This is a genomic window from Pantoea sp. alder81 (assembly GCF_020179835.1).
Lineage (GTDB): Bacteria > Pseudomonadota > Gammaproteobacteria > Enterobacterales > Enterobacteriaceae > Pantoea.
In genome coordinates this window covers 1-57,671 of record NZ_JAIUDA010000001.1, presented here as the reverse complement: position 1 = coordinate 57,671, position 57,671 = coordinate 1, and the positions used below count along the sequence as shown (strand labels likewise).

Here is a 57,671-nt window from a genome sequence, read left to right as displayed (position 1 = left end):
TTGCACGCAAAGTAGCTAATCGCGTGATCTTTATGGACGAAGGGAAAATTGTTGAAGACACCAATAAGGATGACTTCTTCAATAATCCGCAGTCTGACCGTGCGAAAGACTTCCTCGCCAAGATCCTGCATTAATTAGTGTGATAAATGCGCCGCGACAACAATGTGCCTGTTGTTCATCAACAATGCACGGTTGTCGCGGCGCGGTTCATCGCGCTGATGGGAAAATATTAAGGTTCAAAAGGCTGACGCTGGAAATGATCGTGCCCGCATTCCGGGCAACGCGTCAGGCTCTCCGGGGTGTAAATCGCACGCGTGAATCCACACTTCTCACACACCAGATTCCCCAACCCCACCACTTCACCGCTCTGATAAACGCCATGATGGCGCAAATCCTGAAACACTTCGCGCCACTCAAGCTGACTTTTGTCGGTGATATCCGCCAGCTCTTTCCACACGCTTTCGCGGATTACCCGCAGAAACACCGAATCGCCGAGCACATCTGAGGATTCCTGGTAGCTCAGCGCGAACTCATGTAAATCGCGCCTGACCGCCCGCATCACCTCATTCACTTCAGATGAGGTCAGCGTATTTTTTGCGACTAAATCCTGCCGCGCCTCGGCGACCAGCGCATCGACATCGCGCTCGCCCTGCTCCAGCCGTTGGGTTAATACCGCTATCGTTGCACGATACTCCTGCGCCACGTTATTCATTTTGTTCTCCTTTCCGCGGAATAGCTGATAGTAAGTTTAGCTGTTCTGTCATATTTGCCGTGTCGAAAGCGGAGTAAATCGCAAAAGGGTGAAAGCGGCGGCGCATTGATTAGAAATCCGGCCGTCTGGGGCGTGAAATGTTGTTGAGGAAGGGGCTTATGGGTATGCTATGCGGATCTAAATGTATGCGAACCCGTCATACTTCAAATCACAGGTGCGTTGGCTGCACGTGTTCACTTCGTCACTTACTTCGGTAAGCGCCAGTGTATTCACACCTTTGCCGCCTTCCCGTGACGCGAAATATTCAGGGTTAACGATTTTCATAAAGGACCACAGGCAGCCATGCAAGAGCAATACCGCCCGGAAGAGATAGAATCCCGCGTCCAACAGCACTGGGACGAAAACGAAACCTTTAAAGTGACCGAGCAGGAAGGCAAAGAGAAATACTACTGCCTTTCCATGCTGCCCTATCCTTCTGGCCGTCTACACATGGGCCACGTGCGTAACTACACCATTGGCGATGTGATTGCGCGTTATCAGCGCATGCTGGGTAAAAACGTCCTGCAGCCGATTGGCTGGGATGCGTTTGGTCTGCCAGCTGAAGGCGCTGCGGTAAAAAATAACACCGCACCTGCGCCATGGACTTATGACAACATCGAATACATGAAGAACCAGCTCAAACTGCTGGGCTTTGGCTATGACTGGAGCCGTGAATTGGCCACCTGCCAGCCAGAGTACTATCGCTGGGAGCAGTGGTTCTTCACTAAGTTGTACGAAAAAGGCATGGTCTATAAAAAGACCTCGGCGGTGAACTGGTGTCCACACGACCAAACCGTGCTGGCCAACGAACAGGTTATCGACGGCTGCTGCTGGCGCTGCGACACCAAAGTTGAGCGCAAAGAGATTCCACAGTGGTTCGTGAAAATCACCGCTTATGCGGAAGAACTGCTGAACGATCTGGATAAGCTGGAAGACTGGCCTGAAACGGTCAAGACCATGCAGCGTAACTGGATTGGCCGTTCTGAAGGCGTGGAAATCACCTTTGATGTGGCGTACAGCGAAGAGAAATTGACCGTATATACCACGCGTCCTGACACCTTCCTCGGTGCGACCTACGTTGCTGTGGCAGCCGGTCACCCGCTGGCGCGTCAGGCTGCGGCCAGCAACCCTGCGCTGTCTGACTTTATCGCTGAATGCAGCACCACCAAAGTGGCTGAAGCAGATATGGCGACGATGGAGAAGAAAGGCATGGCCACCGGCCTGTTTGCTATCCATCCGCTGACGGGCGAAGAGATCCCAGTCTGGGTCGCTAACTTTGTCCTGATGGAATACGGCACCGGCGCAGTGATGGCGGTTCCAGGCCACGACCAGCGTGACTGGGAGTTCGCCACCAAGTACAACCTGAACATCAAGCCAGTGATCCTGAATCTGGATGGTTCAACGCCTGATCTGAGCGAAGCGGCGATGACCGACAAAGGCGCGCTGTTCAACTCTGGTGAGTTCAACGGGCTGGATCATCAGGCAGGCTTCAACGCCATTGCTGATGCGCTGGCCGCGAAAGGCGTCGGCGTGCGTAAAGTGAACTATCGTCTGCGCGACTGGGGTGTATCCCGTCAGCGTTACTGGGGTGCACCAATTCCAATGGTGACGCTGGAAGACGGCACTGTGATGCCAACACCAGAAGATCAGCTGCCGGTGATTCTGCCGGAAGATGTCGTCATGGATGGTATCACCAGCCCAATCAAAGCCGATCCTGAGTGGGCGAAAACCACGGTCAACGGCCAGCCTGCGCTGCGCGAGACCGATACCTTCGACACCTTTATGGAGTCGTCCTGGTACTACGCGCGTTACACCTGCGCTAACTATAACGAAGGCATGCTGGATCCGGCCGCAGCAAACTACTGGCTGCCGGTCGATCAGTATGTGGGTGGTATTGAACACGCCATCATGCACCTGATGTATTTCCGCTTCTATCACAAGCTGCTGCGCGATGCGGGCCTGGTGAACTCTGATGAGCCAGCCAAACGTCTGCTGTGTCAGGGCATGGTACTGGCCGATGCGTTCTATTACACCGGTACCAGCGGCGAGCGTAACTGGGTTTCTCCGGTTGATGTTACCGTTGAGCGCGATGATAAAGGCCGCATCACCAAGGCTGTCGATAACGCGGGCCGTGAAGTGGTTTATGCCGGCATGAGCAAGATGTCGAAGTCAAAAAACAACGGCATCGATCCACAGCTGATGGTTGAACGTTACGGTGCTGATACCGTGCGTCTGTTCATGATGTTTGCTTCACCAGCCGAAATGACGCTGGAATGGCAGGAATCTGGCGTTGAAGGTGCGAACCGCTTCCTGAAGCGTGTGTGGAAACTGGCCTACGAACACGTGGCGAAAGGTGCCACCGTTGCGCTGGACCTCAATACACTGAACGACGATCAGAAAGCGCTGCGTCGCGATCTGCACAAAACCATCGCCAAAGTCGCTGATGATGTCGGTCGTCGCCAGACCTTCAATACCGCTATCGCAGCCATTATGGAGTTGATGAACAAACTGACCCGAGCCCCGCAGGAGAGCGAGCAAGATCGCGCTCTGATGCAGGAAGCGCTGGTGGCGGTTGTCCGTCTGCTGTATCCGTTCACGCCGCACGCCAGCTATGTTCTGTGGCAAGCGCTGGGCGGAGAAGGTAACGTAGATGAAGCCAGCTGGCCGGTTGCGGATGAATCCGCCATGGTAGAAGATTCACTGCTGGTCGTTGTGCAGGTGAATGGCAAAGTGCGCGGCAAAATTACCGTTGCGCCGGATGCTACGCAGGAGCAGGTTCAGGCGCGTGCTGCGCAGGAGCATATTGTGGCGAAATATCTGGAAGGCGTCACACTTCGTAAAGTGATTTATGTCCCTGGCAAACTGCTTAACCTGGTCGTAGGTTAAGTTCAGGAGGAACTGTGCGACAACTGATTATCAGGCTGTTTGTCCTGCTTGCGGTGATGATCACTGCAGGCTGTGGTTTTCACCCGCGCGGCACCACCATGGTGCCAAACGAGATGAAAACGCTGATTGTTCAAAGTGGCGACCCCTATGGTCCACTGGCGCGCACCGTGCGCCAGCAGCTGCGTATCAATGATGTCACCATCGTTGATGACAGCAAAAAGGCCAGCGCCATATACCCAACTCTGCGTTTAGGCGCAGAGATGCAGGGGCGTGATACTGCATCGGTGTTTATCAGCGGTACCACTGCTGAGTATTCACTGGTGATGACAGTGACCGCGCAGGTTCTGATTCCGGGCAAAGGCATCTACCCGATCAGCACCACCGTGTACCGTTCTTTCTTCGACAACCCGAATGCCGCACTGGCGAAGGATGCCGAGCAGGACATGATCGTGCAGGAAATGCGTCAACGTGCCGCCGAGCAACTGGTGCGTAAGCTGTTAACGGTTCATGCCGCGCAGGAAAGCAACAAAGACACATTGCCACAGCCGGAGATCATCGCACCGGGTGAGAATTCACCAGAAGTGTCGTCTTCGTCAGCAACCAGTCTGCAATGATCAGGATTTATCCTGAACAACTGAGCGCGCAGCTTCGTGAGGGGCTGCGCGCCTGTTATTTTCTGACCGGCAATGAACCGCTGCTGATTCAGGAAAGTGCGGATGCCATTCGTACGGTTTCCGCTTCTCAAGGCTTTGAAGAACACTTCAGTGTCACTCTCGATGCGCAAACCGACTGGGATGCGATCTTTACCAGCTGTCAGGCACTCAGCCTGTTCACTCAGCGCCAGACCTTAACCCTGCAACTGCCGGAAAACGGTGCCAATGCGGCGATGGCCGAGCAACTGGTTAAACTCGCCAGCCTGCTGCACAGCGATATCCTGCTGGTGCTGCGCATGGCAAAATTGACCAAAGCGCAGGAAAACAGCGCCTGGTTTAAAGCGCTCAGCGCCCATGCCGTGCTGGTCCCCTGCCAGACGCCCGAACAAGCGCAGTTGCCACGTTGGGTTGCCAGCCGCGCCAAAGCCATGAAGTTGAGTGTTGATGACGCAGCGATTCAGCTGCTGTGCTACTGCTATGAAGGCAATCTGCTGGCGCTGGCACAGGCGCTGGAACGTCTGTCACTGCTGTGGCCAGATGGCAAACTCACCCTGCCCCGCGTTGAAGACGCGGTGAATGACGCTGCACACTTTACGCCATTCCACTGGGTAGATGCCCTGCTGGCGGGCAAAAGTAAGCGCGCCCTACATATTCTGCATCAGCTGGAAAAAGAAGACGCTGAAGTGGTGATTTTGCTGCGTACTCTGCAACGTGATTTACTAACGCTGCTGCATTTGCAGCGCAATCAGGCCAAACAGGGTCTGCGTACGCTGATGGATCAACAACGCATCTGGCAGAACCGTCGCGCGCTGTTTACTGATGCGCTACAACGCCTTGATGCACGCCGTCTGCAACGCGCCGTGCATCTGCTCGCCGAACTGGAACTGACCATGAAGCAGGACTACGGTCAGAATCTTTGGCCGCAGCTCGAGACATTGTCGCTGCTGCTATGCCACCGCGATTTTCCCCTAAGCTTTACTGATGTCTAAACTCTACGCGCTGTTCGGCGGCACCTTCGACCCAATCCACTTTGGGCATCTGCGCCCGGTGGAAGCACTGGCGCAGCAGGTTGGGCTGAAAAAGGTCACGCTGCTACCGAATAACGTGCCACCACATCGCCCACAGCCCGAAGCCAGCGCCCGGCAACGCGTGGAGATGCTGCGCTGTGCGATTGCGACCCGCCCACTGTTTGATATTGATACGCGTGAGCTGGAGCGGGATACGCCGTCATGGACGGTCGCAACCCTTGAAGCATTGCGTGCGGAACGCGGCGCAGAACAGCCCCTCGGGTTTATCATCGGACAAGATTCTCTGCTAACGTTAGCCAAATGGCATCGCTGGCAGGATCTCCTCTCTCTGTGCCATCTGTTGGTGTGCCAACGGCCAGGCTATGCGATGCAGATGGAAACACCTGAGATGCAGCAATGGCTGGATGTGCATCGGGCGCAGCACGCAGAACAGTTGCATCATTCACCGGCAGGCCGTATCTGGCTGGCGGATACGCCGCTGTTTGACATCTCCGCCACGGAAATACGCCAGCGTCGTCACCAGGGGCAATCCTGCACCGATCTACTGCCCGACGAAGTTATCGATTATATCGATCGCGCTGGCTTATATCGCGGTTGATCGTTGCGTGCTATACTGCGCCGCTTCATTTTAGGCTATGTTTTCCGGGCGTTCAGCCTGCTCGTAATCACCTGTTTTTAAGGGGAACCTTTTGCAAGGTAAAGCACTCCAAGATTTCGTTATTGATAAGATTGATGATATCAAAGGCCAGGACATCATTGCTGTTGATGTTCAGGGCAAATCAAGTATCACCGATTGCATGATCATCTGCACCGGCACGTCGACGCGTCACGTTGTCTCGATCGCCGATCACGTGGTGCAGGAATCCCGTGCCGCGGGTTTGAAACCGCTGGGCGTCGATGGTAAAGCTGCCGCTGATTGGGTGGTGGTTGATCTCGGCGAAGTGATCGTACACGTGATGCAGGAAGAGAGCCGCCAGCTGTATGAGCTGGAAAAGCTCTGGAGCTAAGCCTTGAAACTGCAGCTTGTCGCCGTCGGCACCAAAATGCCCGACTGGGTTCAGACCGGTTTCATGGAGTATCTGCGCCGCTTCCCCAAGGATATGCCGTTTGAACTGACCGAAGTGTCCGCGGGTAAACGTGGCAAGAACGCTGACATCAAGCGCATCCTGGAAAAAGAGGGTGAAGCGATGTTAGCGGCTGTCGGTAAAGGCAATCGCATCGTCACGCTGGATATTCCAGGGCAGCCGTGGGAAACCCCACAGCTGGCGCAACAGCTTGAGCGCTGGAAACAGGATGGCCGCGATGTCAGCTTGTTAATTGGCGGTCCGGAAGGACTGGCACCGGCATGCAAAGCGGCTGCCGAGCAGAGCTGGTCGCTGTCCACGTTGACGCTGCCACATCCGCTGGTGCGTGTGCTGGTTGCAGAAAGCCTGTATCGTGCCTGGAGCATCACCACGAATCATCCTTATCACCGTGAATAAACGCCTGACAACCTCCAGACAATAAACGCAGCGGATGAAATTACAGAGCAACGCCTTTCGCGATTACACTGCCGAACAGAAACTCTTCGTCCGCCGGGCTTTGGTGGCTTTTGTTGGCATCTTCCTGCTCTCCAGCGTGCTGGTGGTCAACCTCTATCATCTGCAAATCCTGCGATTCGACGATTACAGCACTCGTTCAAATGAGAACCGCATCAAGCTGGTGCCCGTGGCACCCAGCCGCGGCATCATCTTTGATCGCAACGGCGTCCCGCTGGCGCTGAACCGCACCATTTATCAGGCCGAACTGGTACCCGAAAAAGTTGATGACCTGAAGCAGACGCTGCAGGACCTGCGCCCAATTCTGGATCTCACTGACGACGATCTCGACGCCTTTGAAAAAGAGCGTAAGCGCTCACGCCGCTTCACCTCCATTCCGGTTAAAACCGCGCTCAACGAAGTGCAGGTGGCGCGTTTCGCCGTCAATCAGTACCGTTTCCCCGGCGTGGAAGTAAAGGGTTATCAACGCCGCTATTACCCTTATGGCCAGACGCTGACGCACGTGGTGGGCTACGTCTCAAAAATTAACGACCGCGACGTTAAACGCCTCGATGATGAAGGTAAATGGCCAAACTATGCGGCAACGCATGATATCGGCAAGCTGGGTATCGAAAACTATTACGAAGATGTGCTGCATGGCAAAACCGGCTATGAAGAGGTTGAAGTTAACAACCGCGGTCGGGTGATCCGCCAGTTGCATGAGCAATCTCCGCAGGCCGGTCGCGATATCTATCTGACCGTTGACCTGAAACTGCAGCAGTACATCGAAACCCTGTTGACCGGCAGTCGTGCGGCAGTGGTGGTAAGCGATCCGCGCACCGGTGAAATTCTGGCGCTGGTGTCCAACCCCAGCTACGACCCCAATTTGTTTGTCGATGGTATCTCCACCAAGGATTACAAAGCCCTGCTGAGTGATGAGAACCGTCCACTGTATAACCGCGCGTTACAGGCATCCTACCCGCCCGCCTCAACGGTGAAACCTTATGTTGCCGTCTCCGCCCTAAGCGCAGGCGTGATTAACCGCAATACCAGCCTGTTTGATCCCGGCTGGTGGCAGTTGCCCGGTTCGGAAAAGCGCTACCGCGACTGGAAAAAATGGGGACACGGGCGTTTAAATGTCACCAAATCGCTGGAAGAATCTGCCGATACCTTCTTCTATCAGGTCGCCTACGACATGGGCATTGATCGCCTGTCCGAATGGATGACCAAATTTGGCTATGGCCATCGCACCGGCATCGATTTGCCGCAGGAAAGTCCCGGCAACATGCCAACGCGTGAATGGAAACTGAAGCGCTTTAAGAAGCCGTGGTATCAGGGTGACACCATTCCGGTGGGCATTGGTCAGGGTTACTGGACCGCAACCCCGATACAAATGAACAAAGCCATGATGATTCTGATCAATGACGGCATCATCAAAGTGCCGCATTTACTGCGCGCCACCCGTGAAGGCCAGGCCATGGTGCCTTATCGCCAGCCGCCAGATGCACCGATTGGCGACATCCACTCGGGATACTGGGAAATCGCCAAAGATGGTATGTACGGCGTGGCCAACCGCGCTAACGGTACGGCGCACAAGAGCTTTGCTGATGCGCCTTACAAAATCGCCGCGAAATCCGGTACTGCGCAGGTGTTCGGTCTGAAAGAGAACGAAACCTATAACGCGCATAAAATTGCCGAACGCTTGCGTGACCATAAATTGATGACAGCTTTCGCGCCTTACGACAAACCGCGCGTCGCCGTGACCATGATTCTGGAGAACGGCGGTGCCGGCCCTGCAGTGGGTACGGTGATGCGCCAGATTCTCGACCACATAATGTTAGGCGACAACAATACCGTGCTGCCTGAAGCTGCACCGACGCCGCCTGGCTACGAAGGTGAATAAAGATGTCCATGAACGATAGCCCGCAGAAAAGATCGATCTGGACGCGTATCCATATCGACCCCCTGTTTATGCTGATTATCCTTGCGTTGCTGGCTTACAGCGCCATCGTTATCTGGAGCGCCAGCGGTCAGGATCCAGGCATGATGGAGCGCAAGCTAGGTCAGATTGCCATGGGTGTCATCATTATGCTGGTGATGGCGCAAGTGCCACCGCGCGTCTATGAAAGCTGGGCGCCCTATCTCTATATCGTCTGCGTCATCTTGCTTGTCGCGGTAGATGCTTTCGGTCATATCAGTAAAGGCGCACAGCGCTGGCTGGATCTCGGCTTCGTGCGCTTTCAGCCCTCCGAAATAGCCAAAATTGCGGTTCCGCTGATGGTCGCGCGGTTTATTAACCGTGATGTCTGTCCGCCAACGCTGAAAAACACCGGTATTGCGCTGGTGCTGATCTTCATGCCGACGCTGTTAGTGGCAGCCCAGCCAGACCTCGGCACCTCGATTCTGATCGCGGCATCCGGCCTGTTTGTGCTGTTCCTGTCGGGGATGAGCTGGAAGCTGATCGCCGTGGCGGTGCTGCTGGTGGCGGCCTTTATCCCGGTGCTGTGGTTCTTCCTGATGCATGATTATCAACGCGACCGCGTGATGATGCTGCTCGATCCAGAGAGTGACCCGCTCGGTGCCGGTTATCACATTATTCAGTCCAAGATTGCGATAGGTTCGGGTGGCCTGCGTGGCAAAGGCTGGTTGCATGGCACCCAGTCACAGCTGGAGTTTTTACCCGAGCGTCACACCGACTTTATCTTTGCGGTACTTGCAGAAGAACTCGGCCTGGTCGGCGTATTAGTCTTGCTGGTGCTGTATCTGCTGCTGATTTTGCGCGGCCTGATTGTTGCGGCGCGCGCGCAAACGACCTTTGGTCGCGTGATGGCCGGTGGTTTGATGTTGATTTTATTCGTCTATGTTTTCGTTAACATTGGTATGGTAAGTGGTATCTTACCCGTGGTCGGTGTTCCGCTGCCGCTGGTGAGCTATGGCGGATCGGCGTTGATTGTCTTAATGGCCGGATTTGGCATCGTGATGTCGATCCATACTCATCGAAAAATGTTATCTAAAAGCGTTTAAGAGGCTGCACATGCGTAAGGATTGGCTTGGGGTTGCACTGGCATCATTGGTACTGGCTGCCTGTTCCGCACCGGAACAGCAGAATAATACTGCGCCACCACAGCCGGCCTATAATGGCCCGGTGGTGGAAATCCCGGGCGTTGAACCGCGCTATGAACCGATCAATCCTTCTACCAGCCAGGATTACAGCGTTAATGGTAAAAATTATCGCGTGATCAAAGATCCTTCGAATTACAGCGAAGTTGGACTGGCCACCTGGTACGGTGCAGAAGCGCAAGGCAATCGCACGGCGATTGGCGAATCCTACGATCCGGAAGCCATGACGGCAGCGCACCCTACTTTGCCACTGCCAAGTTATGTGCGCGTCACTAACCTCGCCAATGGTCGCCAGATCGTGGTGCGTGTTAATGACCGTGGCCCGTATACCCCCGGCCGCATCATTGACCTGTCTCGCGCGGCAGGCGACCGTTTGAATATCTCGAATAATTCGCGTGTTCGCGTGGATTACATCAAAGTCGCACCGGATGGTTCTGTTTCCGGCCCCGGCACCATTGGTACCACGGTGGCGAAGCAGAGCTACGCCCTGCCCGCGCGCCCAGACCTTAACGGCGGCATGGTGATGATGGGCGGCAGTAGCGCCAATACCACGCCAGCCCCTGCGCCACAGGATGTTCGCGCAGTGGATAACAGCACCCTGCAGAGTAACGGTGGCCTCGGTGCGCCGGTGCAGAGCAGCGGTTTCCTCGGCGCGCCTCAGCCTTTAGCTAACGGCGTGCTGGAAGGCAGTGAACCGACAGCTGCGCCTGTGCAGGCAACGTCTGCTGCACCTGTCGCGGCACCGGCTTCTGCTCCAGCCAGTACTGCACCAGTCAGTCAGAGTGCACATGCCGCCGGTGGTTACGTGGTGCAGGTCGGTGCAGTCAATGATGCGGCGCGCGCCCGTCAACTGGCGACCAGCCTGGGTAAACGTTTTGGCGTGCCGGGTAACGTGGAAGCCAATGGCAATGTTTATCGTATTCAACTCGGCGGTTACAGCAGTCGGGCGGAAGCCGCTGCGTTACAACAGCGTCTGACCACTGAAGCACAGATGAGCTCATTTATTACTACTGCCCGTCCTTAATGTCACGGGCAGTTACCTTTACTGCTGAAACTGATTTGCAAAGCAAGATGTCGCCCGATCGGGCGTTTGCTATAGTAAGGCACTTTTTTCACTCTTAGCCCACGGATGTTGTAGTCCTTAACATGAATACGCTGAAACCCTCTCGTTTTCTGAAACGCCTGACAGTGGGATCACTGGTCGCCCTTTCTCTCAGCCATGCCGCCTTTGCGGACGATGTTAACCTTAAGACGATGATCCCGGGCGTCCCGGAAATCGATGCTGAAGCTTATGTGCTGATCGATGCCAACTCCGGCAAAGTCCTGGCTGAAAAGAACGCCGATGCACGCCGTGATCCAGCCAGCCTGACCAAAATGATGACCAGTTACGTGATTGGTCAGGCGGTCAAAGCGGGCAAAATCCATAACGACGACATCGTCACCGTAGGTAAAGATGCATGGGCAACCGGTAATCCGGTGTTCAAAGGCTCTTCACTGATGTTCCTGAAGCCAGGCGATCGCGTACCGGTTTCTCAGCTGACGCGCGGTATCGTGCTGCAGTCAGGGAATGATGCCTGTGTAGCGATGGCCGATTACGTTGCCGGCAGTCAGGATGCATTTGTTAGCCTGATGAACAACTACGTTGGCGCGTTGGGTCTGAAAAACACTCACTTCCAGACGGTGCACGGTCTGGATGCTGAAGGCCAGTACAGCTCCGCGCGTGATATGGCGCTGATCGGTCAGGCACTGATTCGTGATGTGCCGGACGAATATTCGGTCTACCGTGAAAAAGAGTTCACCTTCAACAATATCAAACAGATGAACCGTAATGGTCTGCTGTGGGATACCAGCCTGAACGTGGACGGCATCAAAACCGGTCACACTGACGCGGCAGGTTACAACCTGGTGGCTTCTGCGACTGAAGGACAGATGCGTCTGATCTCTGCTGTCATGGGCGGTCACACCTATAAAGGTCGTGAAACCGAAAGCAAAAAACTGCTGACCTGGGGCTTCCGTTTCTTCGAGACCGTGGCGCCATTGAAAGCAGGTAAAGAGTTTGCCTCTGAGCCGGTATGGTTTGGCAACAGCGATCGCGTCCAGCTTGGCGTTGAAAAAGATGCCTACCTGACCATTCCACGCGGCCGTATGAAAGACCTGAAAGCCAGCTACGTGCTGACCAATACCGAACTGCATGCCCCGCTGCAGAAAAATCAGGTTGTCGGCAGCATCAACTTCCAGCTGGATGGCAAAACCATTGAACAGCGCCCGCTGGTGGTGCTGAACGAAGTGCAGGAAGGCGGGTTCTTCAGCCGTATCATTGATTACATCAAACTGATGTTCCATCACTGGTTTGGCTAAGACGCTTGAAAAATCGTCTGTCTGATACCATATAATTAGAAACCCCCGTTTCAAACGTATAGGGGAGGCTGGAAAGCCTCCCTTATCGATTTTTTATGCACCACCTGTAGTAGGGGCGGCCTGCGGGCTGCTCTTCTCAATTTTAAGCACCGGAGCCAACATGAAAACCAAACTGAATGAACTGCTCGAATTCCCTACCCCCTTCACCTATAAAGTAATGGGTCTGGCGCAACCGGAGCTGGTTGATCAAGTGGTTGAAGTGGTGCAGCGCCATGCACCCGGCGACTATACCCCGGCAGTGAAACCGAGCAGCAAAGGTAACTACCATTCGGTTTCAATCACCATTACCGCCACCCATATCGAACAGGTAGAAACCCTGTACGAAGAACTGGGTAACATCGATATCGTGCGCATGGTTCTGTAATCCCCGCGCTGGCAAAGGCGGCTTTGCCAGCGTTATACTCAGCCCTTCACTCTCTACCGGATCTCCGCTTTGTCAGCTAACACGCTTCTTGTTCGTCAACTGGGCCAGCGCGACTGGCAGCCTGTCTCCGATGCGATGCATCAGTTTACCGATCAACGTGACAGCAATACCGCCGATGAAATCTGGCTGGTGGAACATCATCCGGTGTTTACCCAGGGCCAGGCAGGCAAAGCCGAACATCTGCTGATGCCGGGCGATATTCCGGTGGTACAGAGCGATCGTGGCGGTCAGGTGACCTATCACGGGCCAGGGCAACAGGTGATGTACGTTTTGATTGATATTAAGCGTCATAAAATCGGCGTCAGAGAGCTGGTCACCGCGCTGGAGGAAACCGTGATCGCCACCCTGGCGGATTATGGTATCGCTGCGCGCGCACGTGCTGACGCACCCGGCGTGTATATCGGCAATGACAAAGTGTGCTCATTGGGATTACGCATCCGTAAAGGGTGCTCCTTCCACGGTCTGGCACTGAACGTGGCGATGGATCTGGCCCCCTTCCTGCGCATCAACCCCTGCGGCTATGCCGGGATGCGTATGACACAGCTCAGCGAAAAGCAGCCAGGCGTGACACCTGCTGATGTGCAGCCACGTTTAGTGGAACATTTCGCCCGTTTAACCGGCTTTAGCCAACTGGAATGGCAAAATGAAGCCGCGGTCTGACCTTGACTGTCTGTGCTCATTTACAAAATTGTAACTTTAGCGCTCGCATATCGGCTGCTTATGCGCAGACGAAATGATATAATTTTTGCCATATTTTCAAATAAAGTTGAAAGCCTGGTTCTCAGTTTGAGTGAGGAAGCTTTCAAATCGCAATCCCGACCGGAACCTGCAGATTTATGAGTAAACCAATTCAGATGGAACGTGGCGTCAAGTATCGCGATGCCGACAAAATGGCGCTGATCCCGGTGAAAACTGTGATGGTCGAGCGTGAAGAAATTCTGCGTAAGCCGGAGTGGATGAAGATTAAACTGCCTGCGGATTCCAGCCGCATTCAGGGTATCAAAGCCGCCATGCGCAAAAATGGTCTGCATTCGGTGTGTGAAGAGGCCTCCTGCCCTAACCTCGCAGAGTGTTTTAACCACGGCACCGCCACCTTTATGATCCTCGGCGCGATTTGTACGCGTCGTTGTCCGTTCTGCGACGTCGCACACGGCCGTCCGAATATGCCTGATGCCAACGAACCGCTGAAACTGGCACAAACCATTGCCGATATGGCGCTGCGTTATGTGGTGATCACCTCGGTTGACCGCGACGATCTGCGCGACGGCGGGGCTCAGCACTTTGCGGATTGCATCACTGCCATCCGTGAGAAAAGCCCAACCATTAAAATCGAAACGCTGGTGCCTGACTTCCGTGGCCGTATGGATCGTGCGCTGGAAATCCTTACCGCCACGCCACCAGATGTGTTCAACCACAACATGGAAAACGTGCCGCGCGTTTACCGTCAGGTGCGTCCAGGCGCTAACTATGACTGGTCACTGAAGCTGCTGGAGCGTTTTAAAGAAGCGCATCCGGATGTGCCAACCAAGTCTGGCCTGATGGTCGGATTGGGTGAAACCAATGCGGAAATCGTTGAAGTGATGCGTGACCTGCGTCGTCATGGTGTCACCATGCTCACCCTCGGCCAGTACTTGCAGCCAAGCCGCCATCACTTACCGGTACAGCGCTATGTTAGCCCGGCAGAGTTTGATGAGATGAAAGAAGAAGCCATGGCGATGGGCTTTACCCACGCGGCCTGTGGCCCGTTCGTACGTTCTTCTTATCACGCGGATATGCAGGCTAAAGGGCTGGAAGTGAAATAATCGGTTCTGCGGGTGTGATGCCCGCAACCAGGCTTTTTTCACCCGTGCCAAAAAACAAAACCAGACTGGAAGCAGTCTGGTTTTTTTATCAACGTCATAAATATTTACACTTATTGACGTTTGAAGTGAGATTACTCTTTGTGGCTCACGCGTTCAGCCGGCGCTTCTTCAGCGGTGCTTTTGGTTGCGGTGGATTCATCGTCTTTCATGGCTTTCTTGAAGCCTTTAATGGCGGAACCCAGATCACCACCCAGTGAACGTAACTTGTTGGTACCAAACAGCAGTACAATAAGTGCACCGATGATCAGCAGTTTGGCAATGCTGAAACCTTCCATACTTTACCTTCAACCTTAGCGAAAAACAGACATGACTATTAACGCGCAGTTTATCAGCTGTCTCAACTGGAATCTGTAACAGATTACGATCAACATCCGCGCAACATTAAATAAAGCGGCTCAAAAATGCCTGCGTACGCGGGTGCTGCGGATGGCTAATCACCTGCTCCGGCGTCCCCTGTTCAACCACCACACCGCCATCCATAAACACCACGCGATCCGCCGCTTCACGCGCAAAGCCGATTTCATGCGTCACCACGATCATGGTTAACCCGCGATCGGCCAGCGTGCGCATCGTCGCCAGCACTTCGCCCACCAGCTCGGGATCCAACGCTGAAGTCGGCTCATCAAACAGCATCAGCGCCGGTTTGATGGCTAACGCACGAGCAATCGCCACGCGCTGCTGTTGCCCGCCGGAAAGATGACGTGGCCATGCTTCGGCTTTATCACTTAATCCTACCGTCGTCAGCAGCTCGCGCGCATGCTGTAGTGCCTCCTGGCGTGGAAACTTGTGCACACCGATGGGCGCTTCAATGATGTTCTGCAGCACGGTCATGTGCGGATAGAGGTTGAACTGCTGAAACACCATGCCGATTTTCTGACGCTGGTGAGCTATTCGCCGTGCCGACAAGCGATGCAGAATCCCGCGCTTCAATTCGTAGCCGATCTGCTCGTCACCGACCATGATGGAACCGGCATTCATATCTTCCAGATGGTTGATGCAGCGCAGGAAGGTCGACTTACCCGAGCCCGATGGCCCGAGAATCACCACCACTTCGCCGGGAAACACATCCAGATCGATACCTTTTAATACTTCGTTATCGCCATAGCTCTTCTGGACATTGCGCGCAGATACCAGCGGCTGAACCTCACTCATACATCCTCCTTCAGCTGATGTGTCGCTGCGACAGCCGTGTCTGCCCGACGTTTATTCACCACGGTACGTTTGGTGCCGCGTGCGTAGTAGCGTTCAATCGCTGACTGCCCAATATTCAGGATCGAAGTGATCAGCAGATACCAAATCACGGCCACCATCAGCATCGGGATAATTTCAAAGGTGCGGTTATAAACGGCCTGCACCGAGTAAAGCAGATCGCCCATGGCTATCACGCTTACCAGCGACGTCGCTTTGATCATACTGATCAGCTGATTGCCGGTCGGTGGAATGATGGATCGCATCGCCTGCGGAATGATGATGCGGCGCAGCGCACGACTGCGGCTCATGCCAAACGCCTGAGTGGTTTCCACCTGTCCCTGATCCACGGACAACAGCCCGGCGCGGATGATCTCGGCCATGTAGGCCGCTTCATTGAGGGCCAGTCCGGCAAATGCAGCGGTCAGCGGCGTAATCAGATCGTTGGTATTCCAGCTGGCGAAGGTGATGTCCGTCCAGGGTACGGTAATCGAAATGTTCGGAAACAGCGTCGACAGGTTGTACCAAAAGATCAGCTGCACTAGCAGCGGCGTACCCCGGAAAAACCAGATGTAGAGCGACGAGATACCGCTCAGCAGCTTATTTTCCGAAAGACGCCACACCGCCAGCAACAGGCCCAGCAGCGTACCAAGGATCATCGAGACCACCGTCAGCCCGAGCGTCACCTGCAGCCCTTTCATCACCGAGCCTTCGGTGAACCACTGCATCACCACTTTCCATTCAAAATTGGGATTGGTCGCCACCAGCCAGAGGAAGTTGGCCGCGACCACCAGTACCACAATCCATGAGATCCAGCGTCCATAGGTGGGCGCACTGTGGGCGAAAGCGACATCGCGCTGCTGCACGTTGGCCTTATCCCTGGCTCGCGTATTGTGGGTGACTGGGTTCATTTTGCTGTCCCCTGCGCCAGATTACGACCCGGCTGCTGCAAGATATTGCCGTCGAGTTTCCACTTCTTCATGATCGCCGCGTAGGTGCCGTTGGCGAACAGCTCTTTATAGGCGTCGAGAACTACGTTGCCCAGTTCGGAACCTTTTGGTACCACCGTGCCCTGGAAAATATCGCCAAAGCCGTTTTTCTGCCCTTTACCGGAAAGCTCCAGCTGGCCATTGGCTTGATCGATAAAGTAAGTCAGCGGTGCCTGCGAAGAGAAGAACGCATCAGAACGTTTTGAACGCACCGCCAGAATTGATGAAGGCTGGTCGGTAAAGGATTGCACCACCACCGCTGGCTTGCCCGCGGCGACGCAGGCATCTGACTGCTTACGAATCACCTGCTCGGCAGAACCGGCCGCCATCACGGCGATACGCTTGCCGCAGGTGTCTTCCAGACCATTAATCTTCGCTGGATTGCCCTTCTGCACGCCGAACACCACGAATTCCTGCACAAAATCGATGAAATCGACTTTCTGCTGACGATCCGGGTAATCGCCAATCGGCCCAATCGCCATCTGATAACGGCCAGAATTGATACCAGCCAAAACACCTGACAAACCGCTCACCGTGGCATGTTCAATTTTTACGCCCAGCAGCTGAGCCAGTGCATTCGTCAGATCTGCAGAGGCGCCGTCCATCGAATGTGGTCCGTTAACGATCTCATACGGAGGAAAAGAGCCGTTATTTACCGAAATCATTTTCCCGGCGCTTTTAATCTCTGCTGGCAGGCGGTCATGCAGCGCCTGATCGACTTTCTGCGTTGGGATCGTCTCCGCTGCCTGCACCGCGCTGACCGTCAGCCCCAGAGCCAACGCTATTGCTGTTGTTAATTTATTCATGTGCCAGTTCCCCAAAATCTATCAAAGTGGTTTCAGTTCAGGACGAGCAAAACGGCGGTTTTCCAGCACCGGCAGTACGCTGCGCGCGTAGGCAATGCGTTGCGGATCGAGGTCAGCGAACACCAGCGCCGCCGACTCTGGCGCTTTGGCAATTGCTACGCCGAGGGGATCGATTACCAGGCTATTACCAATATTGCGCGGACCACACTCACCCACGGCCACCATGTAACAGGTGTTTTCCAGCGCACGTGCGGTACACAGCAATTCCCAATGCATCTCTTTCAGCGGGCCTTTGACCCACGCGGCAGGCAATACCAGCACATCAGCACCGTCCAGCACCAGACGGCGCGCCAGCTCTGGGAAGCGCACGTCATAGCAGGTCATCAGGCCTACTTTCATCCCCGCCACTTCCACCAGCGGTGGGATTTCGTTGCCTGGATTCACGCGCTGCGACTCCTGCATCGCAAAAGCATCATAAAGATGCAGCTTTTCGTAGGCGGCGATCAGTTCACCGTTACGCATCGCGATCAGCACATTGAGCGCTTTGTTGCCCTCTGTCGGCACGTGCACGCTCATCATGGTGGTTAAATCGTTGCCTTTGCTGACAGACAGCAGCTGCGTGATGAAAGGACCATCCAGCGGCTGTGCGGCTTTCAGTACCAGATCAGGGTCGGCAATATCACGTGCTAGCACGCCTTCTGGCAGGACCAGTAAATCCGCGCCTCCGGCCAGTGCATTGTTCATCAAACCGATACAGATATCGGTGTTTTCCTGCCATTCACGGCTGACAGCGAACTGCCCCATTGCAACTTTCATCATCACTCCCCTTGCGCTGCAGCCGGGAAAATCGCTTCCGGCGTCAGTAATGTTTTGGTTAAGCCTTGCTGGAACAGCTCGTTGGCAAAATCGGCGATCATCTTTTTGTTAGCGGAGAATCCGTTTTGATTCCAGTCCGCCGGTAATTCCTGCGCGGTGCGTCGCAAATCATCCAGCAGCCACGGCGTGGTGTCGGCGTATTTCTCGCGTTTCTGCATCCACATCTGGTACGAACGATCGATGATGTCGCTCAGCGCCTGCGGCAACCAGGGATGCATTTCCGCCAGTGCTGGTTTCATCGCCAGCAAATGGATACCCGGCACGTAGCCGACGCGGTTGAAGTAGTCACGCTCAGCAGTCACAAAGTCGTTTTGCAATTGACGCAGGCCAGAATTCTTCAGGAAGAAACCTTCCGGCATAAACGGTGTGAACACCGCATCCAGCTCACCAGACTTCAGCAGGTCGATCAGTGGACGCTCGCCCGGTGCAGGTTCAATGCGGCCCGGACGACCGAAGCCTGCAAGGCGATCAACTATCGGATGTTCTTCGGTCAGGCGGCCGGCAAACCAGTACGCATCATCAATCTCCACGCCGGCTTCACGCAGCACGGTGCGCGTCCAGGTGTTGCCAGAATCCTGCCAGCCGGTTACACCGATTTTCTTGCCTTTCAGCTGTGCTGGCGTGGTAATTGGGCTGTCGGCGGTGGTGATGATGCAGCGCTGGCGGAAGCCGCGCATCAGGAAATGAGGCAGGCCGAGCAGTGAGTTATCGCCTCTGGCGCATGCCTGAGCGTAGCGGCTGAATGACACCTCACCCGCATCGTATTTGTCGCTGGTGGCGAGGTTATCAACCAGTGTGCCAACGCGATCGATCTCCAGCGTAAAGCCTTCCGGTATAATATCGCCGAGTGCCAGCGGGGTGAAATAATCCCAGTCACGCACCGCCAGTCTGATGGTTACCATAATTGTGCTTTCCCCGTTTTCGGCCAGAGATCTGGCGCTGTTTATTTATTCAGCAAATAGTGCTTGAATTTGAGTCTAAAACGCGAATACTAATCTGAACAATCAATTCTTTGTTACTGAACAAATGATTTTCTTATGACGCAAACGGTAGATGTCGAGTGGCTTAGCCAACAAATAGTTGATGCTTCGGTGAAGGGGATAACGCTCACCGCGTCATCCTTGATTCGGGACGGCGAAATCGCTGTCGGCATGCAGATGCCCGCAGTGCGCGAACTGGCAGAAAGATTGGGCGTCAGCCCGGCAACCGTTTCTGCTGCCTGGGCGCAACTCAAGAAGCAGAAAGTGCTGGCGGGTAAAGGACGCAGTGGTGTATGGGTGTGTGGCAACAGCGTGCTGCCCCGCCCTATACGCTTCGAGAAGATTGGTAACTATGGCGAGAACATCCGGGCAGCGCTGGCGATGGCGTCACCCGATCCGGCGCTGCTGCCCGACCTCAAACGGGCGATCCACGCCGGCATTGCCTCGCCGGAGTTAAACAGCTATCAACGCGAGGCGATCTCCCCGCAATTGCAAGCGGCCATCAGCCCACGCTGGCCCTATCCGGCGGAAGCCTGGCTGGCCACTGATGGGGGGTTTGATGCCATGAACCTGATTGTGCAGACGCTGTTGTCGCCGGGCGATCGGGTGGTGATTGAAGATCCCACCGCCACGCGTTTACTGGATATGCTGGAAAATATCGGGGCAGAAATTTTGCCGCTGCCTTGTGATGATCAGGGTCCGCTACCCACGGCGCTGGCCGCGTATCTGCAGAAATCACCGGCGATGTTTATCTATCAGCCCCGAACGCATTCGGCCACCGGGTACAGCGTGACCCAGCGCCGCAGCGCCGAGCTGGCGCGGGTGCTGGCGAACAGCACCACGATGATTGTCGAGGACGATGGCATTGGCGATCTGTCACGCTGGCCCGCCTGGAGCCTGGGTTTCCACTTCCCGGAACGCGTCATCCACGTGCACTCATTTTCCAAAGCCTACGGCCCGGATCTGCGCCTGGCGGCGTTATCCGCTACGGCAGACATGGTGAAGCGTTTACAGTCGTGGCGTAACTTTGGCGTCAGCTGGACCAGCCGTATCTTGCAGGACGCGGTGGCGTGGATGCTCACCGATGAGGCCACACAGCAGAGTATTCAACAGGCGAAAACCGTTTATGCGCAGCGTCGTCAGCAGTTACTGGCGGCACTGGCCAAACGTGGTCTGGTGTTAGAGGAGCGAGATGGGTTAAGCGTGCAGATCCCGGTGGAATCTGAGCAATACGCCATGATCACCCTTGCAGCACGCGGTATTGCCGTACTGCCGGGAGAACGCTGCTGCCTTAACGGGGAACCCTTTATTCGCGTCAGCGCCTCGCTACTGCCGTTCGATCAGCTAGAAAGCATTGCAGACGCGCTGGTCATCGCCTCCGGACGAGAGCTTAAAGCGAGCCCAGATCTTTGATGTGATACCGCGGAGATTCCACATAGCCTTCACGCGAATAGAACTGGTTGGCTTTCAGGCGTGAGGCGTGACAATGCACTTCCATGCGGTCACAGCCGCGTGAGCGCGCCAGTTGTTCAGCATGGCTGAGTAACTGCTGGCCACTGCCTTTACTGCGCTCGCCTTCCGCAATGCAAAAATAGCTGATGCGGGCGAAATCACCGGGCAGTGCCAGTTGGGGAATAAAGTGCAGAGAGAGAAAACCCAGAACCTGATTGCCGTGTTCCGCCACCAATAAAATTTCGTCGGGATGGCTGCATAACTGCGCCAGACGCGTATCGATAAACTTTTCCGTGCCGCTGTATCCCAGTTCGGTTAACAGCGCACTCAGGGCAAAACTGTCTTTTGCCAGTGCCTGACGTATATTCATCCTGCCTCCTCATGAGTCCTTGCATGCAGTTATATAGCGTTGTCACGTAAAAAGCTGCAAGTAAGGATTGTTATGAGAATGTTACTGGCAGTATCTGTGAAATACACCGCAGAATGTGCCCTGTCATCATACTGTCATCACGGCTTAAGGATGGCTTAACCTGGCTTTGCGATGCTCAAGGAAACACATCTCTGGGGCGCGTACATGAAAGATCTGATTCCACGTAGCTATGATGAAATGATGGCGTTAGGCATCGCCATGGCAGCCGTGTTGGGCTACTCCCTGACCTGGTGGCACATGTAAAAAAAGGATAAAAAAAACCCGCCATAAGGCGGGTTTTCAAAATTCTAACTGTTAACTTACAGAGCGATAACGTTAGCAGCAGATGGGCCTTTAGCGCCGTCAGTGATTTCGAACTCTACACGCTGACCTTCAGCCAGAGTTTTGAAACCATTGCTCATGATTGCAGAGAAGTGTACGAATACATCTTTGCTGCCATCTTCTGGAGTAATGAAACCGAAGCCTTTCGACTCATTAAACCACTTAACGTTACCTTTGATCTTGGACATCTATATTACCTTTACATGAAAAATGGACACTAAACTGTGTCGGCATCTAGTACAGCAATTGCGGTGACATTTGTCCAGTGCGAATTGATGAAAAAGTGATAAATATTGATTTTTTGTACCCCCTTCACACTTTTTGACGTTTTACACGCGCTAAAACTGGAATCTCAACCAGGCAAAGTAGACGTTGCCGTTGTTATAAGTGCCTGGAATATAAGTCATTTGGAAAGTGGCTGGACCATATCCTATTGATGCTAATGGTAAAACCAGTGGGACAGGGATATAACGCCAGTTATCTCTCGCTGTTACGCCTGCGGTGTAGCCTGCACCGATGTGGAAATTCTGGTCGTTCAAGGGTCGCCAGGTCGCTTCCCAACCATAACCGGCGATAGGCTCCCATTTGTTGAACGAGTCTTTGAACACCATGGCATAGATCCCATGCCAGTTACCTTTTTCATCCCAACGGGACACGCCACCCCCTGCGCCCCAGGGCCGCTCGTTATACTTTTCGATGTGCTCATCGTCATAGGTCCAGCGGTTATGCCAGGTGATAGCGGGCAGGTAAAAATCATCATGCTGTGGCTGCGACCAGGTTTGCTCAACATTGCTGCTAAAAGTATTCCACCCCGATTCAATGGCTTGCGATGCTGTGACTGCAGCAGCCGAAAACGTCATTGATAAAGTCAAAATGCCGCCCAAAAGAGCGGAAAAAATGTGCCGATTCACAAATCTGTCCTATTAAATCATCTCTTAAACTCAACCCAACCCAGTAAAAAAACCGTTATTCGGTGAGTGGGCGATTATTAGCGCTACGACTTAAAAGGGTATTTAAAAAAGCGGCTAAAAACTCCAGGTATAGTCTGGGATACAAGATTATTTGCCGATGATTTAGATTAGGTTGGGGTTTATCTGTTGAAAGGGAAATGTCGGACCGCTGGGAAAAATGCACATTAAGTGCACTTGATACGTCATAATGGCTCACAGATATAAGTTACTTTTCAGCAAGTTAACGCCGATCGTTTACTTAAGAAATAAATTAATTAAATTTATGAATTGATCTCTGCAAACGAATAAGATAAATCTCATCTTTCCAGGATGGAAAGGGAGGAACATTGAGATGACTATTCGCTGTCGACGCTGCGGCTGCGCTAAATTTTATTTCACATCGCCAAAAATGGAAGAGATGCGGAATATCTCACACCACGGTGCATGTTGCGCGGGCTGTCATAAACCTATTGACTGGCGCGACCTCATTTCTGCAGCGCTCATAATTAAAGAATATGCCGTGTCTCAGGCAGAATAACGAATTCAGGCACCTGAGGTGCCTGTTCGCGTTAGAAAATCAGTTTAAAGACACCCGTAATCGTCAGTAACCCCACGATAAAAATGATGGCAATAACCCACAGAATTATTTTCATTGTTCGCTCCTTCAGTGATGAAAAATAACGCGTCTGTTATCCAGTATAGATGATCATTCTGTGTTCGCTGCGCAGTGCGAGCACTGTCACGCATCCGGATGATTGTTGCCTTCCGTTCAGTTTAATTTCTGCGAGACGGGTCGCAGGTCGCGATTTTACCCCCCTCTCCCGCTGCGCACCGCCTGCCCCTGCTGTCTAAACTTACAGCGCCTGTAGCAGGCCTCAATTGTTATCACTGCCTACGTAACAAGGAGATCTTAATGAGCACGATTAATACCAGCATGGGGCGTTATAGCCTGAAGGCAAAGGACTACGGCAACCACATCAGTGGCAGCATTGCTATCAATGATGAAGGTGGCACCCAACTCACCATGCAAGAGTTTGAAGAGCATTACCTTGACGATGTCGTCAACAATGTCATTTATCCGGTCACGGGTGGGAACCGTGAGATTACCCGCGCACTGCGTGATCAGATGGTTAAAGCGGGCTTTGAACAGCCGCATTGAGTTTTTGGGCCACAGATTGTGGCCCTTTGCTTTTGATAACGCTCACTTGCGGTAATGATGGCTTTAAGCGCAGGATGCCCTATTGAACATGACAAGGAGATTGACCGCGTGAGTGCCCTTTATCGACTTCCCCCTTCCCAGTTACATCAGTTTGTTCAGGCCATCTGGTTACATGCCGGCAGCAGCGCCGAAGAGTCACGACTGGTGGCCGATCACCTTGTCGCTGCCAATCTGGCCGGCCACGATTCCCATGGCGTGGGAATGATCCCGAGCTATATGAGTTCACTCAAGCAGGGTTTCCTGCAGCTTAATCAGCACACCACCATTGAAAAGGATACCGGTGCCGTGCTCACGCTGCATGGTCATAACGGCTTTGGTCAGGTGGCTGCACATCAGGCGATGCAACTGGGGATTGAGCGTGCCGCCAAACTGGGGATCTCTGCGGTAGGTTTACACCATTCCCACCACATTGGTCGCATCGGTCATTGGGCCGAACAGTGCGCAGCCGCGGGATTTGTCTCTTTCCATTTCGTCAACGTGATGGGCGATCCGATGGTTGCGCCTTTTAACGGCAGCGATCGTCGCTTCGGTACCAACCCCTTCTGCGCCATCTTCCCGCGTCACAATGCTAAACCGCTGCTGCTCGATTTCGCCACCAGCGGCATTGCCTACGGTAAAACGCGTGTAGCGTGGAACAAAGGGCAACAGGTCGCACCGGGCTATCTGATCGATCACCAGGGCCAGGCCACCACCGAACCTGGCGTGATGCATCAGGCACCTTATGGCTCGCTGATGCCCTTTGGTCTGCACAAAGGTTACGCGCTGGCCACGATGTGCGAAATTCTTGGCGGGGCACTCTCTGGCGGCCGCACCACGCACGATGCCACGCTGGTCAGCAGCCATGATGCTATTTTCAACTGCATGACCACCATCATCGTTAATCCTGAGGCGTTTGATGCCCCTGCGATGCAGGAAGAAGCAGAATCTTTCCTGGAGTGGGTAAAACGTTCGCCACAAAGCGGCGATGCGCCAATTCAGGTGCCGGGCGAATGGGAAGAGCAGAATCGTATCGAACGCGATCGCGAGGGGATTCCGCTCGACAGTAACAGTTGGGAACAGATTTGCGCAGCGGCGTCACAAGCGGGCATGCCCGATGAGGAGCTGGCGGCCTTCCGCGCGCTGGCGCAGTAGACCGCAGCAGTGAAGAAGCTGAGGCACATCGCCTCAGCTGAATTCCGTCAGATGACGTTAGCGAGCAGCAAGCAGCCCACCAGGCCACACACCGAAATGATGGTTTCCAGCGCCGACCAGGAGCGAATGGTTTCGCCAATGGTCAGATTGAAATACTCCTTAAACAGCCAGAAGCCCGGATCGTTGACGTGAGAGAAAATCACGCTGCCGGATCCCACCGCAATCACCATTAACTCTGGGCTGGCGCCGCTGGTGGCAATCAGTGGCGCCACAATCCCACCGGCAGTAATCGCCGCCACAGTAGCTGAACCCAGCGCGATACGCAGCACTGCAGCGATTGACCACGCCATGAAGATCGGCGACAGATTAGTGGAATGCATCATATTCGCGATGTATTTATCAACGCCGCTGTCCACCAGCACCTGCTTGAAGGCCCCGCCGCCGCCAATGATCAACAGCATCATGGCGATGATTTTGATCGAGTCGGTGATGGTGCCCATCACTTCATCCATGCTACGTCCACGGTTCAGACCAAAGGTGAAGATGGCGATCAGTACCGCAATCAGCGTCGCCATAATCGGGTCACCAAAGAACTCCGCGTAAGGCAGCAGCACATGTCCTTTCGGCAGCACCATTTCCGCGACGGCGCGCAACGCCATCAGCACCACCGGCACTAACGCCGTCCAGACGCTGACGCCAAAGCCTGGCATTTCGGCTTCGGTAAAGGTTTTCGGGTTCCACAAGCCTTCAGGAATCGGTTTGTCGATGCCCTTCAGGAAGCGCGCATAGACCGGGCCCGCCAGAATCACGGTAGGAATTCCCAGCAGCGTGCCATACAACAGCGTTTTACCCATATCGGCATTGAACAGCGTCGCAATCGCGGTGGGGCCAGGATGCGGAGGCAGGAATCCGTGCGTCACAGAGAGTGCCGCAGCCATTGGCACGCCGACATACAACAGCGGTACGCGCGCGGACGCCGCAATGCTGAACACCAGCGGCAGCATCAATACAAAGCCCACTTCGTAGAACAGCGCGAAGCCCACCGTGAAGCCGGTTAAAACCAGCGCCCACTGAATGTGCTTTTGACCAAATTTAGCAATCAGCGTGGTGGCAATACGCTGGGCACCGCCGCAGTCAGCCAGCAATTTCCCCAGCATGGCGCCAAAGCCCATGATCAGCGCCAGGCTGCCAAGGGTGCCGCCCACACCGGTTTTGATCGATCCAATCACTTTGTTGACGGGCATGCCCTGCATCATCCCCACCGCCAGCGCGACCAGGATCAGCGCAATAAATCCGTTCAGCTTGAAGCGAATCATTAACAGCAGCAGTAAGGCTACGCCAATCGCCACATAGAGTAATGGCATAATTTTTCTCCACTTTTGCGCACGACAGCATGTCGGCAGCGGTTTGTTTTGTAGATCCCAAAGGACAGTCGATTCGGTGACATCGATTTAAGGCATGCGGTCTGCCGCACAATGTTACGGGTATCATGTTAAGGGTAACATTGCGCACAAAGCATCAGCCGCGCGCGGTGAATTTCTGTTTTGCGAAGGTGATCAACTTTTTGCCAGGCAGTTATCAGAATGTTTGCAGCGGGGGCGTCACGGCTTTTGGTTACACTAAGGTCTTTATGCCCTTCAAAAAAAGGATATGCAGGTGAGTGAGAATCTGATCGAGTTGTACAGTAATCAACAAACCCTGTTTGGACGTGGCAGCATCGACCGTTTAATACCCCTGCTTGCCGCCAATCCCCAACCGACGCTGCTGTTTTGTGGCCGTTCTTTCCTTAACGGCCCCGCCTGGCAAAGACTGGGCGCGGCACTGAATGACCAGATTCTGGGCTATGAGATTGTCAGCCATGAAGCCTCACCCGATGAAATTGATGCCTGGGTGAATCGCTGGCGCGGACATGTGGATCGCGTGGTAGCGATCGGCGGCGGCAGCGTGCTGGATGCCGCTAAAGCCTTCAGCGCCATGATGCAGCATCCGCTGAACACCGCACGCTACCTGGAAAAAGTCGGTGATACGCCGGTGCAGGCCGTTACCTTGCCGCTTATCGCGATACCAACCACCGCGGGCACCGGTAGTGAAGCGACGCAAAATGCCGTGGTGACCGACCAGCAGCATATTCAAATCAAAGCATCGCTGCGTCATCCGGTGTTTGTGCCTCAGGTAGCGATTCTGGATGCCGATTTGCTCAAGGGGACGCCGGATAACGTGCTGGCGACCTGCGCCATTGATGCCTTCACTCACCTATTCGAAGCGTATCTGTCGCGCAAAGGCAATCTCTTTACCCAACAGACTGCGCTGAATGGGCTGCGGCTGTTCTTTAAGGCGTGGCCAAATCTGAATCGCGACGATGCGCAAGGTGATGAAGCACGGGAAGCGATGATGATGGCTTCCTGGCTGGGCGGTGTTTGTCTGAGCAGTGCAGGATTAGGCGTGATTCATGGGATTGCCGGTGAACTGGGCGCCATCAAGCCTTTCCATCACGGTGAAGTGTGTGGACGCCTGCTGTTCCCGTTCCTTGATGTGCTGGCTGAAACCGAAAACGCTGAACAGCAGCGGTTGATGGCACAGCTGGGGCAAGCGCTGCTACCGGACGATTTGGCACCGCCAGCATTAGCGCTGAAAGCCTGGCTGCAGCAGCATGCGATTGTGCCATTCTGGCTGGAAGGCCCGACTCTGAGCCCTACCGACGTTGACTGGATTGTCGCCCGCGCCAACAGTAAAAACGGCTGGGTCAGTTACGATGCACCCACCATCACCGAGATGATCACCGCAGCCTGGCATGTGGCATAACTACGGTTGATTTCGACTGTGCGGGCGCGCCAAAGCACGCCCGCACACCTTCACTATCCCGCCATTTTACAGCGCAATGTCGCGCCGCTTCATCTCGCTGCGCCTGGGTATGTTCAGTGCATCAGCAAAGCATAAATTGAGTGTCAGATGACGCTCAGAGTGCAAACGGCGGTTTGCCTGCCAGCATCTGTTCAATCACCTGCAGTACACCCTCTTCATTGTTGCTGGGCGCTTCAAAGCGTGCGGCGTCTTTCACCTTTTGCGGTGCATTGGCCATGGCGAAGCTAAAGCCGGATTGCTGCAGCATCTCCAGATCGTTACCGCCATCGCCAAACACCAAAATCTCACTGCGATCGATGCCCCAGCGTTTGCCGAGCAGATCGAGCCCATGGCCCTTGTGATTGCCAGGTACGATCAAATCCACAGATCCGTGGCCGCTGGACGTCGCCGCAGCAGAACCCTTATGCAGGCGTTCGATATCGGCCATTAAGGGCTCAACGAATTCATCGGAGAGATTGAGGGCGAACTTGAAGAGTTTGTCATCCGCGACCTCATCAAGGCTGCGAATCGGCTTCAGGCGATGGCAATAATGCCGCATCTTCACCAGCCAGCTTTCGTCGAGACCTTCGAAGTAGTAAGCACTTTCACGTCCGCAGAGGATGTACCGCAATTCAGGATAGTGCCCGTTGTGCAGGGTATCGAGCACTGCATCGATATCGGCGCGGCTGAACGCACCGCAGAACAGCTCTTCATCGCGATCGATGATCCACGCGCCGTTTTCGGCGACGAAGGCAATTTCACTGGAGATATCGGGGAAGAAGGATTTGAGTTGGTAATACTGGTTGCCGCTGGCGACCACAAACTTAATGCCGCGCCGTTTCATTTCCTCATAACAAGCCTGAAAACGAGCCCGGTTGTACTGCTTTTTATCGTCGAGAAAGGTGCCGTCCTTGTCTACTGCCACCATTTTTACCACGGTCATCATGACTCCTTAGCGCATTGTAGGGAAAAAAGGGTCGCAGAGAGAATAACCTGGTGAGGGCAGAAAGCAGAGAGAAACACGGATGGCCGTAGCCATCCGTGAGAGAGATTAGTTGAAAGCGCCGTTCAGCAGCAGAGAGGTGATCACGCCAGTGGCGGCAGCAATCAGGACGTAATTGCCGTCAACGTAAGACCAGTACTCACCGCGCGGTGGCTCCGGCAGACGACGTTCACGCCAGTCATCTACACGATAGTGCGGGCCACGGTATTCTGGCGGCATTGGGTGACCGCGACGGAAGTCATGGCCGTTCCAGGCGAAGTGATCGCCGTCGTGGTGTCCATCTGGGCCGCGATGATCGGCGTAACGATCATGATGGTCTGGGCCACGATCGGGGCCGCGATTATTGCCGTGATCCGGACCGCGATCGCCACCATGGTCAGGGCCACGCCCATGATCCTGATGCTGGTCGCCGCCGTGCTGCTGCCAGCGTTGGTCGCCCGGGCCATCTGCCCAGGAGACGGAAGAGAACAGTGTGCTGCATGCAATAAGTGACGCAATAAGACTTAATGTTGTTTTTTTCATGATGTTGCCTCCAATGATAACGGCAGTTACTGCGCCGTCGAGAGATACTATTCACCAATCGGAAGCAAAAGAGGATTTCCAAAACTCTTAAAAACCGGAGACTTACAATACATTACTGCAAATTAGCGCTTTCTTAACGATTGTGTCTTTTCTGACATTATCTGGTCTTAAAGTGAGCGGGATTGATATTACAGGGGGAAAGGAAAGAAACCCGATCGCGAGGATCGGGTGGAGAATGCTATTTCCATAAATTGCATAAAGCGGGTAAACCCTAAAAAATGAGGGTAAAACTGAAGCACACAACGCCACATCACTAGCATTGCGGGTAAACAATACCATTTTAAAATGCAAAATTCTTTTAAAAACCCCTGCTTTTCGGAAAAAACCGTAAAAATAAAACGGCTCAAAGAAATAATCTGCTGTGTGACAGTTCTGACGCACAAATAAGGTCTGTGCTCTGACCAGAATAGCTGGGGTTGATAAATTTCACGCCAGCGTGGTGATTGAAATGAACCTTTCACCCGTGATAACCACACAATAACCAGGCAATAAAACGCAACCAAATCAATGCCATTGGTTTCACAATGCGCTTTCAGTCCTGTTTGCCCGGCAGACTTCAGCGTTATTCATCAATTTCCACGGCATTAATAAGTTAGAATCCCGGCGCACCCCAATTAATTCACGATCGTGATTAATATCGCGCTAAATATAGCGCAGCTTTGCATTGATGAATGGATGTTTATTTCAACTTCGTTGTCAGCGTTAGAATATTGGGTTACCGCGGCAATTTATTTCCGAGGGAGGGAGTCATGGAAAGAATATTAGTCAGTGCCTGCCTGATGGGATTTACGGTTCGTTATAATGGCAGCGATAAGTTGCTCATCTCCCGCACGCTGGCGCGGTGGCGCGCCGAACATCGTCTGGTGATCCACTGCCCCGAGTTGGCGGCAGGCCTGAACACCCCGCGATTGCCGGCTGAAATTCGTGGCGGCAGTGCTGAACAGGTTCTCATGGGTGAGGCGAAAATTCTTGAATCCAACGGCGACGATGTGACACAGCACTATGTGCTGGCAGCCTGGCTAGCGTTGCGCGCCGCGCAGGAAGCGCAGTGTCGATTTGCCCTGCTCACCGATGGCAGCCCAACCTGCGGCAGTCGGCAGATTTATAATGGCCACTTTAGCGGCGAAAAAATTGCAGGCAACGGGGTGGCCGCCGCCCTGCTACGCCAGCACGGCATCGAAGTCTTTAACGAAGCGCAGCTGTGCGAACTCATTCAGCGCGTTGCGGAAGCCGATAAATGACGCGTGGTCGAGGCCGGATGACGTGCTAACGCCGCCGCCGGTCGCACCGGACGGCGCACCAATTCACCCTCACAGTTCGGGCAGCGGTGGTTCAGCGTGGTTTCCACGCACTCGACACAATAGGTGCATTCGAACGAGCAGATACGCGCATCAGGTGAGTCCGGCGGTAAGTCTTTATCACAGCATTCGCAGTTGGGACGCAGTTCCAGCATGGTTCATCTCCTGTCAGATTTTTTACCATCATCACCGCGATTCAGCTATTGCACCAGCCCGCTTGCAGACATCAGCGGGACAGATCGGGACATCCGATGTCCGCACGCCTTGGCTAAAAGCATTACATTCCGCGAATCACGTTCTATAGTTCAATCGCCACGTTTACTTACGAGACTATTGAATGCGTATCAAAGGCCTTAACTTCGGTTTCTTTATTGTGATTTTAGCGATCGTCACGGTCGCCTTTTTCGATGTGCTGACACCTTATTTCTCCGCCATTTTCTGGGCTGCCATTCTGGCGGTGATCTTCCATCCACTGAAGTCGCTGTTACGCCGCAAAATGGGCGATCGTAACGGACTCGCTGCCTTTGCCACCCTGGCGATCATCTGTCTGATCGTGTTCACGCCATTGGCGATCATCACCTCGTCAATGGTGGTGGAAGTCAACACGGTGTACACCAAGCTGCAGAACAACTCCTCGCAGTTCCCGGCGGTGTTTGCTGATCTGATCCAACATTTACCGGGTTGGGCACAAAGTTATCTCACCGATCATAATCTGAATGACGCTGGCAAATTACAGCAGAAGCTGTCTGAGTTCGCGCTCAAAGGCGGTCAGTATATGGCGGGTAGCGTCTTCCTGATCGGCAAAGGCACCTTCACCTTCACCGTCGGATTTGGCGTGATGCTCTACCTGCTGTTCTTCCTGCTGAAGGATGGTGCATGGTTGGTCAACTTAATACTGGAAGCCCTGCCGCTCTCCACCTATGTTAAACATCATCTAATGGTGAAATTTGCCGCCGTCTCACGCGCTACCGTCAAAGGCACGGTGGTGGTCGCGGTGGTTCAGGGTGTGTTGGGCGGTCTTGCCTTCTGGTTCACCGGCATTGACGGCAGCTTACTCTGGGGTGCGTTGATGGCGTTCCTGTCGCTGATCCCTGCTGTGGGTTCAGCGATTGTCTGGGTGCCCGCTGCCATCTTCTTCTTCGCCACCAGCGCAGTATGGAAAGGCTTGTTCCTGGTCGGCTTCTTTGTGGTGATTGTAGGCCTGGTGGACAACATCCTGCGTCCGCTGTTAGTGGGTAAAGACACCAAAATGCCGGACTACTTGATCCTGATCGCTACACTGGGCGGCATGGAAGTTTACGGTATCAACGGTTTTGTCATTGGTCCGCTGATTGCAGCGCTGTTTATCGCCTGCTGGAATCTGCTCTCGGGTCGTGACAACCGTGAAAACGCCGAAGAGATCGACGAAGAGTTTATCGAAGAGGGAAAAACGCGCGAGTAAGCCGTTTCCCCATCAGGCGGTTGTTCTGTTTTGGCAACCGCCGCTTACTGGAGAATCGCACCCATGCACCAGGGTTGGTTAAAATCCCTCTCGCCACTGGCACAAGCCCTGTTTTTACTCGCTTGCCTGACAATTGTGTTGTTAGGACTAAGGCTCGGCGCGCCGCTGATTAATCAGGTGCTGCTGGCCATCTTCCTCGCCGTGATGCTCGATCCGCTGATTAGCCGCCTGGCGCACTATCGTATTCCGCGCGTGCTCTCTTCTCTGCTGGTGATTGCCATCCTGCTGCTGCTGATCGTCATCACCATCATGTCACTCAGCGCCTCCGCGCCCGACCTGATCAAACTCAGCCGTCAGGCACCCAATCTGGTGGCAGCCAAGCTGCAATACCTGACATTTTCGCTAAGCCAGATGGGCATTGCCCTGACCGCCGATGAGATGCTGAATTTTGTTGATGCCGGTGCCGTGGTGCGTTTCGTCACTACGCAGCTGTCGATGATCCCTGGCCTGCTCTCGTGGTGGCTGATGGTGTTTCTGATGCTGCTGTTTATGCTGGTTGAGCTGCCGCTGCTGAAACGCACGCTGCGCGCCAGTAAGCAGCACACTGCGCTGTTTATCGCGCTGGAAGAAGGGATTCAGAGTGTGATTGTTTATGCGCGGGTGAAAACGCTAACCGGCCTGTTGGGCGGCGTGATTGTCTGGGGCATGGCGCATTTGCTGGGATTAAAGTTCGCCTTCCTGTGGGGCGTGCTGATGTTTATCTTCAACTACATTCCGGTGCTCGGATCCTTTCTGGCGGCCATTCCACCGGTGATCCAAACCTTTATCCTGTTCGATATCCAAACCAGCCTGATGCTGGTGGGATTCTTTGTGGTGCTGAACCTGTTGCTCAGTTCGGTGCTGGAGCCACTGATGCTCGGCAAGCGCCTGAATCTCACCCTGACCGTGCAGCTGCTGGCCTTCCTGTTCTGGCAAGCACTGCTCGGCATGACCGGTGCGATACTGGCGATTCCCCTCACCTTCCTGCTGAAAAAAGTCTGGCTGGCACTGCGCCAGCCAGCGTGAACTATCGGGCGACGCGCCAGCCGCGCGTCAACTGTTTCTCGATTTCCACCAGCACGAAAATCACGGCGCTGACCGCGAGCGAGATAAACCAGTATTTGATCGGCAGGGGCTCGGTGCCAAACAGCGTATTCATCAGCGGCAGATAAATAATCATCGCCTGCAGCGCCACCAGCACCAGCGTCACCAGCCAGATGCCGCGATTTTTCAGCAAGCCTTTATCCAGTGAGAAGCCCTCGCTGTTGCGGCAGTTGAGCATATACGCCCACTGGGCAGTGACCAGCATCTGCAGCAGCACCGTACGGATAAACTCCGGCGAGTAACCGCGCGGCTGCAGCCAGGCTTCCAGCACAAAGGCGCTGATGGAAATCAGCAGCCCAACAAAAATCACTCGCCAGATGGCGTAACCATCCATCACATGGCTGCGCACGTTACGCGGTGGCCGGCGCATGATATTGCGCTCGGCGGCTTCGAATGCCAGCCCAAATGACAGGGTCGCCGAGGTCGCCATGTTCATCCAGAGGATCTGCACCGGCGTCAGCGGCAGCAGGTTGCCCATCAAAATCGCGATGATGATCAACAGCCCCTGCGCGAGGTTGGTCGGCATCACGAACAGGATAGTTTTCTTCAGGTTATCGTAAACGCGACGCCCCTCTTTCACCGCAGCCGCGATAGTAGCGAAGTTGTCATCCGCCAGAATCATATCCGCCGACTCTTTGGTCACCTCGGTGCCTTTAATGCCCATGGCGATGCCGACATTGGCCTGTTTTAACGCAGGCGCATCATTCACGCCATCGCCGGTCATCCCGACGATTTCCCCGCTCTCTGCCAGCGCTTTCACCAGACGCAGCTTATGTTCCGGGCTGGTGCGTGCGAAAATGTCGTATTCACGCGCCGCTTTGCCCAGTTCTGCATCGTCCATGTGCTCCAGCTGATAACCGGTGATGGCGCTGTCGCTGTTGCCGATCCCCAGCATCTGCCCGATGGCCATCGCCGTTTCCGGGTGATCGCCGGTGATCATCTTGACGCGGATTCCAGCCTGCTGACAGTCACGTATGGCGGTAATCGCTTCCGGACGTGGCGGATCCATCATGCACGCCAGACCCAGCATCATCATGCCCTCGCGCAGATCGGCGTGATCGATCTGCTGTCGGCCTTCCGGTAGCCAGCGACAGGCGGCGGCCACGGTGCGCAACCCTTCGCTGGCATAAGTGGTGATCGCGGCATTCCAGTAATCACTATCCAGCGCTTCAGCGCCGTTCTCGCCCTGCTGCTGCTGGCACAGCGCGAGCAGCACATCCGGTGCGCCGGTCAGCAGCAGGCAAGCCTTGCCATCAATCAGGCAGCTCACGGCCATGTATTTGTAGGCCGAATCAAACGGCAGCTTACTCAGCACCTGCACAGATTCCGAGTTGATACCCGCTTTCGCCGCCAGCACCTTGAGCGCGCCCTCGGTGGGCCCACCCACTATCCCCCAGTGACCCTGAGTATCCTGACGCAGTTGGCTCTCGTTGCAGATATCCACCGTCTGTAAAAAGCCGTTAAGCAGCGCCTCATCGCGCTGGCCGCTTTCCAGATGAAACTCTCCTTTCGGCTCATAGCTGTTGCCACTGATGCGCCAGTGACTGTTCGCCAGTACCAGTGCTTTCACCGTCATTTCATTCATGGTGAGCGTGCCGGTTTTATCGGAGCATATTACCGACATGGCGCCGAGAGTTTCGACCGTTGGCAGTTTGCGAATGATGGCGTGATTGCGCGCCATCGACTGCACGCCGAGTGAGAGAATGATTGAGATGATGGCCGGTAAACCTTCTGGCACCGCCGCGACCGCCAGGCTGATCACTGCCAGCAGCAACTCCGCCAATGGAATATCGCGCAGCAGATAACCGAAGACAAACAGCGCGGCCATCATCAACAGAATGATGTAAAAAATTGCCTTACCGAGTTTATCGATCTGCACCAGTAGCGGCGTTTTTGCCTCTTCGATGGAAGAGATCATCGCGTTGATGTGCCCTAACTCGGTATCCCCGCCGGTGGCGATCACCACGCCAGCGGCAGTGCCGGAACTCACCGTGGTGCCGGAATAAGCCAGATTGAGTCGATCGCCCAGCGACTTTTCGCCCTCCAGCGCGTCGCTCAACTTGGACACCACCGTGGATTCTCCGGTGAGAATGGCCTCTTCCACCCGCAAATTGTGCACGTCGAACAAGCGCAGATCGGCAGGGATTTTGTCGCCAGGACGCAGTAACACCACGTCACCAACCACCAGCTCTTCGGTCGGCACGGTAATCTGCCGCCCATCGCGCAATACCATCGCTTCGTTCGACAGCATGTTTTGAATGCTTTTCAATGACTTCTCGGCGTTACTTTCCTGGATAAATCCAATCAGTGCGTTGATGACAGCAACGCCGAGAATGACAAAGGTATCTACCCAATGGCCCATCACCGCGGTAATCACCGCTGCCGCCAGCAGGATATAGATCAGCACATCTTTGAAGTGCGCCAGAAAGCGCATCAGCAGTGATTTTTCGGCTTTCTGTGGCAGCACGTTGCGCCCGTTAGCCGCCAGACGCGCCTGCGCCTCTTCGGTCTGCAAGCCACTGGGCGAACTGTTTAAGCGGCTAAAGGCGCTGGCACTGTCGAGCTGATATAAGGGTCGAACAGATGAATCTGATCGCCCGGGACGGAAAGGAACAACGGTCATAATTAACCCCGTACGGTTGAGAATGAAATGAAAAAAGGAGAAGCAAAAATAAAAGCCTACTTTAATAATATTCACTGCCACCGTGATGACCGGGGTCATGTTTTTGTTAATTACTCCCTCAATTGAATTAAGTTAATTCACGCTCCTGACGGAGTTAATACCGACAGATGCAATTGATTCAACAGGGCTATTACCCCTTCAATAATCGATAATAGAATCAATTAATATATCTAATTAAAACAATCAACTAACCAGAGCGCCACCAACATCGCCGCAAGATGATGTCATCTGGAAATTATCAATAGGGTGACATTTCATGACGTAAATCTCAGAACCACACAAATAACTTTACTTTTAGGTGAAAGTTAAACCTTATCTAAACAAGATTGGGCTGTCACTCATCACTTCCTTAACCTCATCCGTTATCATCGCAACTCTGATGAGCCACCGGCCCTGCGCAACTAAACATTAATCGATGGCGAAAATTTTATTGATACCCTTGAATAGTCGATTAAGGTTGAGTTTCCATCACTACCCTAAGATAAAATCATTTATCACTTTTTAAAAACTCAGAAAACACCATCGTAAATATATAAATAATGCGTCAGGGCATGATATTTATCGCATCAGGAAACCCCTACAAAATAATCATTTGCGCCATTTAAACTTTACTCTTAAAATCCGTTAACCAATAAAACCAATTCTTATTAATATTCCATTCACCGCAATAAACAGGACAGCCATATGAAGGAAGTTCTTATCGTTGATGACCATCCGGTGGTTCGGATGGCGTTAAGACTGCTGCTTGAAACGGACAACATGAATGTGGTGGGCGAAACGGATGACGGATTTGAAGCATTAGCGCTGACCAAAAAACTGTCGCCGGATTTGATCATCGTGGACATCGACATGCCCTCTTATAACGGCATCGATCTGGTGCAAAGGCTGCGCCACAACGGCTTTAACGGCGGCATTCTGGTGCTGACCGGCAAGGACGTTGACCACTATATCAAGCGCAGCGCCACTGCGGGTGCCGATGGTTTTATTAGCAAGCGCAATAACATGACCGAACTGCACGATGCCATTCGCGCGATTAATGCCGGATATGGCTTCTTTCCTTTAAATCGCAGACGTCAGGGATTACCGGATGATATTCAGGAAGACAAAAATAAAATTGCCGGCCTCTCCAGTAAAGAATTGCAGGTGCTGGTGTATTTATCCAAAGGAATGAAAGTGGTGGAAATGGCACAGAGAATGAAAATCAGTGATAAAACGGTAAGCACTTACAAACGTCGATTAATGGAAAAGCTCGACATTCAAAATATGGTCGGCCTTTACGAGTTCGCCAAACGTAATAATATCGCCTGACGCATTGATGTTGAAATTACTCCTCCTGATTGGCCTGGTACTCTGTCTGATGAGTCAGCCAGTCAGGGCTGAAGATCCCCGCATCATGCAGTTGGTCAGCCGTGAACAAAATGTCCTGCTGACCTTTGATCTGCCCGACAACGACTGGCGCTGGCTGGGCGAAAAGCGCGAAGTCAGCGTCGCCATCTACGCGCCTGAAAATCCGCCATTCGATATGGTCATCGATGCCAACACGCTGGAAGGGATCTCCGCCGACTACACCGCTTTAGTCCTGCACTACCTTGGTTTGCATATCAACACGCACTATTACAGCAGTCGCAGTGCGGCGCTCGACGCCCTGCAGCAAGGCAAGGTGGATATACTGGTAGACAGCGCAGGCAGCCCGGAACCCACTGGCGCGGAACTGCTGTTAAGTACCCCCGTTTGCCTCTGATTATCCTGCGATGGTGTCACGCGATAACATCATGTCTGAAATGAGTGATGATAATTCGCCGATGCAGATCGCCATGCCGCGTGGCTACCTGAGCGACGCCTGGATCGAGGCGCGCTATCCGGAAGCGAAAATCACCCGCTATCCTTCTGCGCTCAGTGCGTTGGCGTCATTAGCCTTTGGCGAAAACGACTACTTTATTGGCAATCTCAACACCGCCAACTACCTGATTGAACGCAACTACGCCTCAACGCTTTCCGTGATACGCATTTTTGAGCCCACCGATGCCGGACCGCGCTTTGTCTTTCCCATTCGCAATGCGCCGCTGTATCGGGGCGTCAATGCGGTACTGAACGCCATTCCCTTGCAGCAGCACAAAGCCATCTTCCATCAGTGGGTGCAAAGTATACCGCCGATGATGGCGGCACCCTCTCTGCAACTCACCGATCGTGAGCGGCGCTGGCTGGCTCAGCATCAGACAATGCGTGTAGTGATGAACCCGCTTGATGCGCCTTTCACACTCAAAGACCGACACAACAAATTTAACGGCATGACCGCGGACTTACTGCGCTTGATCCACCTGCGCACCGGCATCGATTTCACCATGGTGGAAGCCTCCTCCGTCAATGCAATGTTTGACCGGTTAAGCCGCCATGAAGTTGAACTGGTGGGATCGATTGCCCACAGCCCGCAGCGAGAAGCGCGCGCCCTTTTCTCTCGCCCTTATGTGCTGCCGCCCTATGTGCTGGTGAGCAAAAACACGCTGGGTGCGCCCAAATCACTCAACGATACCGATACGCTGGCGATCACACCCCAGCACGAACTCACCAGTTGGCTGACGGAAAATTTCCCCCACATCAAGTTGGTCACCGTCGAGAACGCCAGCATCGCGCTGCAGATGGTTAATGAAGGCCGGGTAGATAGCGCGGTGAATAACCTGATTGCCGCACGCTATATGATCGATCGCTACTTCAGTAATCGCCTGCAGATTGTTTCACGCCTCGGGGAAAATCCGGCGCGGATTTCCTTTGCTGTAGGGCGCGATAATCCGGAACTGCTGAGCATCCTAAACAAGGTGCTGGCGACCATTCCGCCGCGCGATATCTCGCTGCTGGCAATGAAATGGCAGGGCACGCCCGATGTTAAACTCGATACCTGGATGGCGTATCGTCACGAATTCTACTGGCTGGCGGGGATCTTCGCGGTGCTGGTGCTCACCTCGCTGTTCTGGAACTACCATCTGCATCGCGCGGTGCGTCAGCGTAAAGAGGCTCAGGCGCGGCTGCAGGAACACGCCACCTTCCAAAAAACCCTGTTTAATGGCACGCCGGTGCCGATCTACGTCATTGACCACAAAGGCGAGATGACCAACAAAAACCCGGCCTGGAGCCAGTTCTTCAACGATCCACATTCCAATATCAGCCAATTGCCGCTCAGTGACAGCGCGCACCCGTTGCACGCCATCTGCCAGGCGCAAATGGCCTTGCTGGCCGAGCAAACGTCTTTGGAGATGGCACCGCAGCGCGGCCAGATCGATAACGGCCACGAACTGCGTGATGTCATTCACCGCGCGGTGGCGTTTCGTGATAATCACGGCAACCTCGCCGGCATGATTTGCAGCTGGCAGGACGTGACGGAACATGAACAGCTGACCCGCGATCTGCTGCAGGCCAGCGAGCGCGCCGAACAGGCCAATCGCACCAAAAGTACCTTCCTCGCCACCATGAGCCACGAAATTCGCACGCCGATCAGCGCGATTATCGGCTTGCTGGAGCTGGCGGTCGCCAATCGTCTGCAACAGCCGTGCGATAAAGAGTCGGTGCGCGTCGCCTATGAATCCGCGCAATCGCTGATGGGGCTGATTGGCGATATCCTCGACATGGCGAAAATCGAATCGGGCAAGCTGGAGCTGTCGCCGGAATGGGTGCGCTTCGATACGCTGGCCGAACCGGTGGTGCGCGTGTTCGAAGGGCTGGCGCGCCAGAAAGGATTGCTGCTGCACTATCAGATTGACGTGCTGCATCCAGACGAACTGCTGCTGGATCCGATGCGTCTGCGGCAGATCCTTTCCAACCTGATCAGCAACGCCATCAAATTCACCGAGCGCGGCACGGTCGAAGTACAGGTGCGCAGCAAACCCGGCGAAGGCGATCGCGCCACGCTGGAACTTACGGTGCAGGATACCGGCATCGGCATCAGCGAAGAGGATCAGCAGCTGATATTCAATCCTTACGAACAGTCCGCATCGGGTAAAAAACAGAGCGGCACCGGACTCGGATTAGCGATTTGCGAACAAATGGTGGCGATGATGGCGGGCAGCCTGACGCTGCACAGCCAACCGGGACGCGGCACCCGCATCTGCGTGCGCATCCCGGTGGATTGCCGTGAAGCGGTCAGCGCGCCGGTGGAACCGATACGCCAGCAAGATGCCTGCGGCCTGCCGTTAACCATCCTGACGGTGGATGATCATCCTGCCAACCGCCTGCTGCTGAAACGCCAGCTCACCCGACTGGGACACAAAGTGATCGAAGCCGAGGATGGCGAACAGGCGCTGTGGCTGTGGCAGGAAAACCAGATTGATTTGGTGATCACCGATTGCAGCATGCCGGTGATGGATGGCTTTACCCTGACGCGCGAACTGCGTAAGAAACAGCGTGAACCGCTCACCATCATGGGGCTGACCGCCAACGCACAGCCTGAAGAGCGATCGCGCTGCCTGGAAGCGGGCATGGATGACTGCCTGTTCAAACCGTTACGCCTGCCGCAGCTGGAAGCGCTGTTGCAAAGGGTTCCGCGCCCGACTGTTGTGCCCTATCCCGGCCATGTCGCACTCAATCATCTGCTCGATCTCAACGCCCTGCGCGAACTGGCCCATCAGGACAACGAGATGCTGCAGCGCCTGCTCAGCGCCACCCGCGATGAAAACCTGCAGGATATGCAGGTGGCCTGCGCCTGTTTCGACAATCGCGACTGGCCCGCGCTGGAACGCAGCCTGCACCGTCTGGCAGGTTCGGTGCAGATCATCGGCGCAGTCTCGATTGCCGATCAGTGCCGCGAATTAGAGCAAGCCTGTAGCGCCCCAGCCGATGAACGCCATCTCGGCCAGATGCTCGATGAAACGCTGGGCTGCGTGCATGTGTTGAATCAGGCTATCGAAACCTTTCTCAAAGACGAATTCAGCGCATGATATGCCGAGCACATCAATCCAGATTGTGCCGCTGGGCAAAATCGAGCACATCCACCAGGTTCTTCAACTCCAGCTTCATCATCAGCCGGCTTTTATAGGTGCTGACGGTCTTATCGCTGATATTCATGCCTCGGGCGATATCCACCACTTTCTCGCCGCGCGCCAGCTGACGCAGCACATCCAGCTCTTTCGGCGACAGCTCATCAATTTTGCGCTGGTCACTGCTTTCCTCATCAAGGTGCGAGCCCTGACGCGCACGATTCATCGGGAAAAAGCCGTACCCCTTGCTGATGGCGCGAATCGCATCTCTCAGCTCGGCCAAATCTTTGCACTTGCTCATAAATCCGTTGGCACCCGCCGTGGCGCAACGGCGGATATAGTGTTCGCTGTCTTTGCCCGAGAGCACCAGAATGCCCATCTCGTGCCCACTCTGGCGCACGCGCCTGATGACATCGATACCGTTGAGCACCGGGATATCGATATCAATAATCACTAAATCCGGCTGCAGTTTTTTCACAAACTGGATGGCCTGAATGCCATCGCTCACTTCGCCCACTACTACCCGATTATCTTCTTCAATCAGTATCTTGAGCGCTAATCGCGTGATTGGATGATCGTCAACAATCAGTACCTTTTCCATTCTTCACCCCGTCCCGCGCATTGACCGATAAATTAGAGCGGCTGGGTGAATTGACGTGCGTCATTAACCGTCAGGCATTAGCGCCAAATTGACTCGCCTTTGCCTCGCCAGCCCCCCTCTTCGGAAACGATCCCTTAACGGTTATATCGGTGGATGTGGCGGCTACTAAAATAAATGTGATGGGGGGATGAGAGAATGGATTTGTGCCCGGCCTGCGTTGCGGGAATCACTGGCCAGGCTTGCGAAGTGTTACTGATACTGGCGAATAAAACTGGCAGCGCTATCCAGTGCGTGACGCGCGGCATCCAACCGGATATCCCGTTGAAACACGTGGTGCGTGCCTTGATAGATATCCAACTGCACTTCACCGCCCTGCTCAGCGAAGTGAGCCGCTAAGCGCGTGGCGTCATCCAGCAACAGTTCTTCGGTGCCAACCTGAATCACCAGCGGCGGTAAGTGGCTATATTGCGCAAACAGCGGCGAGGCGCGTTGATCCTCCGCCGATGCGCCCTGCAAATAAGCCGCACCGGCATCCTGCAGGATCGATGGCTGGAAAATCGGATCGCGTATGCTGGGATCGTTAAAAGAAGCGCCACTGAAGGTCAGATCGGTCCAGGGCGAAAACAGCACGGCAGATCGGATTTTCTGCACCAGCTGCGGATGCTGCAGCGCCACCAATGACAGCGCAGCACCCGCTGAATCGCCCACCAGCGCGATATGTTCAATGCCGCTGTCGACTAGCCCTTTCAGTATCTCAATCACCCTGTCCGGCGCGGTCGGGAATGGATGTTCCGGTGCCAGCGGATAGTCCAGCACAAAGGTTGAATAGCCAGTGCGCACCGCCAGCTGGCTGGCGAATCCGCGGTAGGCCTGCGCGCTGCCGAGCATATATGCCCCACCATGGATGAACACGATAACCTGCTCGGTGCGTGTCTCCTGCGGATGCAGCCACCAACCCGAATCCGCGACGTGCTCACAATGCACACCTGCTTCCAGTGGTGTCTCCGCACTCATCTCGTCATAATACTCGCGCATCGTGCCGCTAAAGTGCTCGCGATGCGCTTGCTGTTCGGTCAGTGATTGCTGCACCTGCAAACGGTCGTGATCGGTTAAGGGATACTGTGTCTTGTTCATAAGTTGCTCCGGTAAAAGGGTGTGGAGCAATCTTATGCCATTCCAATTTTCGCAACTAGCTGGCTTAATGGAATACCTTCTATTCCCATCAGGACTACGTAATGGATCGACTTGATGCTATCCGGCTGTTTCTGCGCGTGGTCGAATGCGGCAGTTTCTCCGCCGCCGCTAAAGAAGCCGGTGTTGGCCAATCTGCGGTCAGCAAACAGATCGCCGCACTGGAGAAGCAGTTCAATCACCCGTTACTGAAACGCTCCTCACGCGGCATCGCCCTAACCGACGCAGGCCGAACCTTTTATGACGGCGCACTGCGCCTGCGCGATGAATTCGACCAGCTAGAATTAAACGTCAAATATGGCGCAGATGAACCGGCAGGCACGCTGCGCATCTCAGTGGCACCAGTGTTTGGCCGCTTCTACATCGTGCCGCGCCTGCCTGCGCTGCTGGCGCGCTATCCGGCGCTGAATGTGGAACTGCGCGTCTCCGAGCGGCATGTGGATTTGATAGAAGAGAATATCGATGTCGCCATCCGACACGGCGAACTGCAGGATTCGGCGCTGACGCAACGCAAGCTGGCCGACAGCCCGCTGATCACGGTGGCGAGCCCGGATTATCTGGCGAATTATGGCGTGCCCGCCGCACCTGCTGAACTGAGTGAGCATCAGTGCATCTCGTTTAATGCCGGTCGCGGCATGCATCCGTGGAGGTTTGTGGATGGGTACGGTAAGGCGATTACGCTGATGCCTCAAGGCCGGTTTCAGAGTAATGATGGTGAGCAACAGCGTGCCGCCGCTCTGGCGGGGTTGGGGATTACGCAGTTTCCGGCCTGGCTGGCGGGACCGGATTTGGCTTCAGGGACATTGGTGCCGGTGTTGAGGGAGTTTGCAGTGGGATCGATGCCGGTGAGTGCGGTGTTCGCAACGAAGCAGACGGCGAATAGCAAGGTAAGGGTTTTTGTTGAGTATATGCTGGGGACGTTGGATGAGGATTTGCCGTTGGTGGCTGGGGATGAATCTGGGAGGTTAGTGTGAAGCCTACTTTGGAAGAGGTGATTGAATTTCTGCGTGAGTTTTCGGGGGATCACAAGTCTGTGATTACTGAGCATACCCTGCTGGATGCTGATCTGGGTATTACCGGAGATGATGGAGTTGAGTTGCTGGAGGACGCGGAGAAGAAGTTTGGAGTTTCGTTTGTGACCGAGGAGAGATCGTTTAAGGAGACTTTTGGGCTCGGAGATAATGAGTATCTGTTTAATTCTGAGGGGCTGGATTTGTTGGGGATTGGGCGATTGGTGAGTTGGTTGAGGAAGGAGCCGCGTTCAGTGGTGAGGGATTTGAGTGTGGGGGATTTGTGGCGGGTTTTGGGAATGGTGAAACTGTAGGGTGCGAAGGCCGGACTCGCACATAATGATTAATCCTTTGATTTAAAAGAAATAAAAAATAACATTTAGATAATTTACCAACATCGATACCAACACATTAAATCATTGATTTTGGGACTCGAATCGGGGCAAAGGTTACCTGGAAAATGCTCACAGTAGAGCATATCTCTGGCGCTATGCTTTTAACACATCTAATGCCGTTTTGCGGAAGCAGATATAGGCATCTTCCCATGAAACGTGGCTTTCACCGAACACCATTGGTGTGACGAACTGCAGATAGCGTTCTTTATAAACAGGATTGCTCTCAAGTTCTTCCAACCCCATTTTTAGTTCTTCAACAGGCGACTCGCAGAATTCAGGATACTGGGCACCGTAACGTTCAATATCCTGCTCAATGCATTCCTGCACGAATTGCTTTAAAACAGGAACATCAGCACCTTTTTCTCTAACAATACAAAAATTGTCGTAAATATGACGAACCAGTGATTCATCCACTACACGTTCCACATCACGCATACTTGCAGCCGTTCTGCGCATCATCGAAATCAGTTTTTCAGCCTGCGTGCTGCCGATCGTTGCGCAAGGGAAAGCCCTCACTGCTTCGCCCTTTTTTGTTAGATCCATTACCAAGGAGCTAATAGCACGGTTTTCCGCAGCCTCAAGCAAATCCGTTTCCATCAGTTCCAGTTTGATAAATGGTCTTAAGCAAGGAGCTTGTGAATATTTCTGCGGGTAACGCATTGGAATTTCATTATAACGGTATTCATCACGAGTAACCTTTGGATACTCTTCATCCATGCGAAACGTACCTGAGGCGGCAATCGTTTCGATAATGGTCTGAATAATACCCTTACGGATACTTTTACGCTGACCTCTGGAATATTGCTGGGAAAAACCGGCGACAGGAACAAGCTTAATGTCCACGTCCTCCGACATCCTGTTCAAAGATATACCCGCTTTTGATAATGCTGTTCCACCGGCAAAAACCAGCAGATGTGTATCAAAGGACAGAGGCTGGAGCAATCGCAATAACTCAACGATGTAATGATCTTTCTCTACAATTGCAACTGATTCAATGCCCAGGGCATCGGCAACGTCCGGGAATAGCTTTCTTAAATCATCCATTTAGCTTGCTGCTCCCTACTGACAATGTTCTCTTAAAACGTGGTGAGGTTTTGATTTCAAGTGACGCGGGGATCTGGGTAGATTTACCACTGTTGTAGGCACTTGTTGCTCCTGCCAGACGGTAATCCACTTTCAGACGTTCCAACGCCTCAATCATTACCGCAGCAGAACCTCCGGGAGCAGCAGGCATCAGCTTACCGGTAATCGCATTTTGCCGCGCTTTGGTGTAGATGCCATAGCCTACTTTCAGCAACTGCCCTTCCTTCACCAGTTCACGCAGTGCTCTGCCAATTTGATCGTAACCAGCAAGATCTTTGAAATCGTCACGAGTGAAAACATAACGCTTTGAGCGTTTCAGCCGTGACTGAATACGAGCTTTTATGGTCATGCCAACCTCCTTTGGTCGTTTCTTCATCATAGCAAATATACGACACTTTTAACAGCAAACATACGACACCAAACTTACCGCGCAGCCAGCATTCCCGGAAAGTGTTTAGCAATGATGTCATTCATTCGCTCAATCAACTCCAGACGCTTGAAGGCCAAGTGCGCTGTGCCTTTTTGATAGTAACGAATGCTGAAGAACTCATCTTCGTAAACGTCCTTAGCCGGATTATCCCGGATATGCTCCATCAACCGAGTGGAGATATCACCCCGGTTGTCAGGGATGGGTCTGCCATCCAGCAGAAACAGCATTCGCTCCAAGTCTGCCAACTGATCCCGCCGCCAACCCCAGTTAAGGCTAAAGCCCCAGCGGTTATGCGTCACCGAATTGTTAATGATGATCTTCTTACCGAAGCTGCAGGGAGCAGGACATTATTGTAGAAATGCTCATCTGCAGAAAAAGCTCGATCATCGCCTTTTATCACCCAGAGGATGAGATCCAGTGAGGGAAGCAAAGTACGGTAAAGACCTTCGTACTCTTTATCCCGTAAAGCATTCTCACCGACACCAGGAATATCAATGATCTTCAGCGATCGTTTGCCGAAGCGTATGCGCAGTTCTCGGGCCTCACGCGTACAGGCTTCAACGTCACTGACCGCACACACTTCGCCCTAGAATAGCGCATTACACACGCTTGATTTACCTGCGCCGGTCTTTCCCATAACACCAATAACAGGTTCATAGTCGTTAGCTTCACTGATTTTGTTAACCAGGCTTTCCCGCAGCGACTGAGGGAAAACATCGAGAATATCCCTGATGTCAGGTATGAGCGGCGGGCTGTCGGCTTTTATCCCATTGTTCTCATTAAACATATTTCCCCATATTCCTGAAATCCCCCCTTCTCTTCTGGTGATGCCATTGGCATCAGTAATCATCCGGCTTTCGCCCTTCACCGGGTCATCCATAAAGGTCTCCTTGCTTATGTTGAAATGAACGTTGCCAGTTACTCTCTGAAGGTCTGAATAACGTCACTGATGAAACGAAAGTGTGGAAGAGCCGAAATAAACTCCTCACTGGCGGTGAGTGCATCAAGTTCAGGCTTTCTGCAAAAAGAGGTGTCAAGAACAGTTACAGCCTTAACGTCTTCCATCTGAAACACCTGTAGCTTTCTCGCCCGAGTAGCTACAAGAAACCAATTTCTTGACTGAAAGATCAGGCGGCGAGGAGTCACTCCTTCGTAGCTCTTACCATTGACTAATAGCGTAACGGCCCGGTAGTCACGGATAGCTTCGGCCAGCTCCAGAAAGCAGGTGGTCTGGGTGATTGGTGATGGCAGCCCTCCATGCCCGATAAGGCATGGAGAGCCACCAGAGCTGCTGGTAATCAACCGGATGAGTCTGCGGTTCTGAGCCGGAATGATCCCCGAAATGCCAGAGTTGAGGATAAACGCAAAGGTATTGGGTAAGTGCTCTCGACCGGCTCGCCGGATAAGTCGATAACAGCCACTGGAATGTTCAAGATCCAGATGGATTAGACGCTGCTGAAAATCCCGCTGTAGTGTGCGCTCTGAGACACCAAACTCATTTGCCAGCGCTTTGAGCTCCAGGGATTGGCCAGCCAGTAACCGGCTGATAATGACCGATAACCTGACAGACAGGCGGTCATAATGATCATGTTGTATTTTCATGGTGAGAACAGTCCTGAACTCCCAAAATAACCAGATATTAATATGGGTGATTATGACGTACTGGTTCGACACGTTATGTCGTACTAAAGGGTGGTGAAATGAAAAAATGGTGGGGGTAAATGAAACCATCTAACGCAATGAAACATAAGGTAATTAGTTGATTACAAAGCGAGGTCATCATCAGTAAAACGACACAACCTGTCGCATTCCGCATTGTCAGAAAGAGAATATCTGCTGCTCACGAAAATGATTTAGTTCTGAAAATAGTTATAAACCAATATACATCCGTACAGTGAATACGTTGCTGCAGGTGAACTATAGTGAGATTTCTTTTTCTAGTAGGACTTGTAACAAATTACTACTCTGTCTGGGGTTGCAAATCCTAACGAAAGCAGTGCTCTTTTAAAGTACTTCGTAGCCCAAACATCTCATTCTCCTGCCAGGAGCAATGTAAAAAATCCATCATCGTTGTATAGTTTTGAACAATTGTTACTGCGCAAGGATGTGAAAATGTCGACGTTTGATAGTACTAAGCTTCCGCTTAAAGACCTTCTTAAAGATATCGTTGAAGGGAAAATCCAGTTACCAGATTTTCAAAGAGGTTGGGTATGGGACGATGAGCATGTTCGTAGCTTACTCGTCAGCCTTGGCCGCTCATTCCCTGTAGGGGCAGTTATGCTTCTGGAAACTGGAGGTGAAGTACGTTTTCAAGTCCGGCCGATTGAAAATGTTCCCTTGCCTAGGTTGTCGTCACCAGAAAAACTAATCTTAGATGGACAGCAGCGGTTAACAACATTAACTCAAGTGCTAAGACTTCAGGGTCCAGTAAAAACAACGACTGATAAGGGAAAACCTATCGATCGCTATTACTATATTCATATACCCACAGCTCTTGCGGGACCAGACAGGCTGGATGACGCAATTATTGCAACTGATGGTAATCGTCAAATACGCAGTGATTTTGGTCGAAAGGTTGATCTCGATCTTTCCACCCGAGAACTCGAATGCCAGCAGCTTTATTTCCCATGTTCGGAAATCCTCGAAGCTATGGCTTGGTTACAAGATCTCTACACCCACAATGCTTTGGCTGTACCACATTTCTTTGAATTCAAAACGCAGGTGCTGGATGCTTATAACGATTATCAAATTCCCTTGATTATTCTGAAAAAAGATACCACCAAAGAAGCTGTATGCCTCGTATTCGAAAAGGTAAATACTGGTGGCGTACCACTGTCTGTATTTGAGCTTGTTACCGCAAGCTATGCAGCTGATGGCTACAATCTTCGTGATGACTGGTATGGCAGTGAAATTAGAAATATTACCTCGCGCAAAGAAAGAATTTCCGAAGAAGTGATTCTGAATGGCATTGAAAGCACGGATTTTCTACAGGCCATCACCATGCTGCATACTCTGGAGAAACGGAAAGCTGATATAGCAGCAGGAAAAACAGGTAAACAAGTATCACCAGTTAGTGCAAAACGAGCCTCTGTCCTTGAGCTACCTTTAAACGCTTACAAAAACTGGGCTGAGGTGGTAGAGAATGGTTTCAATTACGCAGCCAAGTTTCTTCGCCAAGAACGTTTTAGTTCTCAGCGAGAATTACCTTATCGAACTCAAGTTGCACCTCTAGCAGCAGTCATGACCATTATTTGCAACAAAGATGAAGAACGTTGGAGAGAACCACAAATTCATCAGAAGCTAGCCAGGTGGTTTTGGTGTGGTGTATTGGGTGAACTATACGGTGGTGCAGTAGAAACGCGTATTGCTAATGATGTTGAAGAACTACTTGCGTGGATTGAAAGTAACGGTGATCTTCCTCGCACTATTAACGATGCGAATTTCCAGATTGATCGTCTTGACTCACTAGCATCCCGGTTGAGTGCGGCCTATAAAGGCATAAACGTTCTCGTCTTACGCGATGGTGCTCAGGATCTTTTCTGGAAAGCGAGAATTCGTAGTCTTGAGACCGACGAAGTTCCAGTTGATATTCATCATATTTTCCCGAAAGATTGGTGCGAGAAGAACGGAATACCAAGACGTCAATACGACTCGATCATTAATAAAACACCAATTTCATATAAGGCAAACAGAATGATTGGCGGTTCTGCCCCATCAGTTTACCTAGCGTCGTTACAATCGCACCCCCAAGTGCAGCTAGATGATGTCGCGATGAATGATCTCTTGAGAAGCCACCACATCCCAGTAGCCCCCCTACGTGCCGATGATTTTGAAGCATTCTACGAGCAGAGACAAAAAGAGTTACTTGGACTGATAGAAAAAGCCATGGGAAAGGCTTTGAGTCAAAGCTAATTCGCACCGGGCACCTTCCAATATGACATGTATGCAACGACTCACCGTAGTAAGCAACATTGCGTTTGAGTGCCCCATTCAGGTAGACATTTTCTGTCTTTACGGTGGACAGCCCCCACAACTATAGGGCAGGATCTTCTACCACGGTGGGGGCAGTCCAGAGATCTTAAGCTGTGAATTGAGTGTTAAAAAACAAAATATCGATCACAATTAAAGAATAAGCATATGTTTATATTGATTATTTTAAGGTTGTCTTAAGTGTATTTTTCGGACCATCAAAAAGCTTGGGTAGCTCATTCTCTGACACTTGCTGGAAAAGCAGAAGAGTTAATGACTCAGACCATCGCTAATTCAAAAGTTGACATGAACCCACATCAGGTCGAGGCGGCATTGTTTGCTTTGTCTTCGCTGCTGTCTAGTGGAGTCATCTTGGCAGATGAAGTTGGGTTGGGAAAAACAATCGAAGCTAGCTTGGTCCTTGCTCAGAAATGGGCAGAGCGCAAGCGAAAACTACTATTAATTGTACCTGCTACTTTGAGAAAGCAGTGGGGCCAAGAGCTTGAAGACAAATTCTCGCTACCGTCTGCGATCCTTGAAGCCACCACTTTTAGTTCAGCAATCAGGAGTGGAATTGCTAATCCGTTTGATGTGGAAATAAGCACTGGTAAACCTGCCATTTGTATTTGTTCTTACGAATTTGCTGCTCGAAAGGAAGACGAGTTAACCCAAGTTCATTGGGATCTGGTTGTGTTAGATGAGGCACATAGGCTTCGTAATATCTACAAAACAGATGGCGCAAAAACGGCGAAAAAGTTAGAACTCGCATTAAAAGGTCGAAAAAAAGTGATGCTCTCTGCCACTCCATTACAAAACAGCATATTAGAGCTTTATGGGCTAGTTTCGATTCTAGACCCACACTTTTTTGGTGATCTAAACTCCTTTAAAGCAAGATATGGTCGGCAAAATTTGGATGAAATTGAGTTGGCACTTTTGCGTTCAAGGCTGAGCAAAGTTTGTAATCGTACATTGCGTCGACAAGTTCAAGAAGAGGGGGGTGTCAGTTTTACTCGTCGTTATTCCATGACTGAAGACTTTCGTCCTTCGAAAGAAGAAGAACAGCTTTATGCAGAGGTATCTGAGTACTTGCAGCGAGGAGATCTTCTCTCTATCAAATCCGGTGCGAGACATTTAGTCACACTGGTGATTCGCAAAATACTTGCTTCATCTTCATACGCGATGTTGGGTACGCTTGAAACCATGATTAATCGGTTAGAGCAAAAGTTACCTCTCATCGAAGCTTTACAAGATCTTGACAGCTTAAATGATTATCAAGATGAAGATGCAGTAGATGATGAAGATATTGATCCAGTTGCGTTAAGTGCTGAAATTGAATTGCTACGTTCGTTTAAAGAACTTGCAGCTAAAATCAGTGGTAATGCTAAAGCAGAGGCTTTACTTCGTGTATTGACAAGAGCGTTTGATAAGACGACTGAGTTAGGCGGAAGCAGAAAAGCGGTTATTTTCACTGAATCTGTTAGGACTCAAAGTTGGTTGGCGGAGTTTCTTGTAATCAATGGATATAATAGTCAGATCGTCTTATTAAACGGAAGTAATAACGACGCTACCTCGAAAGCTATTTACAAAGAGTGGTTAGAAAAACATCAAGGTTCAACAAGAATATCTGGCTCCAAAACCGCCGATATGAAGGCTGCTTTGGTCGATAAATTCAAAGAAGAAGCCATCTTGATGATTTGTACCGAAGCGGGGGCAGAAGGTATTAACTTACAATTTTGTTCGCTACTCGTGAACTACGACTTACCATGGAATCCACAACGTGTAGAACAACGGATAGGACGTATTCACCGCTATGGTCAAAAGCATGATGTTGTTGTAGTTAATTTCATTAACAAGGGTAATCGCGCGGATGAGCGAGTCTTTGAGTTACTTAGTCAAAAGTTTCTTTTGTTTGAAGGGGTTTTTGGAGCATCAGATGAAATTCTAGGATCAATTGAGTCAGGGGTAGATATCGAGAGAAGAATACATGATATCTACCAGAACTGCAGAAGCGATGACCAAATTGAGCACGAATTTAATCAGTTACAAGAGCAGTTAAAAGAACAGCTTGAAGTAAAGGTCAATGATACACGGCGTTCTCTATTGGAGAATTTTGACGCGGATGTTGTTGAACGTTTAAATACACGTCGCAATATAGTAACGACCCAATTATCTCAGTATCAGAAGAGATTACTGTTACTGGCCAATATGGCATTTGCGTCAGATTGTTCATTTGTCGTGACTGAACATGGTTTTAACGTAGGAGGAACATTCTACTCACTGGATTGGCATCATGCAGTACAGCATGACCACAACTTGTTTCGTGTATCTGAAGGCTTGGGGCTGGAACTATTAGAACGCTACAAAGTCGATAGACTTGTGAGTACCCATTTGCCTTTTGTTTACCAGCTAGAAGATATCCACTGGGCTGATGTAAGGAACTTAATTTCTCAAAATGGCATCTTGCGCATGACGAAAGTCAGCATTGGATCGAGTGAAGAAAAACGTGAGCGGCTAATTCTTGCGGCGATAACCGATACTGGTGAGATTATCCATCCTGAAACTGTCGAACGGATGCTACAACTGCCAATTGCTGCGCATGAAAAAGTTCAAACTACAGAGTTTTGGGCCAACTTAGATAATCATACAAACCAACAGGTTCAAGTATTTATCAGTGAAGTGGAGCATGATAATGAGCAGTATTATGCAGACGAAGTTGAGAAGTTAGAGCGCTGGGCTGAAGATAAGAGAATTGCTTTAGATATCCGTATTAAACAGTTAGACCAAGAAATAAAACATGCGAGAAAAGCATCTCGACAGCTCGGTACATTGCAAGAGAAAATGGCGGCTAAACGTTCGCTTAAATCACTTGAGCGGGAAAGAGATCAAGTGATGCTCAACTACCATGAAGAGAAAAAAATCATTGAACAAGAAGAAGACAAGTTACTAGAAAAAATAGAAGAAAAACTGGTGATAGAAACCCAAGTTAAGACAGTTTTTGAGGCAACGTGGGGCGTGGCGAAAAAATGAAATATGACGAAGTCAATGTAGCCAGTTGGAATATATTGAAGGTCGATATCTTAGGTGCTCCTGAGATAATAAGCCAGGCTCAGATTATCGCAGAGAAAAAAGCCAAATATGTTAGAGAGGGTGATCCAGCCGGACGGATAAGAGATGAAAATGAAAGGATTAGTCAAAATTTCCTTGGTGCTCTTGCGGACATTTCGTGTACTAGATTGCTAAGAACTTATTTCAGAAAGCATAATTTTCCGATTAAGGTTGAAAGCTAAGATGAGGTTAGAGATGATAATTTTGAGCATGCAGATAAATTCGACATTAGCTTAGCTTCAGATTTTAACCAAGCAATAGTTGAAGTTCGCTCATCTATTTGCATCAAGAAGTCTTTACAAGGATTAATAAATGATTGGCATATTTTAGGTGCCTATCAGTCTAAAGAAAAAGGCAATTTTGAAACGGAGAAGGAATTTTATATTCGCCCAATGTTTCATTTGAAAAGGTATAAGGATAATTATAAAGAAAGTTTTTACCGACGCTCTGAAGGAATGCAACTTATAAAAAATGGAGAGGTAGACCTGTATATCTTGGGCGGTGCAACGGCTGAAATAATGTCTAGCCACAAAGCTTGGGATGAAAAAGGTGAGACGTTGAAACAGGGTGAAAGTAATTTCAGAGTTATCTATATCAAAGATGGCCTTCAAACAAAAGATTTCCTAGAACTGATCGCTCTTGAAATGATCGGGAATAAAAATTTCAGTAGTAGCTATTAAGCTGCGAGTTATTAAGGTATATGTGATGATTAATTGTAAAGGTAATAGACTAGAGCTTAACTGGATTGGTAAAGAGAAGTTACCTAGACTTGAACCTCGTATTTTTTTGGAAAATCAACAATACTCGCATGCCAATATTCCAGCAGATATTGATAAAGGCGATGAGCATATTTTTGATAACTTACTGATTAAGTCTGATAACTTGTTAGCTCTCAAAGCACTAGAGCAAGACTATACCGGTAAAGTTAAATGTATATTAATTGATCCTCCTTATAATACAGGTAGTGCCTTTTCACATTACGATGACGGATTAGAGCACTCAATGTGGCTTACATTGATACGTGATAGATTAGTTCTACTTCATCAACTGCTATCTGAAGATGGTTCACTATGGATCACTATTGATGACAATGAGTCGCACTATTTAAAAATAATATGTGATGAGATCTTTGGACGATCAAACTTTGTTACTGATATTACTTGGCAGAGAAAATACAGTGTAAGTAACAATTTTAAAGGTATAGCTTCAATCTGTGACAGAATTCTTGTTTATAGAAAATCGGATAAATTTGTTAACAACTTGCTACCTCGTACTGCAGACTCAATTGCTAGATATAAAAATCCAGATAATGATCCTAGAGGACCTTGGAAGTCAGTAGATTATCTTAACCAAGCCACACCTGAAAAACGTCCCAACTTGTGTTACGACATCACAAACCCTAATACCGGTGAAATAATCAAAAACACAAAGAAAGCTTGGAAATATGATCGAGAAACTCACCGAAGACATGTTGAAGAAAGTCGTATTTGGTGGGGAGTAAATGGAACCAATTCTACACCAGCGGTGAAGCTTTTTTTATCAGAGGTTCGTGATGGTATGACGCCACATAACTGGTGGCCTCATGACGAAGTGGGACATACCGATGAAGCAAAAAAAGAAATAATTCAGCTATTTGGGCGTCAAGATATATTTGATACGCCAAAGCCAGAGCGTTTAATACAGCGTATATTAACTATCGCCACTAACCCCGGTGATCTCGTATTGGACTCATTTGCCGGTTCCGGTACTACCGGTGCGGTAGCTCAAAAAATAGGCCGTCGTTGGATCATGGTGGAATTAGGTGATCATTGTGAAACTCACATCGTTCCTCGCCTTAAAAAAGTAATTGATGGTACGGACCAAGGTGGTATCTCCAAGTCAGTCAACTGGCAAGGTGGTGGTAGTTTCCGTTACTTACGCTTAGCTCCGTCCCTTCTCCAGAAAGATGAATGGGGTAACTGGGTTATCAACAAAGAGTACAACGCAGAGATGCTTTCTGCTGCTATGTGTAAACACATGGGCTTTATGTATGCACCAAGTGAAACCCAATTCTGGAATCATGGTTTCAGCACAGAGACCGACTTTATTTATGTCACGACTGGTGCTCTTGCGTATGACTAACTTAAGCGTATTAGTGAAGAGGTCGGTGAGGAGCGCACACTACTAATTTGCTGTAAAGCTTTTATGAGTGAAGGCGTTGAATTCCCGAACTTAACGATTAAGAAAATCCCTCAATCAATTTTAAATAAATGTGAATGGGATAATGACGATTACAGTTTTACTTTGAATGTATTAGCTGAAGGTGATGCTGAACTTTACGACGATGAAGAGGAAGTGTAATCAATGAGCAATGATGTAAAAATAGCTAATCAAATTAGTGCTCGGCTTTCTCTTCGCAATCCACAAGAAAAATCACTACAAATTTTGTGTGATGTTCTTGAACAAATGGGATTAAGCAAAGATGCTGATCTGAACCGTTGGATTGAAATTTTGAAGCCTCATTATCCATCAGTGAAAAAGTTTGAACGCGCTTTTCCTTCACTGTGCTTTGCGCTGGCTACGGGCGTGGGTAAAACGCGCCTAATGGGAGCTATGATTACTTGGTTGTATCTTACCGGGCGCAGTAGGCATTTTTTCGTTCTCGCGCCAAACTTAACGATTTATGAGAAACTTAAAAAAGATTTCTTGATGGGAAGCCCGAAGTATGTGTTCCAAGGGATTCCTGAACTCGTTCAAACACCACCAATTATCATCACTGGTGATGATTATGAAGATGGTCGCGGTGTACGTTTGGATTATGCCGTTGCTGAAACGATGACCGGTGATTTATTTGTAGGGGAAGATGCCCCGCATATCAACATATTTAATATTTCGAAAATAAATGCTAAAGACAATAAGATTGGTGCGAACAAATCTAATGACCCTAAAATGCGTCGTTTGCAAGAATATATTGGTGATTCATACTTTAACTACTTAGCTGATTTGCCTGATCTTGTCGTTATCATGGATGAGGCTCACCGCTACTATGCCTCTGCAGGAGCAAAAGCACTAGATGACCTTAAGCCAGTATTGGGTATTGAGCTAACAGCTACTCCAAAACATGTTGGATCAAAGCAGCAGGAGTTCACAAATATTATTTACCATTATCCATTAGCAAGTGCTCTGAATGATGGTTATGTTAAAACTCCAGCTGTTGCGACACGTAAAGAGTTTAAGCCTAGTGATTATTCACATGAACGCTTGGAAGAAATTAAGCTGGAAGATGGTATTCATCACCATGAGTATGTGAAGACAGAGTTAGCCAGTTATGCAAATAACACAGGCGAGAAGCTTATTAAGCCGTTTATGCTGGTTGTTGCACAAGACACATCACATGCAGAATCATTAAAGAAAAAAATTGAGGCAGATTCATTTTTTGAAGGTGCTTACACAGGCAAAGTCATAACTATTCACTCTAACCAAACTGGAGAAGAGTCAGAGGAAACAACTCAGCGTCTGCTATCTGTAGAGCATGACAAAGATACTGAAATTGTTATTCATGTTAACAAACTAAAAGAGGGATGGGATGTTACCAACCTCTATACCATAGTGCCCCTCCGTGCCTCTGCGTCTGAGATTTTGACTGAGCAAACCATTGGCCGAGGGCTTCGTTTACCTTATGGAAAGCGAACAAAAGTTGAGGCTGTTGATCGATTGACAATCATTGCACACGATCGCTTCCAAGAGATCATTGATCAGGCAAATGACAAAGAGTCCATCATCAAAAAGACACTTTATATTGGCCCTGGCGAGGAAAATGACATTCCGGAGAAAAAGCCAAAGCAGATTTTTGTACCTTCAATGGTGGACTACGCTTTAGGCAATAAACCTGTATATATAGACAACAGCTCAGTAGGAGATCGGCAAGCCACTTATGATGTTAGTGGTTCGAGCCAAGTTGAGAACTGTAGTTCAAGTAATAATGTACAAACTAAAGAATATACGCCAGCACAAAAGAAAATCGCTGAGCTTACTGTTGCCATTGTTCAGCAAGAAGCCAAAAATCTCGAAAGTAGTAAACAACTAACAAGTGAGCAGGTTAAGCAACATATTGCGCAACGTGTTCACCAAGTCGCTAAGGAATTGTTTGTTCTAAATATTGATAACGATAACAAAGTGGCAGAGGGGTATACTAACTCAGTCGGGCAAGCAACAGAGCAAGCTGAAATGTTTGATTCAGTCTCCGTTGATGAGATTGTTTCTACGGTTACAGAGACGATTGCTGAATTTACCATAGATATCCCGAAAATCGTGGTCCTTCCTACACGCGATGTTAACTATGGTTTTAATGATTTTGACCTTATAGGTCTGGAGCATATCTCTCTAAAACCACAGTCAAATGAAATCCTTATTAGCAATTTAGAAACAAGCCAGATCAGCACGATTAGCTGGGAGAATGTTGTTGTTTCAGAGGAACGCTTAGAAAATTATCTGGTATTCTATCTCATGGATCACGACGAGATTGATTACGATGAGCATGCAGGAATGCTGTATAAGCTATCTGGTCAAATGGTTGCGCACTTAAAAAGCTATTTAAGTGATGTTGATACGGAAGGAGTTCTTAAGTCGGGAGGTCGTATTTTGGCTGAATTTATTTGGTCGCAAATTAAACAGCACATGTGGACTACGCCAACAGACTACGTGGGTAGCATTACTCAGGGATTTGATGTACTGAAGCCGACAACCTTCAATTTTGCCAATGATGAAGAGCCAAGAGATTTCCGAGCACCAATCCCAGCAGGTCAGAAGAACAAAGTCAGGCAAATGATCCTACCCGCGAATAGTGGACACGAGACTAAGTGAGTAAACTCTCAACCAGAGGTGACTCACATGACAAAAACAGTATCAACCAGCAAAAAGCCCCGTAAACAGCATTCCCCTGAATTTCGCAG

The 57,671-nt window shown here is 51.5% G+C and carries 52 protein-coding genes and 3 pseudogenes (1 of these 55 running past the window's edge); 33 read left to right on the top strand and 22 right to left on the bottom strand.

Annotated features, from left to right (window positions below; translation table 11 throughout):
* Positions 1-134, top strand: partial view of an amino acid ABC transporter ATP-binding protein gene (locus LBW88_RS00275; RefSeq protein ID WP_038648298.1) — the 3' portion only. Its footprint begins 592 nt before the window's first position; only the last 134 of its 726 coding nucleotides appear in the window; its start codon lies off the left edge, out of view; the stop codon is at positions 132-134.
* Between the two features lie 95 nt (positions 135-229).
* On the opposite strand, the gene LBW88_RS00270 is transcribed toward LBW88_RS00275, so the two are convergent.
* A complete protein-coding gene (locus LBW88_RS00270) occupies positions 230-712 on the bottom strand; it encodes a zinc ribbon-containing protein (protein WP_224930117.1) in 483 nt (160 codons plus the stop codon).
* A 342-nt stretch (positions 713-1,054) separates the two neighbouring features.
* On the opposite strand from LBW88_RS00270, the gene leuS reads away from it, so the two are divergent.
* The 13 genes from leuS to lipA all read left to right on the top strand — a co-directional run bounded on the left by leuS (position 1,055) and on the right by lipA (position 14,599).
* Entirely contained in the window at positions 1,055-3,637 is a 2,583-nt protein-coding gene (leuS, locus tag LBW88_RS00265; RefSeq protein WP_224930120.1) for a leucine--tRNA ligase, read from the top strand.
* Between the two features lie 14 nt (positions 3,638-3,651).
* The gene (gene lptE, locus LBW88_RS00260; protein WP_224930123.1) at positions 3,652-4,251 is read left to right on the top strand and encodes an LPS assembly lipoprotein LptE; all 600 of its coding nucleotides are present in this window, start codon (positions 3,652-3,654) and stop codon (positions 4,249-4,251) included.
* Positions 4,248-5,279 (top strand): DNA polymerase III subunit delta, encoded by a 1,032-nt coding sequence (gene holA, locus LBW88_RS00255; protein ID WP_224930126.1) that lies wholly within the window; start codon positions 4,248-4,250, stop codon positions 5,277-5,279. Before lptE ends, holA begins: the two co-directional genes overlap by 4 nt.
* Positions 5,272-5,916: a nicotinate-nucleotide adenylyltransferase gene (gene nadD, locus LBW88_RS00250; RefSeq protein WP_224930129.1), complete on the top strand. Its 645-nt coding sequence runs from the start codon at positions 5,272-5,274 to the stop codon at positions 5,914-5,916. The genes holA and nadD overlap by 8 nt, the downstream gene beginning before the upstream one ends.
* A gap of 91 nt (positions 5,917-6,007) precedes the next feature.
* Complete coding sequence (rsfS, locus tag LBW88_RS00245) at positions 6,008-6,325, top strand: ribosome silencing factor (protein ID WP_038648315.1); 318 nt, start codon at positions 6,008-6,010, stop codon at positions 6,323-6,325.
* A gap of 3 nt (positions 6,326-6,328) precedes the next feature.
* Positions 6,329-6,799 carry a 23S rRNA (pseudouridine(1915)-N(3))-methyltransferase RlmH gene (rlmH, locus tag LBW88_RS00240; protein WP_034829053.1) on the top strand — a complete coding sequence of 157 codons (471 nt, stop codon included), beginning with the start codon at positions 6,329-6,331 and terminating at the stop codon, positions 6,797-6,799.
* A gap of 34 nt (positions 6,800-6,833) precedes the next feature.
* A complete protein-coding gene (gene mrdA, locus LBW88_RS00235) occupies positions 6,834-8,738 on the top strand; it encodes a peptidoglycan DD-transpeptidase MrdA (protein ID WP_224930132.1) in 1,905 nt (634 codons plus the stop codon).
* Positions 8,739-8,746: 8 nt separating this feature from the next.
* Entirely contained in the window at positions 8,747-9,859 is a 1,113-nt protein-coding gene (mrdB, locus tag LBW88_RS00230) for a peptidoglycan glycosyltransferase MrdB (protein WP_038650220.1), read from the top strand.
* Positions 9,860-9,869: 10 nt separating this feature from the next.
* Positions 9,870-10,979 (top strand): endolytic peptidoglycan transglycosylase RlpA, encoded by a 1,110-nt coding sequence (rlpA, locus tag LBW88_RS00225; protein ID WP_224930135.1) that lies wholly within the window; start codon positions 9,870-9,872, stop codon positions 10,977-10,979.
* Positions 10,980-11,101: 122 nt separating this feature from the next.
* Positions 11,102-12,313 carry a D-alanyl-D-alanine carboxypeptidase DacA gene (gene dacA / locus LBW88_RS00220; RefSeq protein WP_034829047.1) on the top strand — a complete coding sequence of 404 codons (1,212 nt, stop codon included), beginning with the start codon at positions 11,102-11,104 and terminating at the stop codon, positions 12,311-12,313.
* 160 nt (positions 12,314-12,473) lie between these two features.
* The gene (ybeD, locus tag LBW88_RS00215) at positions 12,474-12,737 is read left to right on the top strand and encodes a DUF493 family protein YbeD (RefSeq protein WP_034829045.1); all 264 of its coding nucleotides are present in this window, start codon (positions 12,474-12,476) and stop codon (positions 12,735-12,737) included.
* 69 nt (positions 12,738-12,806) lie between these two features.
* Complete coding sequence (gene lipB / locus LBW88_RS00210; RefSeq protein WP_224930138.1) at positions 12,807-13,457, top strand: lipoyl(octanoyl) transferase LipB; 651 nt, start codon at positions 12,807-12,809, stop codon at positions 13,455-13,457.
* A gap of 176 nt (positions 13,458-13,633) precedes the next feature.
* Complete coding sequence (gene lipA, locus LBW88_RS00205; RefSeq protein ID WP_038648336.1) at positions 13,634-14,599, top strand: lipoyl synthase; 966 nt, start codon at positions 13,634-13,636, stop codon at positions 14,597-14,599.
* Positions 14,600-14,730: 131 nt separating this feature from the next.
* Here the strand turns inward: lipA and tatE are convergent, their stop codons facing one another.
* From tatE to LBW88_RS00175, 6 genes are all read right to left on the bottom strand, one after another.
* Complete coding sequence (gene tatE / locus LBW88_RS00200) at positions 14,731-14,934, bottom strand: twin-arginine translocase subunit TatE (protein ID WP_034829040.1); 204 nt, start codon at positions 14,932-14,934, stop codon at positions 14,731-14,733.
* Between the two features lie 106 nt (positions 14,935-15,040).
* Positions 15,041-15,811, bottom strand: a complete 771-nt coding sequence (locus LBW88_RS00195; RefSeq protein WP_224930141.1) for an amino acid ABC transporter ATP-binding protein — start codon at positions 15,809-15,811, stop codon at positions 15,041-15,043.
* Entirely contained in the window at positions 15,808-16,758 is a 951-nt protein-coding gene (locus LBW88_RS00190; RefSeq protein ID WP_224930146.1) for an amino acid ABC transporter permease, read from the bottom strand. The genes LBW88_RS00195 and LBW88_RS00190 overlap by 4 nt, the downstream gene beginning before the upstream one ends.
* Positions 16,755-17,642, bottom strand: a complete 888-nt coding sequence (locus tag LBW88_RS00185; RefSeq protein WP_224930149.1) for an ABC transporter substrate-binding protein — start codon at positions 17,640-17,642, stop codon at positions 16,755-16,757. The genes LBW88_RS00190 and LBW88_RS00185 overlap by 4 nt, the downstream gene beginning before the upstream one ends.
* A gap of 21 nt (positions 17,643-17,663) precedes the next feature.
* Positions 17,664-18,458, bottom strand: a complete 795-nt coding sequence (locus LBW88_RS00180) for a deaminated glutathione amidase (RefSeq protein ID WP_224930152.1) — start codon at positions 18,456-18,458, stop codon at positions 17,664-17,666.
* Between the two features lie 2 nt (positions 18,459-18,460).
* Complete coding sequence (locus tag LBW88_RS00175) at positions 18,461-19,420, bottom strand: ABC transporter substrate-binding protein (protein WP_224930155.1); 960 nt, start codon at positions 19,418-19,420, stop codon at positions 18,461-18,463.
* 135 nt (positions 19,421-19,555) lie between these two features.
* On the opposite strand from LBW88_RS00175, the gene LBW88_RS00170 reads away from it, so the two are divergent.
* Positions 19,556-20,911 carry a PLP-dependent aminotransferase family protein gene (locus LBW88_RS00170; protein ID WP_224930158.1) on the top strand — a complete coding sequence of 452 codons (1,356 nt, stop codon included), beginning with the start codon at positions 19,556-19,558 and terminating at the stop codon, positions 20,909-20,911.
* Here the strand turns inward: LBW88_RS00170 and LBW88_RS00165 are convergent.
* The 3 genes from LBW88_RS00165 to pagP all read right to left on the bottom strand — a co-directional run bounded on the left by LBW88_RS00165 (position 20,889) and on the right by pagP (position 22,612).
* A complete protein-coding gene (locus LBW88_RS00165; protein WP_224930161.1) occupies positions 20,889-21,320 on the bottom strand; it encodes a GNAT family N-acetyltransferase in 432 nt (143 codons plus the stop codon). The genes LBW88_RS00170 and LBW88_RS00165 overlap by 23 nt on opposite strands.
* Positions 21,321-21,679: 359 nt before the next feature.
* Positions 21,680-21,889 (bottom strand): transcription antiterminator/RNA stability regulator CspE, encoded by a 210-nt coding sequence (gene cspE, locus LBW88_RS00160; protein WP_034829024.1) that lies wholly within the window; start codon positions 21,887-21,889, stop codon positions 21,680-21,682.
* Between the two features lie 150 nt (positions 21,890-22,039).
* The gene (gene pagP, locus LBW88_RS00155) at positions 22,040-22,612 is read right to left on the bottom strand and encodes a lipid IV(A) palmitoyltransferase PagP (RefSeq protein ID WP_414004069.1); all 573 of its coding nucleotides are present in this window, start codon (positions 22,610-22,612) and stop codon (positions 22,040-22,042) included.
* Positions 22,613-23,564: 952 nt separating this feature from the next.
* On the opposite strand from pagP, the gene LBW88_RS00150 reads away from it, so the two are divergent.
* On the top strand, positions 23,565-23,810 hold the full coding sequence (locus LBW88_RS00150; protein WP_008103719.1) for a hypothetical protein: 246 nt from the start codon (positions 23,565-23,567) through the stop codon (positions 23,808-23,810).
* A 108-nt stretch (positions 23,811-23,918) separates the two neighbouring features.
* Positions 23,919-25,001, top strand: coding sequence for a malate/lactate/ureidoglycolate dehydrogenase (locus LBW88_RS00145; protein WP_224930164.1), 1,083 nt, complete (start codon positions 23,919-23,921; stop codon positions 24,999-25,001).
* Between the two features lie 47 nt (positions 25,002-25,048).
* Here LBW88_RS00145 and gntT read toward each other — a convergent pair whose 3' ends face one another.
* Positions 25,049-26,365, bottom strand: coding sequence for a gluconate transporter (gntT, locus tag LBW88_RS00140; RefSeq protein ID WP_224930167.1), 1,317 nt, complete (start codon positions 26,363-26,365; stop codon positions 25,049-25,051).
* A gap of 125 nt (positions 26,366-26,490) precedes the next feature.
* On the opposite strand from gntT, the pseudogene LBW88_RS00135 reads away from it, so the two are divergent.
* Positions 26,491-27,803 (top strand): annotated as a pseudogene (locus LBW88_RS00135) (iron-containing alcohol dehydrogenase).
* Between the two features lie 154 nt (positions 27,804-27,957).
* Here the strand turns inward: LBW88_RS00135 and LBW88_RS00130 are convergent.
* Positions 27,958-28,785 (bottom strand): Cof-type HAD-IIB family hydrolase, encoded by an 828-nt coding sequence (locus LBW88_RS00130; RefSeq protein WP_224930172.1) that lies wholly within the window; start codon positions 28,783-28,785, stop codon positions 27,958-27,960.
* A gap of 108 nt (positions 28,786-28,893) precedes the next feature.
* Entirely contained in the window at positions 28,894-29,367 is a 474-nt protein-coding gene (locus LBW88_RS00125) for an RcnB family protein (protein WP_224930176.1), read from the bottom strand.
* Positions 29,368-30,176: 809 nt separating this feature from the next.
* Between LBW88_RS00125 and LBW88_RS00120 the strand changes: the two genes are divergently transcribed.
* Positions 30,177-30,668, top strand: coding sequence for a DUF523 domain-containing protein (locus LBW88_RS00120; RefSeq protein WP_224930179.1), 492 nt, complete (start codon positions 30,177-30,179; stop codon positions 30,666-30,668).
* On the opposite strand, the gene LBW88_RS00115 is transcribed toward LBW88_RS00120, so the two are convergent.
* Positions 30,641-30,880, bottom strand: coding sequence for a DUF1272 domain-containing protein (locus tag LBW88_RS00115; RefSeq protein ID WP_224930181.1), 240 nt, complete (start codon positions 30,878-30,880; stop codon positions 30,641-30,643). The genes LBW88_RS00120 and LBW88_RS00115 overlap by 28 nt on opposite strands.
* A 182-nt stretch (positions 30,881-31,062) precedes the next feature.
* Here LBW88_RS00115 and LBW88_RS00110 point away from each other — a divergent pair, with 182 nt between their 5' ends.
* Positions 31,063-32,166, top strand: coding sequence for an AI-2E family transporter (locus LBW88_RS00110; protein ID WP_224930184.1), 1,104 nt, complete (start codon positions 31,063-31,065; stop codon positions 32,164-32,166).
* A 63-nt stretch (positions 32,167-32,229) separates the two neighbouring features.
* Positions 32,230-33,231, top strand: a complete 1,002-nt coding sequence (locus LBW88_RS00105) for an AI-2E family transporter (RefSeq protein WP_224930187.1) — start codon at positions 32,230-32,232, stop codon at positions 33,229-33,231.
* 1 nt (position 33,232) lies between these two features.
* Here the strand turns inward: LBW88_RS00105 and LBW88_RS00100 are convergent, their stop codons facing one another.
* Complete coding sequence (locus LBW88_RS00100) at positions 33,233-35,932, bottom strand: cation-transporting P-type ATPase (protein ID WP_224930189.1); 2,700 nt, start codon at positions 35,930-35,932, stop codon at positions 33,233-33,235.
* Positions 35,933-36,676: 744 nt separating this feature from the next.
* Between LBW88_RS00100 and LBW88_RS00095 the strand changes: the two genes are divergently transcribed.
* Genes LBW88_RS00095 through LBW88_RS00085 form a run of 3 tightly spaced genes read left to right on the top strand, consistent with a single transcriptional unit; the run spans position 36,677 to position 40,917 of the window.
* Positions 36,677-37,300 carry a response regulator gene (locus tag LBW88_RS00095; RefSeq protein WP_034828290.1) on the top strand — a complete coding sequence of 208 codons (624 nt, stop codon included), beginning with the start codon at positions 36,677-36,679 and terminating at the stop codon, positions 37,298-37,300.
* A 7-nt stretch (positions 37,301-37,307) separates the two neighbouring features.
* Positions 37,308-37,733: a transporter substrate-binding domain-containing protein gene (locus LBW88_RS00090; protein ID WP_224930192.1), complete on the top strand. Its 426-nt coding sequence runs from the start codon at positions 37,308-37,310 to the stop codon at positions 37,731-37,733.
* 31 nt (positions 37,734-37,764) lie between these two features.
* Positions 37,765-40,917, top strand: coding sequence for an ATP-binding protein (locus tag LBW88_RS00085; protein ID WP_224930195.1), 3,153 nt, complete (start codon positions 37,765-37,767; stop codon positions 40,915-40,917).
* Between the two features lie 13 nt (positions 40,918-40,930).
* On the opposite strand, the gene LBW88_RS00080 is transcribed toward LBW88_RS00085, so the two are convergent.
* Together LBW88_RS00080 and LBW88_RS00075 are read right to left on the bottom strand one after the other, a co-directional pair.
* Positions 40,931-41,557 (bottom strand): response regulator, encoded by a 627-nt coding sequence (locus tag LBW88_RS00080; RefSeq protein WP_224930198.1) that lies wholly within the window; start codon positions 41,555-41,557, stop codon positions 40,931-40,933.
* 249 nt (positions 41,558-41,806) lie between these two features.
* Entirely contained in the window at positions 41,807-42,691 is an 885-nt protein-coding gene (locus LBW88_RS00075; RefSeq protein ID WP_224930200.1) for an alpha/beta hydrolase, read from the bottom strand.
* A 101-nt stretch (positions 42,692-42,792) separates the two neighbouring features.
* Between LBW88_RS00075 and LBW88_RS00070 the strand changes: the two genes are divergently transcribed.
* A complete protein-coding gene (locus tag LBW88_RS00070) occupies positions 42,793-43,722 on the top strand; it encodes a LysR family transcriptional regulator (protein ID WP_224930203.1) in 930 nt (309 codons plus the stop codon).
* Positions 43,719-44,072 carry an acyl carrier protein gene (locus LBW88_RS00065; protein WP_224930206.1) on the top strand — a complete coding sequence of 118 codons (354 nt, stop codon included), beginning with the start codon at positions 43,719-43,721 and terminating at the stop codon, positions 44,070-44,072. The genes LBW88_RS00070 and LBW88_RS00065 overlap by 4 nt, the downstream gene beginning before the upstream one ends.
* Before the next feature lie 174 nt (positions 44,073-44,246).
* Here the strand turns inward: LBW88_RS00065 and LBW88_RS00060 are convergent, their stop codons facing one another.
* From LBW88_RS00060 to LBW88_RS00040, 5 genes and pseudogenes are all read right to left on the bottom strand, one after another.
* Complete coding sequence (locus LBW88_RS00060) at positions 44,247-45,197, bottom strand: nucleotidyl transferase AbiEii/AbiGii toxin family protein (RefSeq protein ID WP_224930209.1); 951 nt, start codon at positions 45,195-45,197, stop codon at positions 44,247-44,249.
* The gene (locus LBW88_RS00055) at positions 45,190-45,585 is read right to left on the bottom strand and encodes a DUF6088 family protein (RefSeq protein WP_224930212.1); all 396 of its coding nucleotides are present in this window, start codon (positions 45,583-45,585) and stop codon (positions 45,190-45,192) included. The genes LBW88_RS00060 and LBW88_RS00055 overlap by 8 nt, the downstream gene beginning before the upstream one ends.
* Positions 45,586-45,659: 74 nt before the next feature.
* Positions 45,660-46,007 (bottom strand): annotated as a pseudogene (locus LBW88_RS00050) (DUF4942 domain-containing protein); the annotation flags it as partial.
* Positions 45,983-46,546: pseudogene (locus tag LBW88_RS00045) on the bottom strand (YfjP family GTPase); the annotation flags it as partial. The pseudogenes LBW88_RS00045 and LBW88_RS00050, both read right to left, overlap by 25 nt.
* 38 nt (positions 46,547-46,584) lie before the next feature.
* Positions 46,585-47,268 (bottom strand): WYL domain-containing protein, encoded by a 684-nt coding sequence (locus tag LBW88_RS00040; protein WP_224930215.1) that lies wholly within the window; start codon positions 47,266-47,268, stop codon positions 46,585-46,587.
* 510 nt (positions 47,269-47,778) lie between these two features.
* On the opposite strand from LBW88_RS00040, the gene LBW88_RS00035 reads away from it, so the two are divergent.
* From LBW88_RS00035 to LBW88_RS00005, 7 genes are all read left to right on the top strand, one after another.
* Positions 47,779-49,578: a DUF262 domain-containing protein gene (locus LBW88_RS00035; protein ID WP_224930217.1), complete on the top strand. Its 1,800-nt coding sequence runs from the start codon at positions 47,779-47,781 to the stop codon at positions 49,576-49,578.
* Positions 49,579-49,908: 330 nt separating this feature from the next.
* A complete protein-coding gene (locus tag LBW88_RS00030; RefSeq protein WP_224930220.1) occupies positions 49,909-52,662 on the top strand; it encodes an SNF2-related protein in 2,754 nt (917 codons plus the stop codon).
* Positions 52,659-52,922 carry a hypothetical protein gene (locus LBW88_RS00025; RefSeq protein ID WP_224930224.1) on the top strand — a complete coding sequence of 88 codons (264 nt, stop codon included), beginning with the start codon at positions 52,659-52,661 and terminating at the stop codon, positions 52,920-52,922. The genes LBW88_RS00030 and LBW88_RS00025 overlap by 4 nt, the downstream gene beginning before the upstream one ends.
* A gap of 210 nt (positions 52,923-53,132) precedes the next feature.
* Positions 53,133-53,420: a hypothetical protein gene (locus tag LBW88_RS00020; protein ID WP_224930227.1), complete on the top strand. Its 288-nt coding sequence runs from the start codon at positions 53,133-53,135 to the stop codon at positions 53,418-53,420.
* 25 nt (positions 53,421-53,445) lie between these two features.
* The gene (locus LBW88_RS00015; RefSeq protein ID WP_224930230.1) at positions 53,446-54,861 is read left to right on the top strand and encodes a site-specific DNA-methyltransferase; all 1,416 of its coding nucleotides are present in this window, start codon (positions 53,446-53,448) and stop codon (positions 54,859-54,861) included.
* 63 nt (positions 54,862-54,924) lie between these two features.
* Positions 54,925-55,080, top strand: coding sequence for a hypothetical protein (locus tag LBW88_RS00010; RefSeq protein WP_224930233.1), 156 nt, complete (start codon positions 54,925-54,927; stop codon positions 55,078-55,080).
* 3 nt (positions 55,081-55,083) lie between these two features.
* Positions 55,084-57,582 carry a DEAD/DEAH box helicase gene (locus LBW88_RS00005; protein ID WP_224930236.1) on the top strand — a complete coding sequence of 833 codons (2,499 nt, stop codon included), beginning with the start codon at positions 55,084-55,086 and terminating at the stop codon, positions 57,580-57,582.
* Positions 57,583-57,671: the final 89 nt, after the last annotated feature.

Bases quoted from the DNA above. Each gene is read 5' to 3' on its own strand.
- LBW88_RS00090 (WP_224930192.1), top strand. From the start codon at position 37,308: ATGTTGAAATTACTCCTCCTGATTGGCCTGGTACTCTGTCTGATGAGT.
- LBW88_RS00030 (WP_224930220.1), top strand. From the start codon at position 49,909: ATGACTCAGACCATCGCTAATTCAAAAGTTGACATGAACCCACATCAG.
- LBW88_RS00055 (WP_224930212.1), bottom strand. From the start codon at position 45,585: ATGACCATAAAAGCTCGTATTCAGTCACGGCTGAAACGCTCAAAGCGT.
- LBW88_RS00130 (WP_224930172.1), bottom strand. From the start codon at position 28,785: ATGACCGTGGTAAAAATGGTGGCAGTAGACAAGGACGGCACCTTTCTC.
- LBW88_RS00170 (WP_224930158.1), top strand. From the start codon at position 19,556: ATGACGCAAACGGTAGATGTCGAGTGGCTTAGCCAACAAATAGTTGAT.
- LBW88_RS00270 (WP_224930117.1), bottom strand. From the start codon at position 712: ATGAATAACGTGGCGCAGGAGTATCGTGCAACGATAGCGGTATTAACC.
- rlpA (WP_224930135.1), top strand. From the start codon at position 9,870: ATGCGTAAGGATTGGCTTGGGGTTGCACTGGCATCATTGGTACTGGCT.
- LBW88_RS00095 (WP_034828290.1), top strand. From the start codon at position 36,677: ATGAAGGAAGTTCTTATCGTTGATGACCATCCGGTGGTTCGGATGGCG.
- lipA (WP_038648336.1), top strand. From the start codon at position 13,634: ATGAGTAAACCAATTCAGATGGAACGTGGCGTCAAGTATCGCGATGCC.
- leuS (WP_224930120.1), top strand. From the start codon at position 1,055: ATGCAAGAGCAATACCGCCCGGAAGAGATAGAATCCCGCGTCCAACAG.
- dacA (WP_034829047.1), top strand. From the start codon at position 11,102: ATGAATACGCTGAAACCCTCTCGTTTTCTGAAACGCCTGACAGTGGGA.
- LBW88_RS00180 (WP_224930152.1), bottom strand. From the start codon at position 18,458: ATGAAAGTTGCAATGGGGCAGTTCGCTGTCAGCCGTGAATGGCAGGAA.
- LBW88_RS00010 (WP_224930233.1), top strand. From the start codon at position 54,925: ATGAGTGAAGGCGTTGAATTCCCGAACTTAACGATTAAGAAAATCCCT.
- LBW88_RS00110 (WP_224930184.1), top strand. From the start codon at position 31,063: ATGCGTATCAAAGGCCTTAACTTCGGTTTCTTTATTGTGATTTTAGCG.
- LBW88_RS00185 (WP_224930149.1), bottom strand. From the start codon at position 17,642: ATGAATAAATTAACAACAGCAATAGCGTTGGCTCTGGGGCTGACGGTC.
- LBW88_RS00120 (WP_224930179.1), top strand. From the start codon at position 30,177: ATGGAAAGAATATTAGTCAGTGCCTGCCTGATGGGATTTACGGTTCGT.
- LBW88_RS00150 (WP_008103719.1), top strand. From the start codon at position 23,565: ATGAGCACGATTAATACCAGCATGGGGCGTTATAGCCTGAAGGCAAAG.
- gntT (WP_224930167.1), bottom strand. From the start codon at position 26,365: ATGCCATTACTCTATGTGGCGATTGGCGTAGCCTTACTGCTGCTGTTA.
- LBW88_RS00070 (WP_224930203.1), top strand. From the start codon at position 42,793: ATGGATCGACTTGATGCTATCCGGCTGTTTCTGCGCGTGGTCGAATGC.
- LBW88_RS00025 (WP_224930224.1), top strand. From the start codon at position 52,659: ATGAAATATGACGAAGTCAATGTAGCCAGTTGGAATATATTGAAGGTC.
- LBW88_RS00040 (WP_224930215.1), bottom strand. From the start codon at position 47,268: ATGAAAATACAACATGATCATTATGACCGCCTGTCTGTCAGGTTATCG.
- LBW88_RS00005 (WP_224930236.1), top strand. From the start codon at position 55,084: ATGAGCAATGATGTAAAAATAGCTAATCAAATTAGTGCTCGGCTTTCT.
- LBW88_RS00165 (WP_224930161.1), bottom strand. From the start codon at position 21,320: ATGAATATACGTCAGGCACTGGCAAAAGACAGTTTTGCCCTGAGTGCG.
- nadD (WP_224930129.1), top strand. From the start codon at position 5,272: ATGTCTAAACTCTACGCGCTGTTCGGCGGCACCTTCGACCCAATCCAC.
- LBW88_RS00020 (WP_224930227.1), top strand. From the start codon at position 53,133: ATGTTTCATTTGAAAAGGTATAAGGATAATTATAAAGAAAGTTTTTAC.
- LBW88_RS00060 (WP_224930209.1), bottom strand. From the start codon at position 45,197: ATGGATGATTTAAGAAAGCTATTCCCGGACGTTGCCGATGCCCTGGGC.
- LBW88_RS00015 (WP_224930230.1), top strand. From the start codon at position 53,446: ATGATTAATTGTAAAGGTAATAGACTAGAGCTTAACTGGATTGGTAAA.
- LBW88_RS00075 (WP_224930200.1), bottom strand. From the start codon at position 42,691: ATGAACAAGACACAGTATCCCTTAACCGATCACGACCGTTTGCAGGTG.
- LBW88_RS00190 (WP_224930146.1), bottom strand. From the start codon at position 16,758: ATGAACCCAGTCACCCACAATACGCGAGCCAGGGATAAGGCCAACGTG.
- holA (WP_224930126.1), top strand. From the start codon at position 4,248: ATGATCAGGATTTATCCTGAACAACTGAGCGCGCAGCTTCGTGAGGGG.
- LBW88_RS00085 (WP_224930195.1), top strand. From the start codon at position 37,765: ATGTCTGAAATGAGTGATGATAATTCGCCGATGCAGATCGCCATGCCG.
- LBW88_RS00175 (WP_224930155.1), bottom strand. From the start codon at position 19,420: ATGGTAACCATCAGACTGGCGGTGCGTGACTGGGATTATTTCACCCCG.
- ybeD (WP_034829045.1), top strand. From the start codon at position 12,474: ATGAAAACCAAACTGAATGAACTGCTCGAATTCCCTACCCCCTTCACC.
- LBW88_RS00105 (WP_224930187.1), top strand. From the start codon at position 32,230: ATGCACCAGGGTTGGTTAAAATCCCTCTCGCCACTGGCACAAGCCCTG.
- mrdB (WP_038650220.1), top strand. From the start codon at position 8,747: ATGAACGATAGCCCGCAGAAAAGATCGATCTGGACGCGTATCCATATC.
- LBW88_RS00100 (WP_224930189.1), bottom strand. From the start codon at position 35,932: ATGACCGTTGTTCCTTTCCGTCCCGGGCGATCAGATTCATCTGTTCGA.
- cspE (WP_034829024.1), bottom strand. From the start codon at position 21,889: ATGTCCAAGATCAAAGGTAACGTTAAGTGGTTTAATGAGTCGAAAGGC.
- LBW88_RS00195 (WP_224930141.1), bottom strand. From the start codon at position 15,811: ATGAGTGAGGTTCAGCCGCTGGTATCTGCGCGCAATGTCCAGAAGAGC.
- LBW88_RS00125 (WP_224930176.1), bottom strand. From the start codon at position 29,367: ATGAAAAAAACAACATTAAGTCTTATTGCGTCACTTATTGCATGCAGC.
- LBW88_RS00115 (WP_224930181.1), bottom strand. From the start codon at position 30,880: ATGCTGGAACTGCGTCCCAACTGCGAATGCTGTGATAAAGACTTACCG.
- LBW88_RS00035 (WP_224930217.1), top strand. From the start codon at position 47,779: ATGTCGACGTTTGATAGTACTAAGCTTCCGCTTAAAGACCTTCTTAAA.
- LBW88_RS00080 (WP_224930198.1), bottom strand. From the start codon at position 41,557: ATGGAAAAGGTACTGATTGTTGACGATCATCCAATCACGCGATTAGCG.
- mrdA (WP_224930132.1), top strand. From the start codon at position 6,834: ATGAAATTACAGAGCAACGCCTTTCGCGATTACACTGCCGAACAGAAA.
- tatE (WP_034829040.1), bottom strand. From the start codon at position 14,934: ATGGAAGGTTTCAGCATTGCCAAACTGCTGATCATCGGTGCACTTATT.